We start from the raw sequence: 50,003 nt of genomic DNA on the forward strand, positions 1-50,003 counted from the left end.
CCGCAAGGCCGTGGCGCGGGTCAATGATAGTCACATGATGCACCACCCCGTCGACAATAGCGGCAGTCTGCGATGCTTGGTTCGCCGAACACTGTTCCCCATTCTCCGACACTGCGGTTGGACGTGATGAGCATTGCACCCCGCTCGTAGCGCCTGGACACGAGCTGGAAGAACAGATGGGCGGCGTTGGGGTCGAACGGAAGATAGCCAAGCTCGTCGATGATAAGCAGCTTGGGCTTGGCAAGAAACGCGAGCCGCTCTTCCAGGCGTCCCTCGCCATGGGCTCTCACGAGCGTTGCAACCAATGCCTGCGCCGTAGTGAACAGCACCGTGTAGTTTTGGCGGATGACCTCTCTTCCAAGCGCGATCGCGAGATGGGACTTCCCAACGCCAGGCGGGCCAAGAAGCAGCAATGCATCGCCATTTGCCACCCAACGGGCGGTGGCAAGTTCTCGGATCTGTTGCGGATCGATACTGGGCTGCGCTTCGAAATCAAATCCCTCGAGATCTCGTACATGCGGGAAATGCGCGATCTTCATCGCCATGATGATGCGTCGTTCGTCCTTCCTTGCAATCTCGCGTTCGCACAGGAATGCGAGTGTCTCGCGGATGGTAAAGTCGGCCCGTGACGCTTCGTCAAGGAGGTTGTCGAGCTGATCGCGGATGGCCGTCAGCTTCAGTCGGCTCAGCCAGCCGATCAGCGTGTCATGATCAACTATCATCACCATTGCCCTCCGATTAGCCGCTCATATTCCGACAGCGGGCGAAGAAGGTCGGGTAGCTTGGGAGCCGGGAAATCGGCCCCCGCGGCTTGCTTGACAGGCATGCCGAAGCCACTAACGCCGGCAAAATGGGCGGGATCCGTCAGACGTCGATGACGACCGTGTGCCTCGGCATGGCTCGCGACAAGATGTCCAGCATGGAACACGCGGACCTGTCCCCCGCTGATTGTCACCTCGACAATCTCGCCGATGAGCCGCGAAGGGACCGAATAGGCGTTGGTGTCGACTTCAACGGCGCAGTCGACGTGAACCTTGCGCAGCAGCTCTCGAATCTGACGAAATGGAGGCCTGCCGTTTAGTGGACGTAGCGTCGCAGCTTCGTCGCGAACAAAGCGCTCGAGTGGTGGTTCGCCTGTCGTGCCATGGCATCTAAGATCGGCAACCGTGCGCATCCACCACGCCAGATGCCGGTGAAGCGCCTCCATGCTGTCAAAGCTGTGTCCGGCAAGTGCGTTGTGCTTCACATACCCGACGCCGCGCTCGTCTTTGCCCTTGGTGCGCGCCCGGTATGGCGCACAAGCGCGAGGACGGAACTCCCAGTAACGAGAGAAGGCGTGCAGTCGATCGTTGAACACAATCTCGCGCGTCACCGCGTCGTGCCGTGTCACCAATGCCGCAGCATTATCGAGCAAGACCTCGCTTGTGACACCGCCAAAATGCCTGAACGCTGCCTCGATGCCATCGAACCAGGCAGACTGACGTTCGTGAAGAAACGCAGTCACGAACGTGCGACGCGAGTAGCCAAGTGTCGCCACGAAGATGTAGACCCGAACCTTCTCGCCTCCGATCTCCATTCTCTTCTGGCCAAAATCAATCTGCATCTGCTGACCGGCCGGGGTCTCGAAGCGCATTGTCGCCAACGCTAGCGCCGCAAGCTGCTGGCGATACCCACTGACAGCCCGCTCAACCGTGCGGAGGCTGACCTCGATGCCGAGTTCACGGCCCAGATCCTGCCGCACGACATCAGCGTTGCCGCCATGGCGAAAGAACCGCTCACGAACCCACGCCTCATGCTTTGACAGTTGCGTTTCCCTGCGGGCTCGTCGATACCCGCGCCAGCCACCCGTCTCGATATATCGCTGCACCGTCGTACGAGAGCAGCCAAGCTCCAACGCGATCCGCCTAGTGCCCCAACCCAGCTTCTTGAGCCGCAGCATCGCAGTCACCTCGTCCGGTTCGAGCATCGCTTCTCTCCGCGCCAATCTCGCGGAGATCTTCGTACCTGTCTCGACGTCCATCAGTCCCTCCTAAGGTGTAAAAGGGGGACCAGTTTTAGGTGTCGCTACCGGACCAGTTTTACATGTCGCCTGACATGCCGGAAGTTGGGTGACGCCAAGCGGTATGCATCCGCGACTTCCGGGAATTTCCCGATTTTCCATATCAGTTGGGAAGGGTCTGCCCATGGCGGCATGCGTCAGGAATGATGGTCGTTGTTCTGTCAGTCGCTGCGATGGCGACCCACTTCCTCCCACCGACAGACGACAAAACGCCTCACCATTCGTCCACCCGCTGCGGCAGACCCCGTCCCCCCCCTCTAACGGACCGGAGTTTAGTGTTGAGGCAATACAACCGCATGACCCGTTTGGGTCATGCGGTTAAGGAAAATCGCGGTGTGGATGTAGTACCTCCGGCTGCCACGAAGATCATTGGCTTCTCCACAGCAGTGACGCACCAGTCGTAAGGCCACCCGCACGGGAAACCTCTTTGGCACAGCGTGCAGCTAGGCTGGCCCACGAAGGCGGACGCAGGACGACTTGGCCGCCTAGTTCGCCCTCAATTGGCCAGCCCCGGTCAGTAACCGCACGACAACGCGTTTGTCGGTCTGAAGCCATGTGCACAGGCAGGATTCACGGAATACCGCGGTTGATACTGAAAATCTCCGCGATTTGAACTTTGCGGAGTTGTTGTGCAGGCCGAAGCAAACGCGGCGAACCCTATCAGTATGAGCATCCGAAGTCTGCGCATGGGTTTCTCCCTGCAGCGGTTGAACTCGTGTAGAGGAAACAATCTACCACCCCATCTGGCGCATGCGAACGAACACTTGACGGCGAAATTGTCTTTGTGTGGAGCCGGTGGAGCGGTACCTTGCACGGCTTGAAATACGCCCCTTGACGCTGTCGCAAATGAAGAACAAAATAGGAACATTTCCATGGAGGTTCTCATGACCCATACTGAACAGGTTATCGCGAATGCCCTTGCTGCCGTCGCCGCAAGCCGGGCGGAGCGGGAGCGCGATGCCGAGCGCCGCAAACGCGTTTTCGGCAAGATCGATATCGGTCGCCCTCTGCCTGTGATCAAAGGCCAGCAACTCATCCTGGACCTGCACTGATGACAACGTAATTGAGACGATTGCCACCGTGCTGAAGGACGTCCGGTGCCAATCGGTATCTTGCGATGGCATTGCGTGGCCGGAACTCGTTTGCCGCCGGCCCAAATGAGTTGGTCCGCACCGGCTCCTGCCGCGAAATTCGACGACAGGGTGCCTCCCGTGACAGCGGCCCAATCGGCGCCGTCGCCCATATTGACGGGACTCGGGATCTCCTGCCCTCTGTGTAGAGCGTGTCGCGGCCAGGAACCATGTCGATATTGCCGTTGACCGCTCCTGGATCGCTGAAACCGAAATTGACATATCACTCGTCGCCCAGACCCGTCATCGCTGAGCCGGCCCGATGGAGAACGCTCAACGCCGATGGCTTGCTGACCGCCAACTGAGGCAGGTCATCAGCCTCCGCCTTTACCGTCGCCCGGCTCACGTGCTGAGGCGTGGTGGTAGGCAGGGCCCAAAGTGGATCTTTCTCAGTCAGCCGATGCTGCAGCGAAAACCGCCAGTTGGGCGTCGAAGGCGCGCTTGAATGCCGGCCGCGCTTTGCCGCGGGCGACATAGGCGGAAAGGTTCGGGTATTCGTCCAGCATGCCCAATCCTTCCAATCTGCGCAGCACCGTCACCATGAGGATGTCGGCGGCGCTGAAGTTCCCGTCGAGCCAGTCGGCATCGCCAAGCCGATCGGAAAGTTTCCTCATTCGCTTGCGAATGCGTTTGTCAATCATGGGTAGGCGCTGCTCATACCATGGCTGGTCGCCTTCCAGGAACCTGGCGACTTCGCGATCGACGATCGGCGGCTCTATCGTGTTCAGCGCGGCAAACATCCATGCGATCGCACGTGCCCGGGCATTTGTATCCTCAGGCAGCAGGCCCGGATAGCGCTCTGCGATGTGGAACACGATCGCCCCCGACTCGAACAGGGCGAGATCGCCCTCTTCATAGGTCGGAATCTGCCCGAAAGGTTGAAACGCGAGATGCGCGGGTTCCTTCATCGCTTTGAACGATAGAAGACGAACGTCGTAAGGCTGGCCCACTTCTTCGAGCGCCCAGCGAACGCGCATGTCGCGCGCCAAAGCCCTCCCGCGATCGGGCGACCGTTCAAAGGCGGTAATGGTGATGGCCATTTTTGTTCTCCATAGCGTGTCTGTCTTGAAGACGACTGGCTAAACGAGATTCCGACACCCAAGGTTCAAGATAGTCCTCGCGATTAGTTCAAATAGTCAAGAAGGATTCCTGCTGGCGCGAGGGGCAGCTTTCGACTTATGCTAGCCGTTTCTTCTGCACACGCCGCAAACGCCCACATCGCGAAGGGTGCGTTGCCTGCTTCGACTAAGCCATCCTTCGCAGCACATCGAGCAGCGTCTGGGCGTCATCATTGGCGCCGATCCGCCGTAGGCCGTCGTCCGCAAGCGTAGCGATCGCCTCGAGCGCTTCGTGCTCACTCCAGCCCGCATCGACCGATGCCGCGACGAGATCGCGGAAGGCGAACTGCAGCGCGTCCTGGCAGCGGATGTCCCGGTCAGGGTCATCAGTGGCGACGAAGGGTTTGTAAATGTCTCTCATCTCGCTCTCCGCGAATGTGCCGACGAGGCAGAATAGTCGAAATGTGTTTAAGGAAATGCTTAAGAATTTGCCAATCTTCTGGGGTGAAATGCCGATGCGATGGGCGGGGAGTGTTGCGGCGCGTAGCGGTCTCCCGCAACGGTAACAAAATGGTCTTCAGAAGGTTAAATCTCGGACGGCCGCCGTTCTCAATTCTATTGCGGAATGATAATACTGTCAGCGCAAACGGAGGGGGATACTCTATGCCACGCATATCGCAGCTATACTTCAGGACGGCAGTCATATTTCTGATTATCGGCATCCTCATGGGGCTGAACATGGCGATCTCGCAGGATCATAGCGTGATCGGCGCCCATGCGCACTGTAATCTCTTGGGTTGGGTGACCATGGCGATCTTTGGCGGCTACCACGCCCTCAATCCCCAGAAGGCCGAGAAGCGTCTCGCGATGATCCAGTATTACGTATACACGGCAGGCATCGCGCTCATGGTGCCGGCGCTCTATCTCATGCTTCAGGGCAATACGGCCATGGAGCCGATCGTCGCTCTCGCGTCGGTCATCACCTTCGTCGGCGTGTTGCTGTTCGCTTTCATCATCTTCTCCAGCGAAAAGGTGGTACTCACACCGCCGGCGCCGTCATATCGCTGATCTGTCCAATGCAGCGTCTGGCAGGGTAGCCACCCTGCCGGGTACTCCGCCCAGCGCATCTCGTCGCCGGACATCGATGTCGCTTTAATTGCGAGCCCGTCGCACGCACGTTCAATGGACGATCTGAATCCGGATCTGTTCCTTCGCCGCGTATTCGTGGCAATCGCCGGCAGCGTCGCCGACGAAGATCACATCGCCATCGGAATCGAACAGGCCCCAGCAGGCTTCGTCGTCGAGGTAGACTTTTCTGACATAGCCGAAGGGTTCGGCATCGAGGACGACGCTGGGTGCATCAGGAACAGCCGCAAGTGTTCGCATGGATAACTCCATTGAGTCGTTTCTGTTTTAGTGCAAGCTTATATTGCACTTTGAAGCTGACCTGGGGCTATCCTTAGAAATCGGGATGGGAAACTGAGGTTGACGAGCGGACGGATTGGAGTCGGCCGAATCACCCGAGTGGTCTGTTTCCGCCCCTTCGCCGGAGCTGAAGCGCATTGCCGCGGGCAATCAAAATCCTTATCTAGCACAGGCTGTCATCACCAAAGGATTTTCTCATGGCCGCCGATCTCAAGGCTCGTCCCCGTCCCGTTGGAGCAACCGCCGTTCTTGGTCGCACCGGCTTTCCACATGTCACCTCGGCCACCAAGGGTGAGCTCGATATCGTCACCGGCGCCTCGCAACCTGGCTTCAATCCGCTTGACCTCCTCTATGCGTCGCTGTCAGCCTGCCTGGTCCTGAGCGCGCGCATTGCCGCAAGCCAGATGGGCATGCTCGACCGGATCACGGAGATCACGGCCGACGTTACTGGCGAGAAGGCAAGCGAAGGCCCGTCGCGTGTCCAGACATTCAACATCGCCTTCTCGATCAAGGGCGACCTCGATGAAGAGACGCGCATGAAGATCGCCCATGCGGCGGAAGAAATCTGCACGGTCAGCAACACAATTCGCGGGGCGCCTGAATTCTCGACCGTCATTTCCGGCTGATAGGCTCGGTGCTGCAAATTCGCATCGGCGGGCAATAAGATTGCGCTTTTGCCTGCCCCTGTCGCTCCTCGGCTATCACAACACCATCGCTTCTGATAGGTCCGTTGCTCGCCGCCGGTCGTCAGGCGGTCAGAACGCATCGAGAGCTAATGTCGCAGGCCGCTTCCACCGTCGCAGAAACCCCCGCATCCAACCGTTTTCCCCTCGCCGCCCTGATCCTCGGCGGCGCGGCGATCGGCGGCTCGCCGATCTTCGTGCGGTTGTCGGAAGTCGGGCCGATGGCGACGGCCTTCTGGCGCGTCGCCCTGGCGCTGATCCCGATCTTCATATTCTCGCTTGCGAAGGGCAAGGATGCGGGCTCGAAGCCTGAAAAGCTATCCGACTATGCCCTGCTGGTCGTGCCGGGTGTCCTGCTCGCCATGGATCTCGCGGCCTGGCACCTCTCCATCACCATGACGTCGGTGGCCAATGCGACGCTGCTTGCCAATCTGGCTCCCGTCTTTGTCACGGTGATCGGGCTTCTGTTTTTCGGCGCAGTCGTTACCCGTGTCTTCGTTCTCGGGCTGGTATTGGCGCTTTCTGGCGTGGTTGTCCTGAAGGGCGGTCCTGCGGCGCTTGGCAATGGCGACCTCAGCGGCGATGGCGTCGCGGTCATCGCAGCCGTGTTCTATGCCGGCTACATCCTGGCAATCGGCAAGCTGCGCAGCCGGTTCGATACGGTCCGCATCATGCTCTGGAGCACGGCGTCGGCTGCTGTCTGCATCTTCCCGATCGGCTTCTTCTACGAAGGCCACATGCTACCGCCGACGGCCTATGGCTGGGCGATCGTCTTCGGTCTTGCCTTCGTCAGCCACGCGGGCGGGCAGGTGGCGATTGCCTATGCGCTCGCCTATCTGCCGGCCGCCTTCTCCTCACTGACGCTGCTGCTGCAGCCGGTCGTGGCGGCAATCCTCGCCTGGGTTCTGCTCAGCGAACCGATCGGCCCGATGCAGGCGGTCGGCGGGGCAGTGGTGCTCGCCGGGATTCTGGTTGCCCGGCGAGGCTGATCTCAAATCAGGCGGCGGCCGCAGCGGCGACGCGACGCGCATCGAGGATGGCGAGCGCCTCGTCGACCGTTGAGGCAAGCTCCGCCTTGTCGCTGTTGCAGGTGCCCCAGGCCTCGATGAAGCTGCTCGTCTTGCCGTAGCTGTTGTCGAGAACGCAGTGATCGGCGCCCAAGAGCACGCACATGATATGCCCGTGCATGCGATCGGTGATGACCTGGCGCGCCGAGCTCAGCAGGGCGACGCCACGGTCGAAACGCTGCTGCGCCCGTTCGCGATAGGCAAGCTCCGTCATCCGCGCGCGGCCGCCGATACGGCCGGTGAGAAGGCCCTTCAGGATCGCGGCGTGCTTCGTCTGGCGCTGGAAATCGGCAGGCTCGTCGGGCCAGTCCGATTTCACGGTACCCGGACGCAAGGTTGCTGCCGTCAGGTCCTGTGCGGTGCCGACTTCCTGGTCCTCACGCAGATTGAGCAGCAGCTCGTGCTGCGGCGTCGGTCGAGTGACCGGACCGATGCAGAAGGCCATGTCCGGGCAAAGCCGCGTTTCGCACTGGAACCAGCGCTGGGCAAATTCCAGGCTTCGCTGGTCGCGAACGAGAAGCGTGAACTGACCGTGGCGCTCGATCGCACGCGCGGTGCTGTCGACATTTGCCTGCTCCTTGAAATGGATCGTCTGCGGCATCTGGACGATCGGGCGGCCCTTGTGCTTGTCGAGCAGGCCTTCGCGGAACTGGCGGTAGCCGGCCCAGATGTCACCGAAATTGCCGCCGCCGTGCAGGAAAATGCGACCGCTGCTGATCGCGCCGAGCATCCGGTCTTCATCATAGGTCGGGATCTCGGTCACGTAGGTCGGGCGCGTACGTTTCTTGTCGAAATAGGCAAGCTCGCCGAGCCAGATGGCGCTGTCGCCAATATTGTAGTGGTTCGGGAAGTCGAGAAGCGCAAAACGCTCGGACGGATCAAAGAGGTCGGAAAGGCAATTGGCGATCACGCCCTGCAGGCGGTTGATGATCGTAATATTGGATTCCATGAAATGCTCCTTGTTTACGGACACTCGGGTCCATGCAAGCGGCTAGGCTTCGGCCTGTTTGCGGAATGGGTTGAGGGACATGGCAAGCGCGATGTAAGGGCGGATGACCGAGCGGCCGAAGATCGGCAGGAACGCCAGGTAAATCAGTCCGCCCAGGCCGATGCTAAGGCCAAGCGCGAGCCAGCGGTTTTGAATGTGCTCTACGATGACCGGATGCGCGAACCACACGCAGACGGCCATCAGTGTCGCGCCGCAGAAGGGCAGGGCGACGGCCTTCAGCGTGCTTTTGGATTCGATATGCGCGTATCGCTGAAGCACATATTGCTGATAGGGCATCGTCAGCCAGGCACGCAGCGTATAGCCCGCAGCAACGGCGACAACGCCGTAGGGGACGAGCAGCCAGGTGAGGATCAGCGTCGTCACGAGCTGCAGGGCGGCGACGGACAGGATCGATTCCGCCCGGTTGACGGCCGAGAGCGCCGACGAGGCAAAGAAGTTCGTGACGAAGGGAACCGCCATCAGCACGAGGACGGTGGCGATATCGCCGGCATTGCCCCACTTGTTGCCGAAGAGCAGCGCGATCATGTCGTTCGACAGGGCGCCGAAGCCGAGCAGCAGCGGGATGGTTCCGAGCGCGGCTGCACCGACGATCTTGTTGTAGGCGTTGCGGAAGGCCGTGTGGTCGTTCTGCAGGCGCGACAACGTGACGAGCGATACGCTGCCGATCGGGGCCAGCACCGCTTGGCCGATCAGCTCGATCAGCCGCCAGGCAATGCGATAGCGGCCGACTTCGACCGGGCCGAACCAGCGCGAAATGAAGATATCCTGCACGCGGGCAAGCAGCATCCACATCAGCTGAGTCACGACAAGGCTGATGCTGAAGAGGAAAACGGACCGGAACATCGGCACATTGAAGCGAAACTTCGGCATCCAGGGATAGTAGAACCAGCCGAGGAGCACGGTCACGGCGGCGTTCACCGCGGTCTGCGCAACGAGCGCCCAGACGCCCCAGCCGAGAAAGGCGCAGACGACTGCGGTGATGCCTGAGAGCAGGCTGGCGGCGATTGCCTGCCCGGCGAGGCTCTTGTGGCCGAATTCACGGGCAAGGCGCGCATTGTGGATGACGGCCAGCGACGAAATCGGAAGCAGTGGTGCCAGCCAGCGCAGAATGCCTGAAACCGATGGATCGCGCACCAGATCGCCGTAGTAGGGCGCGAAGAAGAACACCAGCGAGGCAACGATGGCGCTGAAGGCGATCGTCGCCCAGAAGGCGGTATCGGCAAGCTCCTCGTCGAGATCAAGCTGGCGCGTGACCGCATCGCCGAGGCCTGCATAGGCAAGCACGCGGCCGATTTCCACGAAGAGGCTCGCAAGCGCGAAGGTACCGAAATCGCCGGGCCCGAGAATGCGTGCGAGGATGACGAAGATCACGAAGGTCGCGATTGTGCTCCAGGCCACGCGAATGACCGACCAGAGGACGGAAAGTGCGGTTTTCTTCTTAAGCTCGGCGTGCGCAATTGCCGTATCGGCCATGCATTATCCAATCGAATTTGGCTCGCGAAGAGTCGCGCGGTGATTCTGTTGGCGGCGAAGCGAAACCTCAGGCGGGCTGCTTTGCCTTCGGCGCTCGCCAGTAGGCGAGCATGCCGGTCAGGTTGTCACGAAGCTGGCTGCGGTAGGTCAGGCCAAGTTCCTCGTTGAGTTTTCGGCGCCCGATGGCCTCCATGAGCGCCTGGCGGATTTCCCAGCGCAGCATGCCGCGCATGTTCGAGCGGCGATCGAAGAGATATTTGGCGTACAGCGCTCCGTTGCCGAAGGCGTAGCCGGTCTGGAGACGCTTGATATCCGCGAGTTCACGCCGTCCATGGAAGTGTTTGACGGCAAAATCCGGCAGATATTCGACACGCACGCCGGCATTGAAGGCGCGGTGCACGTAGTCGGTGTCCTCACCGGAGCGGAAAGGGGAGCCCGCCCCGAAGCGAGTATCGAAAAAGCCGATCTTCTCGACCAGCCCATGGGGAAACGCCATGTTCGCGCCATGAATGAAGCCGCCGGCATGCAGCTCGCTGCTCAATACCGCAGGTTCCATCTCGGGCTTGATCGTGACCGGCAGGTCGCGTGTGTCGCCGAGCTCGATCCGCCCGCCGCGCATGACCATCTCGGTATCCGAACTGAAAAGCGCTGCGAGCGTGCTGAAATAGTCGGGGAAAATCTCGCAGTCGTCGTCGGTGAAGGCGAGGACACGGCCTCTCGCGGCGTTGAGGCCCGTGTTGCGGGCGACGGCGAGGCCGGGTTTCGCTTCATAGATCAAGTTGGTCTTGATCGGCGCGGTCGACGCCCATTGGCGGACGACGTCCGACGTCTCGTCCGTGGAGCCATTGTCCACGAAGACCAGTTCAAGTCTCAGATAGTCTGCCTGGCGGGCGGCAATAGAAACGGCATCCAGGCAGTTCGTTAGTCCATAGGCCCGATTTCTCGACGAGATGATCAGGCTGATGTCCACGGGCCGAGGAGGCATGCAAATTCCCCTTCTGCGATCGATGTCGAGGCGAGGATAGGGCTGGGACCCCGCTTCGGCAAGGAGCATTTTGCGCTGCAGCAAAATAGAACAGTTGGAGCAGTTCGCAGACGAATGTGGTAATTTCTTGCCTTCTGTATCGTTCAAGACAATCTAAATATAGATTTAAAAGATAAATGCTGAATTCCGGGGATAATGTAAGTGGAAATAATTCGTAATAATTCATAATTCTAGTTTCAAAAATATATAGTATGATCAAATTGAGAAAAGATATGTAAAGATGTCGACGTATATTGTATAAAAAAATACGGCAGCGTCGAAATATATTTACGCCGTATAAGTGTTGCAAACAGTCATGGCATTGCCTTTCAATTTCTGGAAAAGAGACGGGCACGTCTTCATGAATAACAAATAACCGAGGGCCTTTGCGCAGTGGCGTTCGTTGCTGACGTTTAGCACGAAGCAGAAAGGTACAACCGTCGGGAACAGCAGACCTTTGTTCGCTATCGTCAAGCGCGAGTTTGTGAAGGCTTGTTTGTCTTTGCTTTGAAACGTTGCTTCCGAACGCCGCAAAAGGACGGAATTGCGGGCGTGTCCGCGCGCGTCGGTGCATGAATGCAGGGGAAGGCAGGGCCGGTGCCGCCCCTGCGAAAAAGCCGTTCCGAGCTAGTTGATCTGCTGTGCCAGCCATTTCTGGATGATCGAAACATCAGCGTCGCCGAGATCGTGTCCGCCGGCGATGACATCAGAGTCGACGGTCGCTCCCGATTGTTTCAGCCGGGTTTCGAGGTCGCTGGCATATTTGCCGTAAGCATCCGTCTTGCCGCTGATGACCAAGAGATCCGTGCCTTTGAGATCGGCGTGCGGATAATCCTTCAGGACCGGCATGGAGCGCAACAGCACAGCTTTGTGCACCAAATTCGGATGCAGATAGAGGAGCGAGTTGAGCAGGTTCGCGCCGTTGGAATAGCCGACATAGACGATCTTCTTCGGATCCAGGCCGTAGGACGATACGGCTCCCTCGATGAAGGCGGCAAAGGCCTCGGCTTCGTTCTTGATATCGTCCTGGTCGAAGGAGAACGGCGTGATGCGCTTGTACCAGCGCGGAATGCCTTCCTCCGTCGCCCGTCCGCGCACGCCAAGCAGCGTGGCACGCGGGGCAGCCTCGTGCAGCAGGGGCATCAACGTCGTTTCGTTGCCGCCTGAGCCGTGCAACAGCACGAAGACGCTGCCGTCAGGATCCGGCGGCGTATAAAAGCGGTGCACGAAGGGCAGGTCGCGGTAGTTGATGCGGGGCTCGCCGGGCATCGAAAATTGCGGCAGTACGACCTTCAGATCCTTGAGATCGGTGATTGGGTCCTTGGGAACGAAAAGCTTGGTGCCGAGCGTGGCCCGCGGCTCGTCCACCATCATGCCGGGCTTGTCTGTCGCCAATTCGATCAGTGTGCCGCCTGGCTCGCGGGCATAGAGCGATTCGAAATACTTGCGATCGTGCAGGTTCGTCGCCGACGCGCCGCTTTCCTTCAGGGCATCGTGCACCTTGTGAAGTTGCTTCTCGTCTACGGCGCGGAAGGCGACGTGATCGGCCGTCCCGGTACCGGGCGCGCCGGACCAGAAGCCCTGGGCATTCCTGATGTCGACAATATCGCCCGATTCCGAGACAAGCCGGTCGATATTGCCGCGCGTTTCCTGGAAGCGGTAGCCGAAATGACGCTCCGCGAAGTCACGGCTTTCGGCCGGTTTCTCGGTGAGCATGGTGACGCCGCGTACCCGCTGAATGGCGTGTTCGACCGGAACGCCCGCGCCGTCCCAGGTAGCGGGCGACTTCAGATCACGGGCGCCGGCGAGCTTGACGATGATATTGTCGGGGTCCTTCAGCCGCAGCACAGGTTCGCCAAACTCATCGGCCGGGCCTTCAGAGCGAAGTCCGAAACTCATGCAGCGGGTGAGCCAATAGCCGATGCTCGATGGATCGATCGCAAGCGACAGCTCACCGATCTGGCTGTGGCCGACGCGGCCGGGTGAACCGTCTTCCCATACAAGGAAGGTCACCAACGAGCCGGGGCTGCCAACGCCGTCCCCGTAGAAGAGATGAAGCTGCGTGGCGTCTTCGAATCCGGCGGTCTGCTTGACCAGCCGCATGCCGAGAAAACCCGCGTAGAAATCCACGTTTGCCTGCACCTTTCGGGTCAGGAGGGTCACGTGATGGATGCCAGATACCATTGAATACAGTCCGGATGGATTGGGAGGCGTCGCCATCGCCAGCATTAGTGCAAGTATAAACGTCATGCCGTTATAATTGGGGTTTGCCTCGAAGGTTCCGCATAAAGAACTAAGCTATCTCCACGCGCCTGCAAATTCAAACTGTCCAGTCCGTCCAACACTTCGCGGAATTGCTGAAGGGTCGGCGGCTTGAGCATGCAGGTGGATGCTGCCATCGAGCGCGCGCAGGTTTTTCTCGCGCGGCCGTGAGGCCAAGCCCCGGGCCGGCGGGTCGCCCTGCCTGCGGCAGCTTCCAGAAGGCGTCGAAGATCTTGTCCTGATAGGTGGGGTCGGTACCAGGCCCGGCTCTTCAACTGGTCTCCGTCAAGCTTGCCGGCCAAGTCGTCGAGCAGGATTTCCGCGTACATCGCGATGTCTCGCGGCGGCGATTGCAGATCGTGCGAGGCGATTGCCAGGAAGCGCCGAATGCGCTCCTCGTTTTCAGTCGATTCAATCGGTTGCTCGGACGACATGCTGCAGAACCTCCCAGTCGGGCGAGAATAGAAAGAGGGCGCCGGTTCCGCAACCGGCGCCCTCATTTCGTTTGATCTCACTAGCACTCAGCCGGCGGTCTTGCGCGGCTGGCCCTCTTCCGGAGGGATGATTTCTGCTTCGGGTTCGGCCGCAGCAATGGCCTTGCCGTGGCGACGACGCCAGTCGCCGAGGAAGAGCAGGATCGGTGCTGCGATGAAGACCGACGACGCGCCGGCAACGAGAATGCCGAAGACCATCGGGATCGCGAAGCTCGAGACCGCGCTGCCGCCCCAGATCGCCATCGGCAGCAAGGCAAGAAACGCCGTCGCGTTGGTGTAGAGGCTTCGTGCGAGCGTCTCGTTGATCGACCGGTCGATGATCTCGCGCAGCGGCATCGACTTGTAGAGGCGCATGTTTTCACGCATGCGGTCATAGACCACGACCTTGTCGTTCACCGAATAGCCGACGAGCGTCAGGATGGCTGCGATGGCTGTCAGGTTGAAGTCGAGGCCGGTCAGCGCGAAGAAACCGATCGCCTTGGTCACGTCGAGGATAAGCGTGACGATAGCGCCGACAGCGAATGGCCATTCGAAGCGATACCAGATGTAGAAAAGCATCGCCAAGCTTGCGATGACGACCGACAGAATGCCGGCCCAGGCGAGCTCGCCGCTGACCTTCGGACCGATGACATCGGTGCCGGTAACGGTTGCCGACGGGTCGATCTTGACGATCTCCGCCTTCAGCTTTTCAACGGCTGCCGTCTGGGCTTCTTCCCCACCTTCCTGACGCTGCGCACGCACCGCCATGGTGTTGTTGTCGCCGTAGGTCTGGAGGGAGACTTCGCCGAGGCCAAGGCTGTTCAAGCCTTCGCGGAAGCGGCCGAGATCGGCGGCCTCCTGCGTCTTGACCGACATCTGGATGCCGCCGCGGAAGTCGACGCCGTAGTTGAGACCCGGATGGATGAAGAGGACGACCGAGGCGATCGACAGAAGCGCCGAGACCGTCACGCCGAAGAAGCGAGCCTTCATGAACTGGATATGGCGGCCGTAAGGGTTGAACATCATCGGGATCATCGGCTTGATGTTCAGGACCTTCAGCTTACGACGGCGTGTGATCTCGATCATCGTGACGCGAACGAAGGCGACAGACGTGAACATCGAGATGATCAGGCCAAGCGCCATGGTCACAGCGAAGCCGCGGACCGGGCCGGTGCCGAACCAGAACAGGATGGCCGCTGCGATCAGCGCCGTCATGTTGCCGTCGATAATCGTCGAATAAGCGCGGCGGAAGCCGGTATCGATGGCAGCGAAGGCGCTCTTGCCCTTGCGCGTCTCTTCGCGGATGCGCTCGTTGATGAGAACGTTCGCGTCGACCGCAAGACCGATACCGAGGACGACACCCGCGATACCTGGCAGCGTCAGCGTTGCTCCGACAAGCGTCAGGGCCGAGAAGGTCAGGATCGTGTGGATGAGCAGCGCGAAGTTCGCGAGGAAGCCCCACGTGCCATACAGGATGAAGATGAAGGCTGCGACAAGCGCGAAGCCGACGAGACCCGAATAGATACCCATGCGGATGGCGTCCGCGCCGAGGTCGGCACCGACGGTGCGTTCTTCGATGACGGTCAGCTTGGCAGGCAGGGCGCCGGCGCGCAGCATGGCGGCGAGCGTTGTTGCGCTGTCAGCCGAGAAGTTGCCCGAAATCTGGCCGGAGCCGCCGGTGATCGGTTCGCGGATGACAGGTGCGCTCAGCACCTTATCGTCGAGAACGATGGCGAACGGATTGCCGACGTTCTGACGGGTGATGTCGGCGAAGCGGGTTGCGCCGGCGCTGTCGAAGCGGAAGCTGACGACGGGCTCATGCGTATTCGGATCGAAGCTGACGCGCGCATCCGAAAGACGGTCACCCGAAATCTCGACGCGGTCGAGAACTGCAAAGCTGTTGCCCTGCTCATCCTTCAGCATCGTCACGCCCGGTCCCGGAGCGTTGTTCGGAGAAAGCATGTGGAAGGACATCTTCGCGGTCGAGCCGAGAAGCTGGCGAAGGCGAGACGGGTCCTGTGCGCCCGGGAGCTGCACGAGCACGCGGTTTCCGCCGATGCGCTGGATCGTCGGTTCGGCGACGCCGACCTGGTCGACGCGCTGGCGAATGACTTCAAGGCTCTGCTGGACCGCGGAATCGACATTGGCTGCAATGCCGGCCGGCGAGAAGGCGACGAGGATATTGCCGCCGCTGGTCGTAACCGAGAGATCGGACTGGCCGGCGCTGAGGCCGGTGGCAATCGCATTGCCGAGCGTCTTCAGCTGTGTGACCGCATCGTCCGTCTGTGCCGTATCCGTCAGGGTCACGACGATCTGGTTCTGATTGCGAACGACTGATTTCGTCTGGATGTTCTTCTCGCGAAGGACGCGGCGGGCATCCTGCAGGAGCGACTGCAGGCGCTCGCGGGTCAGGTCCGCTTCGTCAACTTCGAGAACGAGGTGCGAGCCGCCGCGAAGGTCGAGACCGAGCGAAACCTGGTTATGCGGCAGCCACGAGGGCAGACGCGCGAGGGTGGATTGCGGCAGTGCGTTCGGCAGAGCGATCAGAATGCCGAGGAGAATGATCACCGTATAGGTGAACACCAGCCATGGTGAATTACGCATGTTGTTGTTTATCCTTGATAACGCTTGAGCCTGCGCTCCTCGCGCTGGCGGCGTGTATTAAAAGCAATGGAAAGCGCCGGACCGGCGCGCATTCATGCCGAGGCCGCAGGCGGGCCGTGCGAGTCGTAAGCCTTCGCATCGGCGGCGCGAAGCGCGGGATGGAAGGTTGCGAGGGGCTGCTCACCGCCAAGGCGGAGCTCGATATCAGGCGTCGCGCCAATGGCTGCTGCGCCGGAGTCGTAAGGAACATGTTTGGGAGCCGCCTTGCGCTCGGCGGTCAAAATGCCGCGGACGGTATCGCGAGCGCTCAGCTGCAGCGGCTGGCCGTCCTTGGCGGACGAGGAGACCGAGTTCGCACCGCGGCTGGGGACGATGACCAGATTGCCGCCGAACAGAAGGCCAAGATAGGCGAAGACGGCAATGACCAGCGAGATCGCAACGCGGCTGCCCATGCGGCGTGCGTCGAGCCTCATCTCGTGGTCATCTGGATTTTCAACCTCGTACCGGCTCAACGGCGCAAAAGTCTCTCATTCTTTATCGGGAGAAGGCGTGTCCTCGACTGCAATTGTAGCAGTGTCGGCCTCATCTTCATAGCGCACACTGTCATGATGCACTTGGGCGAGCCGGTCAACCATGCCCATGGCGATTTCGCGTTCGCCCATGATAACAGTGTCTGCACCGTACTCCAGCAATTCATCCACTTCGGCGTCGGAATGCGCGCGGGCGACGATCAGAAGCGAAGGGTTGATGGTGCGCCCTTGGTCGGCAACCCTGCACGCCTCGAATGCGTTGGGGATGGCGATGACGAGACTGCGGGCGCCGGCGATGTTTGCGAGGTCGAGCAGCTCGCGCGAGGCGGCATTGCCGCTGATCGCTTCGATCCCCTGATCCCGCAGTTCGCCGATGCGGTTGCTCGAGTCCTCGATGACAAGGAAGGGCGTGCCCGATGATTTGAGGTTTTGACCGACGATGCTGCCGACACGGCCGTAACCGACAATGATTGCATGCCCGCGAAGCGCCGTCGGCTGCCTGTTCTCCTCTTCCTCTGGCTCGGGCTCTTTAGCCGGCTCTGGCACATTCGCCGCTATCGGCTCTTCGCGCTTTGTCCGCTCCAGCACGCGGCGCAACCGATCGCAGGCGTAGAACAGCAGAGGGTTGAGGATGATCGAGATCAGCGCGCCGGCAAGGATGAGGTCGCGCCCCTCCTCGGGCAGCAGACCGAGCGAGACGCCGAGTGCGGCCAGGATGAAGGAGAATTCGCCGATCTGCCCAAGGCTCGCCGAAATCGTCAGCGCCGTGCCGACAGGTTTGCGGAACAGCCGTACGATCAGGAAGGCGGCGATCGACTTGCCGATCACGATAATGAGAACGGTGGCAAACACTGGCAGCGGTTTATCGATCAGGATGTTCGGATCGAACAGCATGCCGACCGAGACGAAGAAGAGGACCGTGAAGGCATCGCGGAGCGGCAAGCTTTCCTGGGCGGCGCGCTGGCTGAGTTCGCTCTCGGCCAGAACCATGCCGGCAAAGAAGGCGCCGAGCGCCAGCGACACGCCAAACAGTTTCGAGGCACCGAAGGCAACGCCGAGCGCGATCGCAAGCACGCCGAGGCGGAACAGTTCGCGGGATCCACTGTGCGCGATGCGGTGCATCGTCCAGGGAATGAGGCGGCCCCCGAAAACCAGCATCACCCCGACGAATATCACGACCTTGACCAGGGTCATGACGATGATGCCGCCCATGCCAAGGTCGAGGCCGAGGAGCCGGCTGATCGCGGCTGAAAGCGGCTCTGCCGTCGCATGCTCTCCACCGCCGATGCTGGCGGCTGCCGGGATCAAAACGAGCGCCAGGACCATTGCGAGGTCCTCGACGATCAACCAACCGACCGCGATCCTGCCGCGATCGCTATCGATCAGCCGTCGCTCCTGCAGCGCCTTCAAGAGGACGACTGTCGAAGCGACGGAAAGAGCGAGTCCGAAGACAAGGCTCCCTCCTGTCGGCCATCCCATGAGCGCCCCCAGTCCCCAGCCGAGTAGCGTGGCAAATCCAATCTGCACGATGGCGCCGGGTACCGCGATGCCGCGAACGGAGAGGAGGTCTTTCAGGGAGAAGTGCAGCCCGACGCCGAACATCAGCAGGATGACGCCGATCTCGGCCAGTTCAGGCGCAAGGCTTTGGTCGGCAACAAAGCCCGGCGTATGCGGGCCGGCGAGAACGCCTGCGACGAGATAGCCGACCAGAGGCGGCATTCGGAGCCTGTGGGCGAGCGTGCCGAGAACGAACGCAAGCACGAGGCCTCCGACGATTGTCGAAATCAAAGGCGTATCGTGCGGCATCATTCTCTCCCGAACTGGAAATCCCGTTTAAAACATGACATATATGGCCTATATCAACCAATATGGGTGGTTTGACATTATGGGTCAAGGCGCAAAGGAAACAATTCTGACCCCGGCATTGTGCCGGGCCGCTCGCGGATTGCTTGGCTGGACGCAGCTCGACCTCGCGGAACAGGCCGCCGTGTCGCGCAGCACCATCCGTGACTACGAAGGAAAGCATCACGATATCCATCGTGCAACCGAGGCGCAGTTGCGTCTCGCCTTCGAGCGAGGGGGCGTCGTGTTTGTGGAGGTTGAGGGGACGGGAACATGCCTTGGCCTCCCGTCTACCCCGAAGTGAGGTCCTATTTGCCGGTCAGGCAGGCGGGCGAAATCCTGTAGGAAAAGATAGTCTTGCCGCGGTAGTAGCCTTCCGTCGGCTGCCAGCTGCGGACCAGCTCAGGCGTTTGGGCGCACTCGACCGGGTGTGTCGTCACAAAAAGCACGTCGTCTGCAACGTCGCTCGGCAGCGCAAAGGTCTGCTCGTAATAGTTGTCAGGCGCGTCGACGGGCGGCTGCGCGTAGATACGGACAGGATCGTTCCTCAGCGTGTGGAACATGTCCGCCAGGAGATCGCGGCTGTCGCTGACAATGATCGAGGTGCCGGACTGCCGCGCCAGCTCGCCAGCCTCGCGGCTGATCGCGCTACGGCCGAGATAGCGCTTCATGATCTCGCTGCCGTTCGGCAGCACCAGCTGGTGCGCAAAGATCGCGGCAAGAGGAAACAGAAAACTCGCCGTGCCATTTATGGCAAGCGACAGGCGCAGGCCCTTGGGCCAAAGGCGGTCAAGCAACCACACGGCAAGGATCGTTCCCGCGATATAGGCCGTCACGCCCCAGTTGGCATAAGCCTTGGCCACCAGCGCCTGGAAGGTGATCAGCACAACGACAGGGATAGACAGCCAGATCAGCAGCTTTTCCCTAGGCTCGCTCTTGCCCTTGAGTGCGCGGACAACGGCCCAGAGCATCGCGAAGAATACGATCGGCCCGACGACGCCGAATTGCGCCGCGAAGAATTCCAGGCCGCCGGCCACATTGACGCCGGGCTTGCTCCAATGCGCGATGTTGGTGGTGTGACGGACCGTTGTTCCGTCATGGGCAAGATTCCACCAGAGATTTGGCGCAGCAACGACAAGCGCAACGATGACGGCTGTGAAAAAATCGCGCCAGGCGATGCGTGCGCTCGGAAGCAGAATGAGCGCGATCAACCCGCCGGGAACGACAAAGAGGATCGCGTATTTCGAGAGGAAGGCGCAGCCGACGGCAGATCCCATGAGGATGGAGAGGCCGACGGAACGCTTCTCGGTCAGGCCGAAATAGGCCCATAGTGCCATCGTCAGGAAAAAGAGAAGCACGACATCGGTCGAAAAGAACACAGATGACAGGGCAACGCCGGGCAGGGTGATGAAGGTCGCGCCGGTCCACCCTTCAATCCTCGGTCCGACAAAGCGCTTGGCCGTCTTCATCAGCATGATCGCGGTTGCCATGTAGATCAGCGGTCCGCTCACCCTGATCCAGTAGATCGACGTCGATCCTGCAAGCTCCGTCATGGCTCGAATGACCCAGGCGATCATCGGCGGCTTCGAGTAGTAACCGAAATCGAGATTCTGCGACCAGAACCAGTATTGCGCCTCGTCGACGAACAGATCGGTCGTGTCGAAATGGAGGGTGATGACTCGCCAGAGCGTCACGCCAAGAACGATGAGGAGACCAAGTCTGGCAGACATGAATGCAATTCCCGCTGAACTCAAATACCGCAGTAAAGCCAAAGATTAACGCACCGGCATGCCGGTGCGTTTGACCACTCGTTACAATCTGGTTGTGGAATTTTAAAGGACGCGCAGGGCAACCTGGCTGCGGGTCGCTTCGATACGGTCAAGCAGCGCAACGGCTGCGAGAACAGCGATCGAAAGAACGCACGACCCCAATCCGAAAACAATCATTGCCCAATCCTTCTGACGTCATGTCACGGTTATTTCCGGGCATATACCACAAAGCTTGCCTAGGACTGTAGCAGCGCCGCAACGCAAGCCCAGTAATTCATAGATGGTTATTGGGGCCTGCTGGAAAGTCGACATTCATAAAACACGCATTAACCTTCAGGCAAGGAATTAACCATAAACATTGCATGACACGTCGGAATGGGAAAACTCACTCGTTCCCACCAGGCATGACGCCGCACCGCCGTACCGGTCGATCCGGAATCCATCTCATCAAGCAGCTCCGAAGCAGAATCGACTGATGGGGAGGCTTCACGCCGCCGGCTGCAGCCGAGGCAAGCCACCAATCGGCAGCGTGCACGCCGCGCGGAGCAATAGTTTAATGACGGGCAAGCGCCCGGCATGTGGTTGGGGACAGGTGTTGGGGCAGGAAATGCCATCAGATCAGGCTCGAGGAGCGCAGGCAGGCAGCTTGCGCGAGAGGCTGCGCTTTGCCGGTCTCGACGCCGAACACTGTGATTTGGTCCGGCGCCACCGTCTCGACCTTCAGCAGCATCTGACCGCCGGTCTGCGTGACCTTTTTCAGCGTTTTCAATCGTTTCCAGACGCGGCGCGGAATTTCGAGAGCGAACGTCAGGTCGAGCGCCTCCACGACCTGCAGGCCTCCCACTGGGATGTTCTGACCGATGCGCGCTTTGACAGCCTTTATGCCGAGCGTGTGAAGGTTCTGTCTGATTCCGAAAGCAAGATGGGTCTCGACCCGCGCTGGCATGTCGCGGGTCATGGCGTTGTTCTCGAGCATATCATCGGCGGCCTCGCAACCGAGTTGGCCGGTCGCTCCTTCCTGCCGAGCAGCCGTCGTCGTGCCAAGGAAATCTCCGACCTCATGTCGGCGATCATTCGCCTCGTGATGGTGGATGTCGAGATTGCCGTATCCTTGCGTTTCAATGCCTTGCGGGCCACCCAGCAGCGTGCGCTTGCCGATCAGCGCGCCAGTGACAAGGCGGACGTCGCACGCGTATTCGCCGATGTTATCAATGGCCTTGCCACGCGCGACCTCACGGTTCGTGCGACCATCGAGGAAGACGGCGCCCATCGGGATATCGCGCAGGCGCTCAACGGTGCGCTCGATGCCGTCCAGGCCAAATTTCAGGCGATCGCCGAAAAGACGGCGGTTGCCGGAACCTCCGTCCAGACGCTTGGCGATGCGTCGAAGCAATTCGCCGGAAACGCGTCCGTTCATGCCCAGCAGTTGCTCTCCTCTGCAGCTGCGCTTGCCGATCTGTCGGAAAGCGTTCGCCACGGCGCCGCGGGTAGCCGGGCTGCCGAGCAGGCGGCGGCCACGACCCGCGCCGCGGCCGAAGAAAGCGGCCAGGTTGTCGGGCGCGCGATTGCTGCGATGGCGGATATCGAACAGTCTGCCGAGCGGATCGGACAAATCATCGGCGCAATCGACGAGATTGCTTTCCAAACCAATCTGCTGGCGCTGAATGCTGGCATCGAAGCCGCGCGCGCCGGCGATTCCGGACGTGGTTTTGCCGTGGTCGCGCAGGAAGTACGTGCGCTAGCGCAACGCTCGGCGGACGCGGCGCGCGAGATAAAGACGCTGGTGAGCACCACCAAGTCGCAGGTGGATGCCGGCGTCCAGATGGTTGGACGTACGCAGGATTCGATTGGCAGCATCGTTCGCCAGGTCAGTGAGATCAACACGGCGATCGCGATGGTCGCTAATCAGGCCAGCGAACACGCTGCGAACCTCGATGTCGTGACAGCTGACGTGAAGGGCCTCGGCGCCCAGATGACCGATAACGCGGCTTCCGCATCGCGTTCAGCCGAAGGCGCCGACTACCTGCACAGTGTCATCGTCGAACTCGGCCAAACGATCCGCGAGTTTCGTATTGCCCGGCAGAACGCCGAGCCCGCGCGCCCCGCGCCGCTGTTCTCCCCGGCGATCGGCATCAGGCGGACCGCCGATGTCGTGGCTGACGACGAGGACTTCGGATTTGTGCAGCCGGTCGCCTCGGCCGGAGGGCGGATTGTTTACTAACGGACCGGTATATGAGCGCCGCTCACATACGTTGAGCAGTAACCAGGAGACAAGGAAGAGCTGATGGCGGCAAGGAAAACTGGGAAAACGCTGAACCTGTCAGCGGTGCTTGATCTGAACGAAGCAACCATGCTTCGCGACAAGCTCGTCTCGTTGCGCGGCAATGATCTGGCCATCGACGCGTCCGCGGTCGAACGCGTCGGAGCCCTGAGCGCGCAGGTCCTGATAGCAGCCGCCAAGACCTGGGACCAGGACAAGCTCGCCTTCACGTTCAGCAAGGTTTCGGACGCATTTCAGAAAACCATGCAGCTGATTGGTGTCGATATCCACCATCTGCTCGCCAAGGAGATCCGGCAATGAAGAAAAAAGTGCTTACCGTGGATGATTCACGGACCATAAGGAACATGCTTCTCGTGACCCTCAATAATGCGGGCTTCGAGACGATCCAGGCTGAAGACGGCGTCGAGGGCCTCGAGGTTCTGGAAGAATCCAATCCTGATGTCATCGTCACCGACATCAACATGCCGCGCCTTGACGGTTTCGGCTTTATCGAGGGTGTTCGCCGCAACGACAAGTATCGTGCGATCCCGATCCTGGTCCTGACGACCGAAAGCGATGCGGAAAAGAAGAACCGCGCGCGCCAGGCCGGCGCCACCGGCTGGATCGTCAAGCCTTTCGACCCTGCCAAGCTGATCGATGCCATTGAGCGTGTAACCGCTTAAACCCAGGATTTTCTCCTATGGATATGAACGAAATCAAAGAGATCTTCTTCCAGGAGTGCGAGGAGCAGCTCGCCGAACTGGAATCCGGTCTTCTGAAAATGAATGATGGCGATCGCGATCCGGAAACCGTCAATGCGGTGTTCCGTGCCGTCCATTCGATCAAGGGTGGCGCTGGCGCCTTCGGTCTGGATGATCTCGTCGCTTTCGCGCATGTCTTCGAGACCACACTTGATTGCGTTCGTTCCAACAAGCTTGAGCCGACACAGGATGTCCTGAAGGTCATGCTGAAGTCGGCTGACGTGCTGGCCGACCTGACCAATGCCGCCCGCGACGGCGGCAGCGTTGATGAAAGCCGCAGCCGCGGTCTGGTGAAGGAACTGGAAGCGCTCGCCAACGGCGAGCTGCCTACCCCGTCCGCTGGCGTGGAAGCTCCGGTGGCTAAGCCAGCGCCTGTCGCCGCCACTCCGGCCCCCAAGCCGACCGATGACAGCGGCTTCCAGCCGATCCCCTTCTCCTTCGACGATTTCAGCGGCGAGGAAGAGGTCGGCTCCGATCTGCCGACTTACGAAATCACCTTCAAGCCGCGTTCGGACCTCTATTCCAAAGGCAACGACGCGACCTTGCTGCTGCGCGATCTCTCCCGCCTCGGCGAGATGAGCGTCTACTGCAACATGGATGCGCTGCCGGGTCTCGACGAGCTCGATGCGGAAGCTGCCTACTTCTACTGGAACATCACGCTCAAGACAGACAAGGGCGAAGATGCGATCCGCACGGTCTTCGAATTTGCTGAGTGGGATTGCGACCTGCAGATCACCGCAGGCGAGGAAAAGGTGACTGCCCCCGACGCCGAAGAACTGCCGATGATCCCAGTGCCCTTCGACCTGTCGATCCTCGATGATGGCGCGACCGAGGCACCGGCCGAGCAGCCGAAGGCCGACGTGGCCGCTGCGGTTACTGCCGCCGAGACTGCTTCCAACGTCACGCAGATGGCCGCCGCCGCTGCTCGTGTCGAGAAGAAGGAATCGGCTGCCGCTGCTGCCGCAAGTGCAGCTGTCGCCGCCCAGAACAACGCCGCCGCCGGCGCTGGTCAGACCATCCGCGTCGATCTCGACCGCGTCGATCGCCTGATCAACCTCGTCGGCGAGCTCGTCATCAACCAGGCGATGCTTTCGCAGAGCGTCATCGAAAACGACACGACCGGAACGTCATCCATCAACATGGGCCTCGAGGAGCTGCAGCAGCTCACCCGCGAGATCCAGGATTCGGTCATGGCGATCCGCGCCCAGCCGGTAAAGCCGGTCTTCCAGCGTATGTCGCGCATCGTTCGCGAAATCGCCGACATGACGGGTAAGACGATTCGCCTGATCACCGAAGGTGAAAACACCGAAGTCGACAAGACGGTCATCGACAAGCTGGCCGAGCCGCTGACGCACATGATCCGCAACGCCGTTGACCACGGTATCGAAACGCCCGAAAAGCGCGCCGCCGCCGGCAAGAACGTCGAAGGCACGGTTCGCCTGACGGCGAAGCACCGCTCCGGCCGCATCCTGATCGAGCTCGCCGATGACGGCGCCGGCATCAACCGCGAGAAGGTCAAGCAGAAGGCCATCGCCAACGAGCTGATCCCGGCTGACGCCAACCTGACCGACGAAGAAATCGACAACCTGATCTTCTTGCCGGGCTTCTCCACCGCCGACAAGATTTCCGACATTTCCGGTCGCGGCGTCGGCATGGACGTCGTCAAGCGCTCGATTCAGGCGCTCGGCGGCCGCATCAACATCACCTCGAAGCCAGGGCAGGGCTCCGTCTTCACGATGAGCCTGCCGCTGACCCTTGCCGTTCTCGACGGCATGGTTGTCACGGTTGCCGGCCAGACGCTGGTTGTCCCGTTGACCGCGATCGTCGAGACGTTGCAACCGGAAGCCGCCGCGATTCATTCCTTTGGTGCAAACCATCGCCTGATCTCGATCCGTAACAGCTTCTGCCCGCTGGTCGATGTCGGTCGCATCCTGAACTTCCGTGCCACGCAGGCAAATCCTGTCGAAGGAGTCGCTCTTCTCGTCGAATCGGAAGGCGGCGGTCAGCGCGCGCTCATGGTCGATGCGATCCAGGGGCAGCGCCAGGTCGTCATCAAGAGCCTTGAGGCGAACTACACGCACGTTCCGGGTATCGCTGCGGCGACCATCCTCGGCGACGGTCGCGTGGCTCTCATCCTGGATGTCGACGCGGTCGTGGGAGCTTCCCGCGGTCAAGCGTTGAGGCAGGAAGTGTCGCTGGCAGCTGTGGGGTAAGCTATGTCGTATGCCGTAAAAAGTCTGAAGGATGGGGACCGCGAGTTGATCGCGTTCCGCATCGGGGATCAGGAATTTTGCGTGAATGTCATGTCGGTGCGCGAGATCCGCGGATGGACGCCGGCAACGGCGATGCCGCACTCGCCCGGCTATATGAAGGGCGTCATCAATCTGCGCGGTGCGGTGCTGCCGATTATCGATCTGTCGGCTCGCCTCGGCATGCCGGCGACTGTGCCGACGGCGCGACACGTCATCATCGTAGCGCAGGTGCACCGCAAGGTCGTCGGTCTGTTGGTCGATGCCGTGTCCGACATTCTGACCGTCACTGAAGACAATGTGCAGCCGACACCGGAAATCGCATCTGAGCTGCAACGTCAGTTCGCGCGCGGCATCCTGGCGATCGACAAACGCATGATCTGCCTGCTCGAGCTCGAAGCCATTTTCCCCGAAACGGAAAGCGAAGCCGCATGAATGTTCTGAGTGCAAAAGACATGCGGCAGGGAAACCCTGACGAGGTGTTGGCAAGCGGAGAGTACCCGCTGACGCGCCGCGACCTCACGGAAATCGCTGCGATGATCTACTCGGATGCAGGCATCTTCCTGAACGAGACCAAGGCCTCGCTGGTCTACTCGCGGCTGTCGAAGCATATCCGCAATCTGGGCCTTTCCGGATTTCGGGAGTATTGCGCGCTCGTTTCTTCACCGGCGGGTGCGGCCCCGCGCCGCGAGATGCTGTCGCATCTGACGACGAACTTCACGCGCTTCTTCCGCGAGAACCACCACTTCGAGCACCTTCGGGACCATGTGCTGCCAGAACTGCTGCATCGCGCGAAGACGGGCGGTCGGGTTCGTATCTGGTCGGCTGCCTCGTCGGATGGCCAGGAACCCTATTCCATCGCGCTCACCGTCCTGTCGATGATGCCCAACGTCGCCGACTACGATTTCAAGATCCTGGCGACCGATATCGATCCGAAGATTCTGGCGATCGCCCGTGCCGGTGCCTATGACGAGAGCGCGCTCGAAACCGTGTCGCCCGCCATGCGCAAACAGTGGTTCAGCGAGGTCGAGGTCCAGGGGCGGCGCAAGTTCCAGGTCGACGACCGCGTCAAGCGTCTGATCACCTACAACGAGCTGAACCTGATGGCGCAGTGGCCGTTCAAGGGCAAGTTCGACGTCATCTTCTGTCGGAATGTGGTGATCTACTTCGACGAGCCGACGCAGATGAAGATCTGGTCACGCTTTGCCGAATTGCTGCCTGAGGGCGGCCATCTCTATATCGGCCATTCCGAACGCGTCTCCGGCGACGCCAAGCATGTCTTCGACAATATCGGCATCACCACCTATCGCTACACGACCAAGGGCGTTGGGAGGAAGGCATGAGCGCACCGGCCAAGGTTCTCGTCGTCGACGACTCCGCCACGATGCGCGGCCTGATTACCGCTGTTCTCAGCGCCGATCCCGAGGTCAGCGTCATCGGTCAGGCAGGCGATGCGCTTGAGGCCCGCGAGGCGATCAAGAAGCTCAATCCTGATGTCGTAACGCTCGATATCGAGATGCCGAACATGAACGGTCTCGACTTCCTCGAGAAGATCATGCGGCTCCGCCCGATGCCCGTCATCATGGTCTCGACGTTGACCCATCGCGGCGCCGATGCCTCTCTGGCGGCGCTTGAGATCGGCGCGTTCGACTGCGTCGGCAAGCCGCTCCCGGGCGATGCGCGTCCCTTTGGAGATCTTGCCGAGAAGGTGAAGGCTGCCGCCCGCTCGCAGCGACGCCAGTACGCTCAGTCGGCTCCGGTTGCTCCGCCACCTGCTGTCGCTGACTTCCGCGTCGGCCGCAAGATCGTCGCGATCGGTTCGTCGACCGGCGGCGTCGAGGCGTTGATTGCGGTGCTGCAGAAGTTCCCGGCAAACTGCCCGCCGACGGTTATCACGCAGCACATGCCGCCGACCTTCACCAAGAGCTTCGCGGAGCGCCTCAACCGGCTTTGCGCGCCCGTCGTGCAGGAAGCGACCGACGGTGCGCGCCTGGAGATCGGGAAAATCTATCTTGCACCAGGCGGCGAGCGCCACCTGCAGGTTGCCAACGTCCATGCGCCATGCTGCCGCCTCATCGAACGCGATCCGGTGAACGGTCACCGGCCATCCGTCGACGTGCTGTTTGACTCGGTTGCCGAACTGGCAGGCCGCAACGCGGTCGGTGTGATCTTGACCGGCATGGGACGCGACGGTGCCGCCGGCCTCTTGAAGATGCGCCACGCCGGCGCGCGTACGCTCGGCCAGAACGAAAAGACCTCAGTGGTCTACGGCATGCCGAGGGTTGCCTACGAGCTCGGCGCCGTCGAGCAGCAACTGCCCCTCAATGCCATCGGCGAAGAAATTTTGAAAATGACAGCCGCCCGAAAGGAAGGAACTGACTAATGTCTATCGCAGAGAAAATCAAAGTTCTGATCGTCGACGATCAGGTCACGAGCCGTCTGCTGCTCAGCGACGCTCTGACCCAGCTCGGCTTCAAGCAGATTACGGCCGCCGGCGATGGTGAGCAGGGCTTGAAGATCATGACCCAGCAGCCGCATCATCTTGTCATCTCCGATTTCAACATGCCGAAGATGGATGGCCTCGGCTTCCTGCAGGCTGTTCGCGCCAACCCGGCGACGAAGAAAGCTGCCTTCATCATCCTGACGGCGCAGGGTGACCGCGCACTCGTGACGAAAGCGGCCCAGCTTGGTGCCAACAACGTTCTCGCCAAGCCCTTCACGATCGAGAAGATGAAGGCGGCTATCGAGGCCGTATTTGGAGCATTGAAATGAACCTCGATGTTGCGGCCCGCCGCGTTCATATCATCCAGGGCGAATGGAAGGTCCTGAATGATCCGAGCGCGGTACTGACGACCATCCTTGGCTCGTGTGTGGCTGCATGCCTGCGGGATCCCGTGGCAGGCGTTGGAGGAATGAATCACTTCCTTCTGCCAGGGACAGGAAACATGCCGATGACGGGCGCAGACGCCACGCGATATGGCGTCCACCTGATGGAATTGCTGATCAACGGTCTACTGAAGCAAGGGGCGCGTCGCGACCGCCTGGAGGCCAAGATCTTCGGCGGGGCGAAGACGATCTCGACATTCTCGAATGTCGGCGAACAGAACGCCGCCTTTGCAGTGCAGTTCCTGAAGGATGAAGGCATACCGGTCGTCGGCTCCAGCACCGGCGGGGAGCACGGGCGCAAGCTCGAGTACTGGCCGGTCTCGGGACGCGCTCGGCAGTATCCGCTTACCGGTGCGGAAACGCAGAGAACCGTTGCGCTTGAGCAGCGTCCGGTCGCTCCGCAGAAACCCGTCGAAAACAGCATCGAATTCTTCTGAGGGCAAGGACCTTACTAATGACTGTGAATGCCATGACAGAGCAGCCGTCGCCCGCCGAAGCCCTGCCTGATGTCCTGATGCGTATCGTCGCGGAGTTGCACGACGTCGCGTACCTGATCGAGCGCATCGAGCCACAGCTCCTCGACGTCGGGGGCGGCGAACTGCTGAACTCGCCGGAAAGCATGAAGGTGATGCAGGGAATTGATCTTGCCGTGCAGAAGACGCGCGGTCTTGCCGAGTTCATAGATACCATCACGGGCGAGATTCCGCAGGACTGGTCTGTCGATGTCGCAACGGCCCTGAGCCTGGTGAAGCTCAGTGAAATGCAGCGCGCTCTGAGCGGGGCGGCGCGCTATAGCAGTGTTCAGCCGCTGGCGAAGGCAGCCGGAGACTTCGACTTCTTCTGATCCGGCCTGCTCGCACCCTCCGAAACGTTCGCACAAGTTTCGGCACCTATTGTCCACATGAGGCAACAAGCCTGCTTTGTCTGGATGGTCGTGCGAGAACAGAATGAATCTGTTAAATCAATTAGTTCAAATTTTTAAGAACTTCAGTTCGCTAGGACGGAATCGCTTGCTGGCGTTGGCCGGCGTGGGTGTCGTTTCCGTGGTACTCATCCTGGCGGCGGCCTTTTTGGTCAATAAGCCGGCCCAGGAAACGCTTTATGTCGGGCTTGATACGCCCGATCTGAACCAGATCAGCATTGCGCTCGCCGAGGCAAATATCGGTTTCCAGGTCGGAACGGATGGCTCCAGCATCACAGTTCCCGCCGGTATGACCGGCAAGGCGCGTCTCCTGCTCGCCGAGCGCGGCCTCCCGAACAGCGCCAACGCCGGCTATGAACTCTTTGACAACGTGGGCTCTCTCGGCCTGACGTCGTTCATGCAGGAAGTCACCCGGGTTCGCGCGCTCGAAGGTGAAATTGGCCGCACGATCCAGTCGATCTCCGGCATTACGGCAGCACGCGTCCATATTGTCATGCCCGAGGTCGGCAACTTCCGCAAAGCCGAACAGAAGCCGACCGCTTCCGTCATGATTCGCGCAAGTGTCGCGGCCGGCCGCACCGCGGCGACTTCGATCCGCCACCTTGTTGCGTCTGCCGTTCCCGGCCTCGATGTCGCCGATGTTACCATCCTCGACTCCGCAGGCCAGTTGCTCGCTTCGGGCGACGAGGCCAGCAACAGCTCGCTGAACCGTTCTCTGAACATCGTCCAGAACGTCCAGGGCGAAATTGAAACCAACATCGACAAGGCACTCGCGCCCTTCCTCGGCATGGATAACTTCCGCTCCAGCGTCACCGCGGAATTGAATACCGATAGCCAGCAGATCCAGGAAACTGTCTACGATCCGGAATCGAAGGTCGAGCGCTCGATCCGCACGACCAAGGAAGCCTCTCAGTCGCTGCAGAAGCAGTCCGACAACGCGACGACGGTCGAGCAGAACATCCCGCAGGCGGCACCGGACTCGGGCGGACCCAACGGTCCCGAATCGCAAGACAAGTCCGACAAGAAAGAAGAGCAGACCAACTACGAGATCAACAGCAAGACCACTGCCACGACGCGCAACAGCTACAAGATCGAAAAGCTCTCCGTTGCAGTCGTCGTTAACAAGGGGCGCATTGCTCAGATGGTCGGCGAGCCGGCGGACCAGGCAAAGATCGATGCCTATCTCGCGGAGATGCAGAAGATCGTGGCATCCGCCGCTGGCATCAGCAACAATCGCGGCGACATGGTGACCGTTACGGCCATGGACTTCTTGGAGAACCAGCTTCTCGAGGAAACCGGCGGCGGCGTCCGTGTCATGGATATGCTGAGCCGCAATCTCGCAGGCATCATCAACTCGCTCGCTTTCGTCGCAGTTGCCTTCCTTGTGGTCTGGATGGGCGTCCGCCCGATGATCCGCAGCGTGACCGGCAACGGCGCCGCGGTCATCGGCGACACGTCGCCGGAAAGCGCCGGCCTCGAACTTCCCGATTTCGCTCCGGCGGGTGGCGTGGGCACGGGTGCTGCGCTCATGGATGGCTTCGGTTCGGACTTCGGCTTCGACAGCACTGAGGACCTGCTCAGCCTCGGCGACGACGACGGCAACTTCAATCGTCGCGTCAAGGAAGGCCCGGAACGCAAACTGGCGCGCATGGTCGAGATCAACGAGGAGCGCGCCGCGAAAATCCTCAGAAAATGGGCGGTCGACAACGCCGCGTAATGAAAGGCCGGGCAACCGGCCTTTTTCTTTTGCCCGTCTACTGCACCGCGATCGGCACAGTTTTGCCATCGCTCGGGCGCGCACGTGAAGATTTCTGAGGATAGGCTTGACACAGGGCTGAAATAGCTGCGCGTTTTACGCGAATCGTATTGTCAGGATTCCCCGAATCACCTTAATTTTAGAATTCATTAACAAGCGGAATTTCCGTGCGAATCAACGCACAAAGTGCGGGCGATGTAAATCCCGAGAACTCGGAGATGGCGAAGTTTACCACCTAGTGTAGTGTTGGATGGTTCGCGGAGGTGTCGCAATTTGCTCAAGGGCCGCGGATCGGGTTTCTGTCGTAGTGGTTCGCGGCCGCGGGGTTTTTGCCAATGGATATGCAAATATTGCAGGCTCTGAAGAGCGACACGCAGAAGGCAAACTTCGTTGGCATCGCAGCGACAAACCTGTCTTCGCGTGACGAACTGATCGCGCAGCTCTGCGAGATTTCGAGCACGGGGCGGTTGCAACCCGGCCTGCGCGCCCTGACCGACTATGTCGGCGCCTCGCACTACCTCCTGGCGCGGGCGGATCTGGTTCAGGAAGTGGGGCTCGATTTCGTGGTCTCGTCTGACTGGCCGTTCGATCTTGTCACCAATCTGGCGCATACCTTCGTTGGTGGCTTTGCCCGTGCGACGGAGATCGAAAAGTGCATGCAGCTGTTCCAGCCGCATTTCGCGCTCCTGCCGGATTCCGCGGATGCGCCAGACGGCGCCAGCCGCCAGTACTGTTCGTTGATGTTCAACATCGGACGCTCGCGCCTGGTGCTGATGTTCCTGTTCGATGACGGTTTCATTCTGTCGCAGGAGCGCTTGCGCGACGTGGGGCTCTTGTCCGCCTATTTCACGAGTTTCCTGCAGTGCGGCGCCGCCAAGGCCGACCGGGACTTCGAGCTGACCGATCGCGAACTGGAGTGCCTTTTCTGGATCGCCGAGGGCAAAACGAGCGATGAGATTGCGATGATCCTCGGCATCTCTCGCAACACCATCAACAACTACATCACCAGTGTCATGCGAAAGACGGCGACGAAGACTCGTTCCGAGGCCATCGCATTCGCGGTCAGGAACAATCTCGTCTAAGGGGACGGCGTTATGGGGCAGTCGTCCGGTCGATCGATAGGAAATTCGGAAACGATGCGCGGCGTGCGGGTCAGCAAGGTCGCTAGTCGGTCCGACCTGTTTCCGCGTCTCATCGGCATGCAGAAGCTCGCCGACGCCCAGAATTTCGCTGTCTATCGAATCAGCGGTGCCGGCGTCCCGGGAAAGCAGCGTTTGGTCTGCGAACTGGAAAACTGGGGATCGGTGAACAGCGGCTTCAGTGGCGCATTCATCGACGCTCATGGCGAGGCGCTACTTGATCATATCGAGAAGTCGCTTCTTCCAGTCGTATGGGCTGGCGGGCGTGATCGCGCCGCTCCGGGGCCGGCAAGCATTGCACCTTTCATGACGCGCCTGAAGGGCGGCCTGGCTCCCTTTTCCGGCATGGCGTTTCCGGTGCGCCTCGGCGCCGTTGGCAACGGCTTCGTTGTCTTTACGGGCGATGATCTCGAGCCGGCCAGCGATATGATCGTCGAACTGCACGTGAGATCGTGCCAGATCATGATCGACCTGCTTTCGCTCGACGAGCGCCGCGTGGCGGCTGCCGAAGCTCTCAGCGAACGCGAAATTGCCTGCCTGCAGCTTGCTGGAGACGGGCGCATCAGCGAAGAGATTGCAGAGAAGCTTGGCCTCTCGGTGCATACCGTCAACGCCTATCTCGGTTCGGCAACGATCAAGCTGGATTCGGTCAATCGAATCCAGGCGATCGCAAAGGCCATCCGTCTTGGATATATCAGCTGACGAGAAGCCGTGTGGGCTTTAGCCCGCCAAAGCCTGCAATGGTTCGACGTTATAGCGTGCGTCGCGCAGGCTTTGCTCGAGGAAAACAGTGTTTTCGTCGGGATCCGCCGAAGGGTTCTGGAACGCGATGTGGTTGATCTCGATGCCGGCGTGCGCCTCTGCAAGCATCAGCTGCGCATAGATCGTGACGCCGCGCGGCTTGATCTCAAGGTCGATGACCACTTCGGGCTTGCCGCCCCACTCTAGTGTGTAGCTGCCGCCATGGCCGAAATTGACCGTGCCGGGGTGGAAGAAGAGCTCGGCCGCTGACGATACGAGATCGGAAAGATTGCCGTTATACTCGAAGCGCAGAAGAGAGATGAGATCCGAGGCGTCCAGAAGCCGCAATTCCGTGGCAACGGGGCTGATGGCTTCAGCCAGGATTTTTTCACGCTGGGCAGAGTAGGGGCATTTTTTCATTCGGCTATCTTACCCGTTTGTTCTTGGCTTGCGCCGCGTAAACCCGATGGATGAGTTCCGCGACTGCCTTATAGAATACAGACGGTATGACACTATCGACCGAGACTTGCGCAAACATGGAGCGCGCGAGCGGCGGGTCTTCGAAAACGGGGATCCCATTCTTTTCCGCGATCTCCCTGATTTTCAATGCAATTAGGTCTTGCCCCTTGGCGACGACGACAGGCGCGTCGTTTTCCTCACGCACATAGCGCAGGGCGACGGCAAAGTGAGTCGGGTTGGCGATTACGAGCGTCGCGCGATCGACATTGGCAATCATGCGGCGGCGGGCACGGTCACGCATGAGCGAGCGCTGGCGGCTCTTGACGAAGGGGTCACCCTGCGACTGCTTGTTCTCTTCCTTGACCTCGTGCCGCGTCATCTTCAGTTCGGTGAACCAGTGGTAGCGCGTCCAGAAGAAGTCGGCGATGGCGACGACGGCTGTGGCGATCAGGACGACGATGGTGATCTTTTGCATCGACGTCATCATCCGCGTGAAGATCGTTTGCGGATCGGAGAACATCGCATCGATCGCGCTGAAGTATTCGCTCTTCAGCGCAAAGAACATGACGACGCCGACGATCACGATCTTCGTCAGCGATTTGCCGAACTCGATGAGTCCAGGCAGGCTGAACAGCCGCGACCATCCCTTGGCGATCGAAATGCGCGAAAACTGCGGCCGTATGCGCTCGAGCACCGGCGTTGGCAGGTTCTGCGAGATGGACGCGGCAACGCCAAACGCCATGAACAGGATGAAGGCGGGCGCGAGGAAGGCCGCCGAAACCCAGGCGAGGTGAACGAACAGGGAGAGCGCGTCCGGCCCGGTTTCGAGTTTCCATTGGTCGGGCTGCTCGAAAATGTCCTTCAGCGCCTCGCCGACCTTGCTGAGCCCACTCGGCAGGAAGAAGATGATATAGACGAAGGTGGCAAGCACGGTGGCAAACAGTGGCACCTCGCGCGAGAACGGCACGTTGCCTTTCTCGGCAGCGTCGCTTTTCTTCTTCGCTGTCGGGTCTTCTGTTTTGCTGTCCTTGTCGTCGTCGGCCAAGGCCGAAGCCCTCCATCAAAAAGAAACGGCCGCGCCAGGGCGCGGCCTTTCCTAGAAGGTATCTCCCTTTCGCCGCGGCGATCAACCGCAGCGGCCGGGAAGAGGTGCTTCGTACACAACAACAGCGGCTTAGGCCGCGGCCGAGCCTTCGCCTTCGGTCTCCTTGAGCTGGATTTGCCCGGAGTTTGCCAGGCGAATCGCTTCCTGGGCGATGGCGCGCCGGGCGATGGCGATTTCGCGCGGATTGATGCCAACGGTGCCGCTCTGCAGATCCGATTCGATCATGCGGCGCTGGCGCGGGCTGATCGATGCGAGGACGGCCTCGCGCATGTCGGCAGACGAGCCGCGCAACGCCATGGTCAGGATGTCGGACGAGATATCGTTCATGAGCATGACGCGGCTGCGCTGCGGCATGAGCATGAGGTCGTCGAAGAGGAAGATCTTCGGACGGACCTTGTTGACCGATTCGCGGCTGATCGATTCGAGCGAGGTGAGCAGGGTATCGACCTGCGGCTTGTCCATCTCGTTCATCAGTTCCGCAACCTTCGTCGAGCCGATCGAATTCTTCTCGGCGTCGATCTCTGCCAGCAGGCTTAGCACCTGCTTTTCGATGATCTGTGCGGCCTTGGGGCTGACGGCCTTGAGGTTGACGGTACGGTTCATGATGTCCGCGCGGCGGCCGTCCGGAATCTGCATCAAAACCTTGGCGCCGAATGAGGAGGGCATCATGGAGAGAATATAGGCGACAGTCTGCGGATGTTCGCGCAGGAGGAACTTGCCGATGAAGGCCGGGTCGCCTTCGCCGAGGCGATCCCAGATCGACGTCTCGTATGCCTGGAAGGTGGTGCGACGGCCAAGCAGGCTGTCGACTTCGTCGGGCGTGAGACCCTCTTCAAGGATGCTCTCGATCGCCTTGGCATTATCCATGAGGCCTGCACCCTCGGTGAACAGGTCCTCGAATTCGGCGACAAGTCCGAGCAATTCATCCGGTGGGATCGCACGCAGCGTTTGCGCCGAGCCGATGATCGTCTGCAGCTCGGCCTGCGTGAAATATTTCAACAGCCTGCCGGCGACCCCTTTCCCCATGGCGAGGAGAACGGCCGCCGCCTTTTCAGCCTGGGTCAACGGTTTCTCGGCTAGCGCGCCGCCGAAATCGTCAAAGTCCATCATGGTCTAACCTCTCCGTCCCTGCACCGGGATCAGGCTTTCTTTGTACTCAGAACTTCTATCAGTTTGACGCCGAAACGCGTGTCGTCGTTTTCCAGAACGGTGATCTCGCCGCGAGCGATCTTGCGGCCGTTCACCATGATTTCGACCGGCTCACCGATCTTCTTGTCGAGCGCGATGGTTGCGCCCTCGTTAAGGTTCATCAGACCGGCGACCTGCATGCGGCTGCTGCCGAGCATGATCTGAACGTCGATCGGGATATCCATGATCAGGTCGAGGTTCGACCGCATGGCGCTGCCGAGCGGGGCAGGTTCGGAAGCGATCGCACCAAACGAGCTGTCGCCGAAGTTGGCAGAGCCACCAAAATCGGATGTTGCGCCGAAATCGTCGCCACCAAATGCGGGCTCTGCCGCATCTCCGAAACCGCCGCCAAAGGTTGACAGGTCGGTGCTGCCGCTAAAGGCGTCGGCCTCTCCAGCAAAATCCGGCAGGCCGCCGTCCGCGTCGGTCTTCAGGACGCCGCGCAGGTCATCGATGGCCTGATCAAGCTCGGCCTCGTTGCCCGGGAGCTCCATTGAAAGGTCGCTGTTCTTGGGTGTTTTCTTCGTCGCCATGAAATCACTATTCCAGTTGAAACTTGCCTCAAGCTGCCGTGGCAGCCCGGTTGGAAAATGGGCTAATTCATCAAGTGGCGGATGAGCTCGTCATCCGAATTAATCGTATCCTTCACCCGGACGGTATAATGTTCGCCCGAACGTCCAAACTCGCAGATGTACAATTCCTTGCTGTTGGCGCTGACTTCGACGCGGACGTCGCCGCGGTCGTGGAAGGGGATGACATCGCCAGCCGCAAGTTTCGAAATGGTCCGCAGCGTCAGGTCCTGCAGACGGATCTTTGCGTCGAGCGTCACCGGCGAGCGGCGCACCTGCTCGCTGAGCTGATCGCTCCATTCGGTCGATTTAGCCGACTGGCCCTTGGCCTTCGGAACCGTCACCGTCGTCTTCAGCAGGGCAGCCTGGGGAACGATCAGCGAGAAATCCGAGGTGATGCCGGAGAGCGTGATCGACATGTTGATCGCGGCCGCGAACTCGTCGGGCTTGTCTTCGGCCGGCTTGATCCGTGTTTCGAACGCATGCGGAAACTCAAGCACTGGCTCGAAGCCGCCAGGCGCGTTCACTGCCGAACGAAGGACATTGGCGAACTTGTCGAAGACCATGACCGCAAGCTCGAGCTCGATCACGGAGAGCAGGCGATCCGCCGGCTGCTCGACGGCGTCTGCCGCCGCACCCAGCAAGTGTTCCATCAGGGTGATGATGAAGCTGTTGCCGCAGGCAAGCGTAATGTTTGGTGACCAGTTGCGGAGCGTCGCATCGACGAGCGTCGTATTGTCGCCGAGGTTGGCGACCAGCTCGTTCTTGTGCCCGCTGTCGCAACCGAGATAGGCCACTTCGACGTCGAGGTTCGTCTCGCTCTTGATGATGTCGGGCAGAAAGACGGCGTAGACTTCGCCGAATCCGCTGCAGATCTTCTCGACGGTGGCCTTGTCGCCCAGCCTGCCGGTCAGTTTGGCAAGAAGGGCTTCGCCCATGAGGGGTTTCTTGAGGGGAGCGTTCATGACCGTTTACGCCGCCTTGTTCTCGCCGCCGGGATTCATCATTTCCTGCTCGACCGCGTCGATCGAAGGACGCTCGTAGGCCGAAATTGTCTTGCGGCCGTATTCGAGCGCGACCTGCGGCACCGAGCCGTTCATGTAGGCAAGCAGGGTCTGCTTGACGATGACGTAGAGGCGATGCTGCTTGGTGCGGACGATCTTGATCTGGGAAATGATCGGCGAACACACGCAATAGGACAGGATGATGCCGAGGAAGGTGCCGACGAGCGCCGAGCCGATCAGGTGGCCGAGGACCTCAGGCGAATCGTTGATGTGCGCCATGGCCTTGATGACACCGAGAACGGCGGCGACGATACCGATCGCGGGGAAGGCGTCGCCCATGATCTGGATGGCGTGATAGGGCTTCATCTTGTCGTGAAGGATCGTGTTGATCTCTTCGTCCATCAGTGCTTCGATCTCATGCGAGCGGGCATTGCCGATGATGATCAAGCGGACGTAGTCGCAGATGAACGCCGTCAGTTCCTTGTTCTTGAGGATCGTCGGCGCGGACTGGAAGATCGAGGATTCGGCCGGATTGTCGATATGGGCTTCGATCTCGTTGCGAGACTTCGTGCGAAGATCGCGCATCAGGGAGTAGAGGACACCAAGCGTATCGAGATAATTCCGTTCCTTCGGCACCGTGTGCTTGAAGGCTTCGACGAGCGCCTTGCCGGAATCCTTCACCACCTTCATCGGGTTGCCCATGACGAAGCTGCCCAGGCCGGCGCCGCCGATGATGACTAGCTCGAACGGCTGCCAGAGCGCCTCCACGTGGCCACCCATCGCCATGAAGCTGCCGACGATACAGCCGCAGGTAATCACAAATCCGATAATGATATTCATCGTCAGTCCAAACCTGATCGTTATTTTCAACTCAACGGATAGGGCTGCTGGCTTGCGTGAGGCTGATGATAGTCCCTGCAAATCAAGCTTTTGCATGCCAGCTTCGCGCAAGCATTTGCTGTCAGCTTGTCGGTGACGAATGGGCATCCGTGCCCGTTTCTGAGGTGCCGCCTCAGCGAAATTCGTGGTCGAACCGACTGCAAACACCCGGATTTCGTACCGTTCATCGCCAATGCAGGAGCCTATCGGGATGCAATCCGGTCTTTATGTTTCTTTGTCGTCGCAGATCGCACTCGAACGTCGCCTCACCACCATCGCCGACAACATGGCGAACGTGAACACGACGGGCTTCCGCGGGACGGAGGTGAAATTCGACGAGATGCTCGGCGAGACCGGCAACAAGATCAATGCGAAGATCGCCTATGTGTCCCAGGGCAACGACTATCTCTCCGGCGATACTGGCGAGTTCGAGCACACCGGAAACATGCTCGACTTCGCGATCAAGGGGGATGCCTGGTTCTCGGTCGACACGCCGGCCGGCAAAGTTCTGACCAAGGATGGTCGCTTCACGATGAAGGAAAACGGCGAGCTCGTTTCCGTTCGAGGTTACCCGGTTCTCGACGCCGGCGGTGCGCCGGTGACGCTCAACACGGCTGCTGGCGAACCGAAGGTCGGCTCTGACGGATTGATCTACCAGGACGGCAAGCAGGTCGGTTCGCTGGGTCTCTTCGAGGCCGATATCAGCAAGGGCTATCTGCGCTACGAGAATAGCGGCATCATGACGACCGAGCAGCCACGCGCCGTCACCGATCGTTTCAATGTCGGTGTCCGGCAGGGCTATCTCGAAAATTCCAACGTCAACGCGATGCGCGAAATTACGCAGTTGATCGAAGTCAATCGCGCCTTCGAGAGTATGACGTCGCTCTCGAAGGACAGCGAGACTTCGTTCAGCGAGGCGATCAAGACGCTCGGCGGCAGCCGCTGAACGGGGCCTGAAGCATGAGCAATACGCCGCTCACCGAATCCGACCTTTCGCCGAAGCTCACGCATCTCGCGAGGCTCGTGTCGCGCTATTCGAGCCCCGAATTCCTGGTCGCCCCCGGCGGTCACGTCCAGACGATCGCGGCCGGCCATTACACCGTGACCGGCCTGTCGCGCCATGTGCGGCTCGGAGAATTCGTCGCCCACAAGTCGCCGACCGGCATCCACCTCGGCGAAGTGGTTCGCGTCGAGCCTGAACTGACCTATGTCTGCCCGATCGAGCCGGGCGAGCCGATCGGCATCCATGATACGGTCATCCGCAAGGGTGCATTCCGCATCTCTCCGGCGGACAGCTGGTGCGGGCGCACCATCAACGCGCTGTGCGAGCCGATCGATGGCCTCGGTCCCATTGTCGAGGGGCTCGGCCGCCGCTCCATTTCGAACACGGCGCCGCCGTCCATGACGCGGAAGCGCGTGGAGACAGGCTTCAAGACGGGCGTTCGCGCTATCGACATTTTCTCGCCGCTTTGCCTCGGCCAGCGCCTCGGCATTTTCGCAGGCTCGGGCGTCGGTAAGTCGACGCTGCTGTCCATGCTGGCCCGTGCGGATGCTTTCGACAAGGTCGTCATCGCGCTTGTGGGTGAACGTGGCCGCGAAGTGCGCGAATTCATCGAGGACACGCTTGGCGACAACATGAAGAAGGCGATCGCCGTCGTCGCGACGAGTGACGAGAGCCCGATGCTGCGCAAGATGGCGCCGCTGACAGCGGTCACCATCGCCGAGCATTTCCGCGATCAGGGCGACAACGTGCTCTTGATCGTCGACAGCGTTACCCGATTTGCCCACGCGATCCGCGAGGTCGCGACCGCGTCGGGTGAACCGCCGATCGCCCGTGGCTATCCCGCCTCGGTCTTCACCGAGCTGCCGCGCCTGCTGGAGCGTGCCGGACCCGGACCGGAGGGGACCGGAACGATCACCGCGATCATTTCCATCCTCGTCGATGGTGACAACCACAACGACCCGATCGCCGACTCGACGCGCGGCATTCTGGACGGCCACATCGTCCTGCAGCGTAGTCTGGCGGAGGAAGGGCGTTACCCACCGATCGATCCGCTGGCCTCGATCTCGCGTTTGGCGCGCAAGGCCTGGACCCCGGATCAGGAGAAGCTGGTGTCTCGCCTGAAGACGCTCATCCACCGCTTCGAGGAAACACGCGACCTGCGCCTGATCGGCGGCTATCGCCCGGGCGCCGATCCTGATCTCGATATGGCGGTCAAGCAGGTACCGATTATTTACGATGTTTTGAAACAGTCGCCCGGCGATAGCGATTCGAGGGATGCCTTTGCCGATCTGGCCGGCGCCCTGAAAGCCGCGGCCGGCATCGGCGGCCAGCCGAGTATCCGCAGGTAGAGAGGCGCGACGTGACAGATTTCGATGACGATGAGAAGATCGCCCCGCTGAAGCCTCTGCGGCGCAAAACCGTCTTTCTCGACCGCGCCCTGACAATTACCGGCCTTACCCTGGCGGCGGCGTCCGCCTTCTTTCCGTGGTACGTCTTCTTTAACGAGGACAAGTTCGGCATCAATGTCGCGCAGGGCGACCGGACACGCGACCTTCCCGACTGGCCGGCACGAAACGTCTTCAGCGTTTCGCCCCTCGCGATGGCCAACAAGAACCGATACGACAAGAAGCCCGAGATCCCCGTCGATCCGCTGACGACCGCCACGGTCTCCAGCATTGGCAAGGAAGACGATAAGGGTCCGCCGGCCGAGGATCAGCCGTTCCCCGGTAAATCCGGCTTTCGCCTTCTTCACGTGGCAAACGGCCGTGCCTTGATCGAAGATACCTCAGGCATGTACGTCGTTCGGGTGGGATCCATTCTGCCGGACGAAAGCCGGTTGGCGACGCTGGAGGAACGTGATGGCAAATGGGTCATCATCACCTCCAAGGGCGATGTCTATCAGCATAATTGAGCGTGCACCGCTCTCAAGCGCATCAGTCGAAGGCTCCACCGGATACGGTCGGAGCCTTCGTCCCGTTATGGGAGTGCGCGCCAGGCAGCCACGGAATGTCGGACCGCATTCTCCGTAAGTCTGACGCAAGATTACCGTCCTAGGTTCGCCCCAGTAAAAACGGAGAGTTCCCATGCAACCGATTCAACTTTTCGACTTGGCGTCGCGGCAGGCCGAATGGCTGACGATCCGTCAGGAGGTTGTGGCCGGCAACATCGCGAACGCGAATACGCCGAAATATCGCGCCAAAGACATCACGCCTTTCCAGGCCACCCTCGACCGGTCGGACATTACTATGGCGCGCACGAATGCTGCGCACCTGACCGGCAACGATCTCGGCACGAAAAGCGACATCGACGTCAAGGACGCGGCCCTTGACCAGGAGATCGGCGTGCAGGAGTCCGGCAACACGGTCGGTCTCGCCGAGGAACTCACGAAGTCCGGTGAAATCAAGCGTCAGTACGATCTGAACACGTCGCTCGTAAGCTCGTTCAATCGACTGATGCTGATGACAGTGAAGAGCTAAGATCATGGATCCTTTGTCAGCAGCACTCAAAATCGCGGGATCCGGGCTTGAAGCGCAATCGACGCGCCTTCGCATCGTGTCCGAAAACATCGCCAACGCACGCTCGACCGGCGACACGCCCGGTGCCGATCCCTACCGTCGCAAGACCATCACCTTCGGCGAAGCGGTCGATCGCGCCAATGGCGTCACGACCGTCAACGTCAAGAAGTTCGGCGTCGACGAATCGAAGTTCATCACTGAATTCGACCCCTCCAATCCGGCTGCGGACGAGAAGGGCATCGTCAAGCTCCCGAACGTCAACATGCTGGTCGAGATGGCCGACATGCGCGAAGCAAACCGTTCGTATGACGCCAACCTGCAGACCATCAAGCAATCCCGCGACCTGATTTCGTCGACAATCGACCTTCTGAAGAGCCAATAATCATGATCAACAACGTCAATAGCGTCAGCTCCCTGTCGATGACCCGCGGCCTTGCCGCCATCGAGAAGGACCGCTCCACAGCTTCATCGGCGGCAGAAAGTGCTGCAAACGACGGCGGCTTTGGCGCGGTTCTCACCAATGTTGCGACGGGCGCCGTCAATACCCTCAAGAATGCAGAAAGCATGTCCTTTGCCGGCATCAAGGGCACCGCGACGACGCGTGAAGTCGTCGATGCCGTCATGCAGGCACAGCAGACCCTTCAGACTGCGATCGCCATTCGCGACAAGGTCGTTTCGGCCTTTCTCGACGTTACCCGCATGCAGATGTAATTGATTTGAGGACGAAGCCATGAGAGCGCTTGCCATTGCTGCGACGGGTATGGATGCCCAGCAGACCAATCTTGAAGTCATCGCCAACAACATCGCGAACATCAACACGACCGGCTTCAAGCGCGCTCGCGCTGAATTCACGGACCTGTTGTATCAGACCGAGCGCGCCAAGGGCGTTTCGAACCGCGCGAACCAGGCGATCGTACCTGAAGGTGCGAACATCGGTCTCGGCGTCCAGACGGCCGCCGTCCGCAACCTGCACATCCAGGGCGAGCTTTCGCAGACCGGCAACGACCTAGACGTAGCGCTTATTGGTCGCGGCTTCTTCCAGATCCAGGCGCCCGATGGCACGACGCTCTACACGCGCGCTGGCGCGTTCAATAAAAACGAGACTGGCCAGATCGTCACCACCGACGGTTACCTGGTAGCGCCTAATATCACGATCCCGCAGGGTTCGACGCAAGTGACCATCAGCCGCTCGGGCGAAGTTTCGGCGAAGCTGCCGGGCGACACCGATCCGACCGTGCTCGGCCAGCTGCAGATCGCCGACTTCGTCAACGAGGCCGGCCTTCAGCCTCTCGGCGACAACCTCTTTCAGCAGACACCTGCGTCGGGCGATCCCGTGGTCGGCACGCCCGACGAAGAAGGCTTCGGCTACATGAAGCAGGGCTACCTCGAATCGTCGAACGTCGACCCGGTGAAGGAAATCACCGAACTGATATCGGCGCAGCGCGCCTATGAAATGAACTCCAAGGTCATCACCACCGCCGACGAAATGGCCTCCATCGTCAGCAAGAACCTGAAGTAATCGGGAAGGGCCGAAACATGATGTTTTGCCGGGTCAAAGGTATCCTCGGATGGGCGGCAGCCGCCGCCGTTGCGATCACCGCATTTGCCATGCCGCAGGCAGCAGCCGCTGCCGGCATGGGATATGCCGTCGTTCCGACGACGACCATCTACCCCGGCGAAACCGTTTCCGGCGCCCAGCTCCAGGAAGTGGAAGTGACCAACCCCAACCTCAAGGGCGACTATGCAAAGTCGATCCGCCAGGTCGAAGGGATGATTTCGAAGCGCACGCTCCTGCCGGGGCGCACGATCTCCGTCTCGGCGCTGCGAGAGCCCTATACCGTGACGCGCGGCTCCTCGACCCGTCTTATCTTCACGCTCGGCGCGATGACGATCTCGGCGGCCGGCTCGCCGCTCGAGGATGGTATGACGGGGCAGCTCATCCGCGTTCGCAACATGGATTCCGGCGTGATTGTCAGCGGCACCGTGCTCGCAGACGGCACCATACACGTGGCCGCAAAATGAAGATGTTTTTTCGCCTGTTCGTAGCCCTCGCGTTTCTGTCTCCGAATGTCCTGGCCGTCACGCCCGCTGCGGCGATGAACTCGCGCATCAAGGACATTGCCTCCCTGCAGGCCGGACGCGACAACCAGCTGATCGGCTACGGTCTGGTCGTCGGTCTTCAGGGCACCGGCGACGGTTTCCGCGCTTCCCCGTTTACCGAGCAGTCGATGCGCGCCATGCTGCAGAACCTCGGCATCTCCACGCAGGGCACCCAGTCCAACGCGAAGAACACCGCAGCTGTCATGGTGACAGCAAATCTGCCACCCTATGCCAGTCCCGGCAGCCGCATCGACGTGAACGTCAGTTCGCTTGGCGACGCGACTTCGCTGCGCGGCGGCACACTGATCATGACGTCGCTGTCGGGCGCCGACGGCCAGATTTACGCTGTCGCGCAGGGCTCGGTCGTGGTCTCGGGTTTCACCGCCCAGGGCCAGGCCGCGACGGTAACCGAGGGTGTGACGACCGCTGGACGGGTGCCGGGCGGCGCCATCATCGAACGTGAACTGCCCTCGCGCTTCAAGGATTCCGTCAATCTCGTCCTGCAACTGCGCAACCCGGACTTCTCGACAGCGATCCGCATTGCCGATGTCGTCAATGGCTATGCTTCCACTCGCTTCGGCGGCCCGGTAGCGGAAGCCAAGGACGCGCAGGAGGTCATCGTCCAGAAGCCGAGAACGGCGGATCTGACGCGCCTGATGGCCGATCTGGAGAATCTTATCGTCGAGACCGACACGCCGGCCAAGGTCGTGGTGAACGAGCGAACGGGAACGATCGTCATCGGCGCGGACGTGCGCGTGTCGCCGGTTGCCGTCAGCTATGGTACTCTCACTGTCCAGGTAACCGAGACACCGCAGATCATTCAGCCAGAGCCGTTCTCGCGCGGTGTGACCGCCGTGCAGCCGCAGACCGACATCGCTGCGCAGAAGACGGGCGGCAAGGTGGCTCTGCTGGATGGGCCTGATCTCAGGACGCTCGTGGCGGGTCTCAACAATATCGGCGTCAAGCCGGATGGCATCATTGCCATCCTCCAGGGCATCAAATCAGCCGGCGCGCTGCAAGCGGAGCTCGTCCTGCAATGATGAAGAATATGGCCTTGTCAGACTTGCTTCAGCGGCTTGCACTGCCTGCGATAGCCGTCGTGGCGTTGTCCATTCCCGGCGCCTTCGCACAGGAACAGCCGTCGCCGAGGGGTGAAATGACATCGCAGGAGGAGATCAAGCAGTTCTGCACGAACATTGCCGATCCCGCGCGCGACCAGCGCTATCTGCTGCAGAAGCAGGAACTCGAGAAGCTTCGCGCCGACGTCGATTCCCGCATTGCGGAAATGAGCAAGCGCAAAGAGGAATATCAGGACTGGCTGAAGCGCCGTGATGATTTCCTTAAGCAGGCCGAAGCGGGCCTCACCGATATCTATAAGAAAATGAAGCCGGACGCAGCCGCATCACAGCTGCAAGAGGTGAAGATCGAAGTGGCGGCCGCCGTCATCATGCGGCTGAACGCGACCCAGTCGAGCTTGATCCTCAATGAGATGGATCCGCAGAAGGCCGCGGTCATCGCCAATATCATCGCCAGCGCGTCCGATCCCAATACGTCGAAGGACCCCTCATGAACATGCGTTTCCCGGTCGCGATCGCCGCCGTCGCCCTTCTTGCAGGCTGCGCATCGCCGCAGGCTGTCAATGAGATCGGTCGCGCCCCAGCCATGAGCCCGATCGGCAGCGGCCTTGCTTATGGCCAGACGCCGCAGATGGCGCTTTATCCGAAGCAGCCGCGCCAGGTCGCGCAGGGCTATTCTCTCTGGAGCGACTCGCAGGCCGCCCTCTTCAAGGATGCGCGCGCGCTGAATGTCGGCGACATCCTGACCGTCGATATCCAGATCAACGACAAGGCGAAATTCGAGAACGACACCAGCCGCAGCCGGACCAACTCGAGCGGTCTGAACTGGGATGTGAACGCCAACGTCATGGGTTGGAATCCTCAGTCGAAGACCGATGTGACCTACGGTTCGGATACCAGTACCGACGGCAAGGGCAAGATCGACCGGTCCGAAACGCTGAAGCTCATGGTCGCCGCCGTCGTCACCGGTATCCTCGAGAGCGGCAACCTCGTGATCAGCGGTTCTCAGGAGGTTCGCGTCAACCAAGAGATCCGCATTCTCAACGTTGCCGGTATCGTGCGCCCGCAGGACGTGAACTCCGACAACCAGATTTCCTACGAGAAGATTGCTGAAGCGCGCATCTCCTACGGCGGTCGTGGCCGCCTGATGGAAGTACAGCAGCCGCCGCGCGGCCAGCAGGCCGTCGATCTCTTCTCGCCGCTCTGAGGCACACATCATGGCAGAGACAGAAACCGCTGGGGGCCAGTCGAAAAAGGCCACAATAATGACGATCGTCGGGCTTGCGGTCCTGACGCTGCTCGGCGCCGGCGGCGGCTGGGTGGTCGGTGACATGGTCGCGCCCAGCATCAAAGGCGTCGAGCAGGCGGAACAGGCCAAGGCAGCCAAGGACGAGGCCGCGCAGAAAAAGGAAGGCGAGGCGGGCCTGCCTCGCATTTCGACGGAAGCCAACAACATCGTTCAACTCGAGCCCATCACCACGAACCTTGCCTATCCCTCGGAAAGCCTAGTTCGCCTGGAAGTCGCGCTGCTCTTTAACGGCCCGCCGGACGTCAAGGTCGCCGAGGATGTCCATCAGGACATCCTCGCCTATGTCCGTACGGTTTCGCTGCAGCAGATCGAGGGACCGCGAGGCTTCGAATATCTTAAGGATGACATCCAGGAGCGTGTTGACCTTCGCGCGCAAGGGCGCGTATCGAAGGTCATGTTCAGGACCTTCGTCGTCGAATGATTCGATTCATATTGTTATTCGCTGCCATGATGGCAGCACCGGAGCTGGCCCATGCGCAGCAGCTCCCATCAAACCTTTTGAACTTGCCGGTCGACGGTTCGGTTGCGGCATGGATCATCAGAACATTCGGCCTGTTGACCGTTCTTTCGGTCGCTCCGGGCATCCTGATCATGGTGACGAGCTTCCCGCGCTTCATCATTGCATTCTCGATCCTGCGATCGGGAATGGGCCTGTCTTCCACGCCCTCCAACATGATCCTCCTGTCGCTCGCGTTGTTCATGACTTTCTACGTCATGCAGCCCACGTTCGATCAGGCATGGCAGACCGGCGTCCAGCCACTCCTGTCGAACCAGCTCGACGAGCAGCAGGCGGTGGCGCGTATCGCCGAGCCCTTCCGGGGATTCATGGCGAACAACACCCGCGACAAGGATCTGGCGCTTTTCGTGGATCTGGCGCGCGAGCGTGGCCAGACTGTCGAGACCGGCGAGAAGATCGACTACCGCGTCCTCATTCCGGCTTTCATGATTTCGGAAATCCGCCGCGGCTTCGAGATAGGCTTTCTCGTCGTCCTTCCTTTCCTGGTCATCGATCTGATCGTCGCCACCATCACCATGGCAATGGGCATGATGATGCTGCCGCCGACCTCGATCTCGCTGCCATTCAAGATTCTCTTCTTCGTGCTCATCGACGGCTGGAACCTGTTGGTCGGAAGTCTGGTCCGCTCGTTCCACTGACGAGGTTTCGAGGCTTAACACTCCACACAACAAAAAGCCCGCTGGCGTTCACCGGCGGGCTTTTTGTTGTGTGGGGCTTCCATCTAGTCGAAGCTGAAGAATGGCTCCGTGCGCGGCGGCAGGGCCGGAACGTCGATGTGGTCAGGGTCCAGTCCCATCTTGGCGCGCTCCACCATGACCTCGTAGGACTTCTCGAGGTGGAGCGTGAAGCGTTCCGCATCGAACAGCGGCATGATGCAGGCGTTCTGGCGAATGCGCTGCTTGTAGTCGGCAATGCGCTCCGGGCTGCTCGCGAGCTCGACGGCCATGTCCTCGTAGGCCTTGATGTCGGCGGCGACGAGTTCCGGCAAGCCGATTGCGTTGAGCAGACTCTGGGTGACGCGGGAAGCGAAATTGGTGCCCTTGACCGTCAGGACTGGCAGGCCACCCCAGAGCTGTTCGGAAGTGGTTGTGTGGCCGTTGACCGGGAAGGTGTCGATACCGAGGTCCGCCATCTGCTGGCGATCGATGTGCTCTTCGTAGGATACGCGGGGGCAGAAGATCACTCGCTTCGAATCGATCCCCCTCCTGTTCATATAGTTCCGCAAGTTGGCCTCGGTACGCGGTGACGAAAGCATAAGCCAAAGTACGCTGTTCGGCGTGCGCTTGAGAATGTTGCACCAGACGTCGAGTATGTCCGCGTTGATCTTGCGGTTTGCGTTGAACGAGGCAAAGACGAATGCATCCTCCGGCAAACCGACCTCAGCGCGTGTTGTTGGCCTCGGCTTCGGACGGTTGGCGGGATCATTGGGCTGATAGCTGTCCGGCATGCGCACCAACTTCTCGTAATAGTGCGCTTCACTGCCCTCGGGCAGCACGAAGCGATCGCCGATCGAGTAGTCAAGATCGATGTCCGTTACCGTGCCCGGGAAGCCAAGCCATGTCGCCTGTATTGGCGCCCCGCCATAGTTTAGTATTCTGGAGCGTCCGCCGAGTGTGTGCCCCTTGAGATCAATCAGGATGTCGATCTGCCGCTCACGAATGGCTTGTGCGGCTTCTTCATCGGTCATGTCCCGGACGATGCATACTTCGCCCCACTGTGAGCGATCGACAGTGCTGGCCTCATGTTCCAGGTGTTTCTCCGCGGTATGGCAGAAGAGCGTCACCTCGAACTTGTCTCGGTCATGCAGCTCGAGGACGCGGCGCAGCAACTTCATGGTCGCATGCCCAACCCAAAAGTCCGAGGAGAGATAACCGATCCGAATTTTGTCTCCCCATGAATGGGGAACGGCTTTGCGCCGCGCGGCTGCCTCCTTCAGGGGAAGCGAAGGAGTGTGGGAGGCGCGCGCATTGAGCGCCTCGTTGCCACACCAATGGAGGTTGTAGAAAGGGTTGTCGCGTTCCAGGAAGCCCAGGTCGCCCTTTTCGAGCATTCGCTGCACGGACTGAAACTCCCTTGCGACCAAATCGAAATCGCACACCTCGCGCGCGAAAACGAGCAGGAGCAGCCGGAGCGATATGATCTCCGGAAACTTCTTGAAGAGATTGCGGATAAGCGTCTCGTTGGTCGCATCCAGAATGTCGTCGCCGACCATTCGCACGGCGAGGCGCGCATGGTCCGGGTTGCTGCTCTTGGAAATGACGTCGCGGTAGGGACTGACGAGATCTTTTCGGCCCTGCTTCAGATGAATGTTAACAAGCACGCTGGCAAGGTCGACGTCGGACCTAGCGAGAGACATGAGACGAAGTGCGTAAAGCAGGGCCTGCTCCTCGTCGCCGCAAGCAAAATACAGAAGCGCGGCTTCGCGCGTGTAAAGCGACTCCTTGTTGCTGTCGAGTTCGCCCGCCAACGCATAGGCACTTGCCGCCTCCGATTTGAAGCCGAGTTTCAGCAGATTCTTGGCAAGCAGGACGTACGTTTTTACATCCTTCTGCGTGTTGATGATTTGGTTCAGCGCTTCAAGCGACTTGAGATACTGTCCCTTTTGGTAGTCTTTCGAAGCCGCTGCAAACGAAATATTGGTATTCAAGAGCCCACCCCATTCGGAATTTTGTCGACGAGCGCCAAGGCCACACGCGCGCAGGCCATATTGCGCCTAGTTTTGCTCTATCTATTCACACCAAGCTTGCTTGAAGCCGACGTGTTCCGCTGGGTCGGGCGCCTATGGGTGTTTGGACACCGTTAACCACATCGTGGACCTGACGCCGTTTCATCAGCCGTTTTAATGAGTTGGCAATGAATGGCTGCAAAATTGTTCCCGACATGACGGGTTTGGTTGCTCAAGAGAAACGGCACCGAGTGGCATGAAGCTGGTCCGTCATCGCCGGTATAGAAGTCCGGTATGTCCTCCTTTTGTATTTTGTTTTTGGGGACAGACTTATGACAAGCATTAACACCAACAACTCCGCCATGGCGGCACTCCAGACGCTGCGCAACGTCAACAAGGGCTTGAATAACACGCAGAACGCCGTTTCGTCTGGCCTGCGCGTCGGCAAGGCTGCCGACAACGCTGCCTACTGGTCGATCGCCACGACGATG

Annotated in this window: 51 protein-coding genes and 1 pseudogene; 32 read left to right on the plus strand and 20 right to left on the minus strand. The window is 60.3% G+C overall.

The features are described 5' to 3' along the window. Both istB and istA read right to left on the minus strand, forming a co-directional pair. A pseudogene (gene istB / locus AS026_RS10265) lies at positions 1 to 725 on the minus strand (IS21-like element helper ATPase IstB); the annotation flags it as partial. Beyond that, entirely contained in the window at positions 722 to 2,020 is a 1,299-nt protein-coding gene (gene istA / locus AS026_RS10270) for an IS21 family transposase (RefSeq protein WP_062369591.1), read from the minus strand. The gene istA and the pseudogene istB, both read right to left, overlap by 4 nt. A gap of 923 nt (positions 2,021 to 2,943) precedes the next feature. Here istA and AS026_RS42285 point away from each other — a divergent pair. After that, positions 2,944 to 3,111 carry a hypothetical protein gene (locus AS026_RS42285; RefSeq protein WP_167354892.1) on the plus strand — a complete coding sequence of 56 codons (168 nt, stop codon included), beginning with the start codon at positions 2,944 to 2,946 and terminating at the stop codon, positions 3,109 to 3,111. A gap of 467 nt (positions 3,112 to 3,578) precedes the next feature. Here AS026_RS42285 and AS026_RS10280 read toward each other — a convergent pair whose 3' ends face one another. Then, complete coding sequence (locus tag AS026_RS10280; RefSeq protein ID WP_062369593.1) at positions 3,579 to 4,229, minus strand: glutathione S-transferase family protein; 651 nt, start codon at positions 4,227 to 4,229, stop codon at positions 3,579 to 3,581. A gap of 205 nt (positions 4,230 to 4,434) precedes the next feature. Beyond that, the gene (locus AS026_RS10285; protein WP_025660329.1) at positions 4,435 to 4,668 is read right to left on the minus strand and encodes a hypothetical protein; all 234 of its coding nucleotides are present in this window, start codon (positions 4,666 to 4,668) and stop codon (positions 4,435 to 4,437) included. A gap of 242 nt (positions 4,669 to 4,910) precedes the next feature. Between AS026_RS10285 and AS026_RS10290 the strand changes: the two genes are divergently transcribed. After that, positions 4,911 to 5,315, plus strand: coding sequence for a heme-copper oxidase family protein (locus AS026_RS10290; protein ID WP_018117009.1), 405 nt, complete (start codon positions 4,911 to 4,913; stop codon positions 5,313 to 5,315). 111 nt (positions 5,316 to 5,426) lie between these two features. Here the strand turns inward: AS026_RS10290 and AS026_RS10295 are convergent, their stop codons facing one another. After that, on the minus strand, positions 5,427 to 5,633 hold the full coding sequence (locus AS026_RS10295; protein WP_018117010.1) for a hypothetical protein: 207 nt from the start codon (positions 5,631 to 5,633) through the stop codon (positions 5,427 to 5,429). A gap of 236 nt (positions 5,634 to 5,869) precedes the next feature. Here AS026_RS10295 and AS026_RS10300 point away from each other — a divergent pair, with 236 nt between their 5' ends. Continuing rightward, positions 5,870 to 6,298, plus strand: coding sequence for an OsmC family protein (locus AS026_RS10300; protein WP_062369594.1), 429 nt, complete (start codon positions 5,870 to 5,872; stop codon positions 6,296 to 6,298). 149 nt (positions 6,299 to 6,447) lie between these two features. Further along, the gene (locus tag AS026_RS10305; protein WP_062369595.1) at positions 6,448 to 7,344 is read left to right on the plus strand and encodes a DMT family transporter; all 897 of its coding nucleotides are present in this window, start codon (positions 6,448 to 6,450) and stop codon (positions 7,342 to 7,344) included. A 7-nt stretch (positions 7,345 to 7,351) separates the two neighbouring features. On the opposite strand, the gene AS026_RS10310 is transcribed toward AS026_RS10305, so the two are convergent. The 7 genes from AS026_RS10310 to ybaL form a co-directional block, all read right to left on the minus strand. Further along, on the minus strand, positions 7,352 to 8,371 hold the full coding sequence (locus AS026_RS10310) for a polysaccharide pyruvyl transferase family protein (protein WP_062369596.1): 1,020 nt from the start codon (positions 8,369 to 8,371) through the stop codon (positions 7,352 to 7,354). A 42-nt stretch (positions 8,372 to 8,413) separates the two neighbouring features. Beyond that, positions 8,414 to 9,904: a lipopolysaccharide biosynthesis protein gene (locus AS026_RS10315; RefSeq protein ID WP_062369597.1), complete on the minus strand. Its 1,491-nt coding sequence runs from the start codon at positions 9,902 to 9,904 to the stop codon at positions 8,414 to 8,416. 67 nt (positions 9,905 to 9,971) lie between these two features. Next, on the minus strand, positions 9,972 to 10,889 hold the full coding sequence (locus AS026_RS10320) for a glycosyltransferase family 2 protein (RefSeq protein ID WP_062369617.1): 918 nt from the start codon (positions 10,887 to 10,889) through the stop codon (positions 9,972 to 9,974). A gap of 666 nt (positions 10,890 to 11,555) precedes the next feature. Beyond that, the gene (locus AS026_RS10325) at positions 11,556 to 13,178 is read right to left on the minus strand and encodes a VOC family protein (protein WP_025660323.1); all 1,623 of its coding nucleotides are present in this window, start codon (positions 13,176 to 13,178) and stop codon (positions 11,556 to 11,558) included. Between the two features lie 533 nt (positions 13,179 to 13,711). Next, positions 13,712 to 16,267, minus strand: a complete 2,556-nt coding sequence (secD, locus tag AS026_RS10335) for a protein translocase subunit SecD (RefSeq protein WP_018117018.1) — start codon at positions 16,265 to 16,267, stop codon at positions 13,712 to 13,714. 92 nt (positions 16,268 to 16,359) lie between these two features. Further along, a complete protein-coding gene (locus AS026_RS10340; RefSeq protein WP_062369599.1) occupies positions 16,360 to 16,740 on the minus strand; it encodes a hypothetical protein in 381 nt (126 codons plus the stop codon). A gap of 54 nt (positions 16,741 to 16,794) precedes the next feature. Continuing rightward, positions 16,795 to 18,603, minus strand: a complete 1,809-nt coding sequence (gene ybaL, locus AS026_RS10345) for a YbaL family putative K(+) efflux transporter (protein WP_062369600.1) — start codon at positions 18,601 to 18,603, stop codon at positions 16,795 to 16,797. Positions 18,604 to 18,637: 34 nt separating this feature from the next. On the opposite strand from ybaL, the gene AS026_RS10350 reads away from it, so the two are divergent. After that, positions 18,638 to 18,943: a helix-turn-helix transcriptional regulator gene (locus AS026_RS10350; RefSeq protein ID WP_018859710.1), complete on the plus strand. Its 306-nt coding sequence runs from the start codon at positions 18,638 to 18,640 to the stop codon at positions 18,941 to 18,943. A 4-nt stretch (positions 18,944 to 18,947) separates the two neighbouring features. Here the strand turns inward: AS026_RS10350 and AS026_RS10355 are convergent, their stop codons facing one another. After that, entirely contained in the window at positions 18,948 to 20,369 is a 1,422-nt protein-coding gene (locus tag AS026_RS10355) for an ArnT family glycosyltransferase (RefSeq protein ID WP_062369601.1), read from the minus strand. Positions 20,370 to 21,015: 646 nt separating this feature from the next. On the opposite strand from AS026_RS10355, the gene AS026_RS10360 reads away from it, so the two are divergent. The 13 genes from AS026_RS10360 to visR all read left to right on the plus strand — a co-directional run bounded on the left by AS026_RS10360 (position 21,016) and on the right by visR (position 33,083). Continuing rightward, positions 21,016 to 22,629, plus strand: a complete 1,614-nt coding sequence (locus AS026_RS10360) for a globin-coupled sensor protein (RefSeq protein ID WP_062369618.1) — start codon at positions 21,016 to 21,018, stop codon at positions 22,627 to 22,629. A gap of 63 nt (positions 22,630 to 22,692) precedes the next feature. After that, positions 22,693 to 22,989: an STAS domain-containing protein gene (locus AS026_RS10365; protein WP_062369602.1), complete on the plus strand. Its 297-nt coding sequence runs from the start codon at positions 22,693 to 22,695 to the stop codon at positions 22,987 to 22,989. Next, a complete protein-coding gene (gene cheY1, locus AS026_RS10370; protein ID WP_007530053.1) occupies positions 22,986 to 23,351 on the plus strand; it encodes a chemotaxis response regulator CheY1 in 366 nt (121 codons plus the stop codon). Before AS026_RS10365 ends, cheY1 begins: the two co-directional genes overlap by 4 nt. 17 nt (positions 23,352 to 23,368) lie before the next feature. Next, positions 23,369 to 25,642 (plus strand): chemotaxis protein CheA, encoded by a 2,274-nt coding sequence (locus AS026_RS10375; protein WP_025660317.1) that lies wholly within the window; start codon positions 23,369 to 23,371, stop codon positions 25,640 to 25,642. A 3-nt stretch (positions 25,643 to 25,645) separates the two neighbouring features. After that, positions 25,646 to 26,113 (plus strand): chemotaxis protein CheW, encoded by a 468-nt coding sequence (locus AS026_RS10380; protein ID WP_018117028.1) that lies wholly within the window; start codon positions 25,646 to 25,648, stop codon positions 26,111 to 26,113. Further along, positions 26,110 to 27,021: a protein-glutamate O-methyltransferase CheR gene (gene cheR, locus AS026_RS10385; protein ID WP_062369603.1), complete on the plus strand. Its 912-nt coding sequence runs from the start codon at positions 26,110 to 26,112 to the stop codon at positions 27,019 to 27,021. Before AS026_RS10380 ends, cheR begins: the two co-directional genes overlap by 4 nt. After that, positions 27,018 to 28,061 (plus strand): protein-glutamate O-methylesterase CheB, encoded by a 1,044-nt coding sequence (gene cheB, locus AS026_RS10390; protein WP_062369604.1) that lies wholly within the window; start codon positions 27,018 to 27,020, stop codon positions 28,059 to 28,061. Before cheR ends, cheB begins: the two co-directional genes overlap by 4 nt. After that, positions 28,061 to 28,450, plus strand: coding sequence for a response regulator (locus tag AS026_RS10395; protein WP_007530058.1), 390 nt, complete (start codon positions 28,061 to 28,063; stop codon positions 28,448 to 28,450). Before cheB ends, AS026_RS10395 begins: the two co-directional genes overlap by 1 nt. Next, positions 28,447 to 29,001, plus strand: a complete 555-nt coding sequence (cheD, locus tag AS026_RS10400) for a chemoreceptor glutamine deamidase CheD (protein ID WP_018117031.1) — start codon at positions 28,447 to 28,449, stop codon at positions 28,999 to 29,001. Before AS026_RS10395 ends, cheD begins: the two co-directional genes overlap by 4 nt. Positions 29,002 to 29,018: 17 nt before the next feature. After that, entirely contained in the window at positions 29,019 to 29,408 is a 390-nt protein-coding gene (gene cheT / locus AS026_RS10405; protein ID WP_062369605.1) for a chemotaxis protein CheT, read from the plus strand. A gap of 103 nt (positions 29,409 to 29,511) precedes the next feature. Continuing rightward, on the plus strand, positions 29,512 to 31,203 hold the full coding sequence (fliF, locus tag AS026_RS10410) for a flagellar basal-body MS-ring/collar protein FliF (protein ID WP_062369606.1): 1,692 nt from the start codon (positions 29,512 to 29,514) through the stop codon (positions 31,201 to 31,203). Between the two features lie 374 nt (positions 31,204 to 31,577). Beyond that, positions 31,578 to 32,324, plus strand: coding sequence for a transcriptional regulator VisN (visN, locus tag AS026_RS10415; protein WP_062369607.1), 747 nt, complete (start codon positions 31,578 to 31,580; stop codon positions 32,322 to 32,324). A gap of 12 nt (positions 32,325 to 32,336) precedes the next feature. After that, positions 32,337 to 33,083 (plus strand): transcriptional regulator VisR, encoded by a 747-nt coding sequence (gene visR, locus AS026_RS10420; protein WP_062369608.1) that lies wholly within the window; start codon positions 32,337 to 32,339, stop codon positions 33,081 to 33,083. Between the two features lie 18 nt (positions 33,084 to 33,101). Here the strand turns inward: visR and AS026_RS10425 are convergent, their stop codons facing one another. The 6 genes from AS026_RS10425 to motA all read right to left on the minus strand — a co-directional run bounded on the left by AS026_RS10425 (position 33,102) and on the right by motA (position 38,287). Further along, positions 33,102 to 33,542 carry a hypothetical protein gene (locus AS026_RS10425; RefSeq protein WP_062369609.1) on the minus strand — a complete coding sequence of 147 codons (441 nt, stop codon included), beginning with the start codon at positions 33,540 to 33,542 and terminating at the stop codon, positions 33,102 to 33,104. Positions 33,543 to 33,546: 4 nt separating this feature from the next. Continuing rightward, positions 33,547 to 34,626, minus strand: coding sequence for a flagellar biosynthesis protein FlhB (gene flhB / locus AS026_RS10430; protein WP_018117037.1), 1,080 nt, complete (start codon positions 34,624 to 34,626; stop codon positions 33,547 to 33,549). Positions 34,627 to 34,755: 129 nt separating this feature from the next. Further along, positions 34,756 to 35,796 (minus strand): flagellar motor switch protein FliG, encoded by a 1,041-nt coding sequence (fliG, locus tag AS026_RS10435; RefSeq protein WP_018859697.1) that lies wholly within the window; start codon positions 35,794 to 35,796, stop codon positions 34,756 to 34,758. Positions 35,797 to 35,825: 29 nt separating this feature from the next. Further along, on the minus strand, positions 35,826 to 36,407 hold the full coding sequence (fliN, locus tag AS026_RS10440; RefSeq protein ID WP_062369610.1) for a flagellar motor switch protein FliN: 582 nt from the start codon (positions 36,405 to 36,407) through the stop codon (positions 35,826 to 35,828). A gap of 62 nt (positions 36,408 to 36,469) precedes the next feature. Continuing rightward, the gene (locus AS026_RS10445; RefSeq protein ID WP_062369611.1) at positions 36,470 to 37,408 is read right to left on the minus strand and encodes a FliM/FliN family flagellar motor switch protein; all 939 of its coding nucleotides are present in this window, start codon (positions 37,406 to 37,408) and stop codon (positions 36,470 to 36,472) included. Between the two features lie 6 nt (positions 37,409 to 37,414). Further along, complete coding sequence (gene motA / locus AS026_RS10450; protein ID WP_025660310.1) at positions 37,415 to 38,287, minus strand: flagellar motor stator protein MotA; 873 nt, start codon at positions 38,285 to 38,287, stop codon at positions 37,415 to 37,417. A 250-nt stretch (positions 38,288 to 38,537) separates the two neighbouring features. Here motA and flgF point away from each other — a divergent pair, with 250 nt between their 5' ends. From flgF to fliP, 13 genes are all read left to right on the plus strand, one after another. Beyond that, positions 38,538 to 39,272 (plus strand): flagellar basal-body rod protein FlgF, encoded by a 735-nt coding sequence (flgF, locus tag AS026_RS10455; protein ID WP_018859693.1) that lies wholly within the window; start codon positions 38,538 to 38,540, stop codon positions 39,270 to 39,272. 14 nt (positions 39,273 to 39,286) lie between these two features. Next, complete coding sequence (gene fliI, locus AS026_RS10460; RefSeq protein WP_062369612.1) at positions 39,287 to 40,678, plus strand: flagellar protein export ATPase FliI; 1,392 nt, start codon at positions 39,287 to 39,289, stop codon at positions 40,676 to 40,678. Positions 40,679 to 40,689: 11 nt separating this feature from the next. Then, on the plus strand, positions 40,690 to 41,241 hold the full coding sequence (locus AS026_RS10465; RefSeq protein WP_062369613.1) for a hypothetical protein: 552 nt from the start codon (positions 40,690 to 40,692) through the stop codon (positions 41,239 to 41,241). A gap of 172 nt (positions 41,242 to 41,413) precedes the next feature. Then, positions 41,414 to 41,806, plus strand: coding sequence for a flagellar basal body rod protein FlgB (flgB, locus tag AS026_RS10470; RefSeq protein ID WP_018859690.1), 393 nt, complete (start codon positions 41,414 to 41,416; stop codon positions 41,804 to 41,806). 4 nt (positions 41,807 to 41,810) lie between these two features. Further along, a complete protein-coding gene (gene flgC / locus AS026_RS10475) occupies positions 41,811 to 42,227 on the plus strand; it encodes a flagellar basal body rod protein FlgC (protein WP_018116161.1) in 417 nt (138 codons plus the stop codon). 2 nt (positions 42,228 to 42,229) lie between these two features. After that, positions 42,230 to 42,556 (plus strand): flagellar hook-basal body complex protein FliE, encoded by a 327-nt coding sequence (fliE, locus tag AS026_RS10480; RefSeq protein ID WP_018859689.1) that lies wholly within the window; start codon positions 42,230 to 42,232, stop codon positions 42,554 to 42,556. 19 nt (positions 42,557 to 42,575) lie between these two features. Next, positions 42,576 to 43,364, plus strand: a complete 789-nt coding sequence (gene flgG, locus AS026_RS10485; RefSeq protein ID WP_018859688.1) for a flagellar basal-body rod protein FlgG — start codon at positions 42,576 to 42,578, stop codon at positions 43,362 to 43,364. Between the two features lie 17 nt (positions 43,365 to 43,381). After that, on the plus strand, positions 43,382 to 43,867 hold the full coding sequence (flgA, locus tag AS026_RS10490; protein WP_025660307.1) for a flagellar basal body P-ring formation chaperone FlgA: 486 nt from the start codon (positions 43,382 to 43,384) through the stop codon (positions 43,865 to 43,867). Then, positions 43,864 to 44,985 (plus strand): flagellar basal body P-ring protein FlgI, encoded by a 1,122-nt coding sequence (locus tag AS026_RS10495; protein WP_018859686.1) that lies wholly within the window; start codon positions 43,864 to 43,866, stop codon positions 44,983 to 44,985. The genes flgA and AS026_RS10495 overlap by 4 nt, the downstream gene beginning before the upstream one ends. Then, a complete protein-coding gene (locus AS026_RS10500; protein WP_025660306.1) occupies positions 44,982 to 45,515 on the plus strand; it encodes a MotE family protein in 534 nt (177 codons plus the stop codon). The genes AS026_RS10495 and AS026_RS10500 overlap by 4 nt, the downstream gene beginning before the upstream one ends. After that, complete coding sequence (flgH, locus tag AS026_RS10505) at positions 45,512 to 46,228, plus strand: flagellar basal body L-ring protein FlgH (protein WP_062369614.1); 717 nt, start codon at positions 45,512 to 45,514, stop codon at positions 46,226 to 46,228. The genes AS026_RS10500 and flgH overlap by 4 nt, the downstream gene beginning before the upstream one ends. Before the next feature lie 10 nt (positions 46,229 to 46,238). Next, on the plus strand, positions 46,239 to 46,751 hold the full coding sequence (locus tag AS026_RS10510) for a flagellar basal body-associated FliL family protein (RefSeq protein ID WP_025660304.1): 513 nt from the start codon (positions 46,239 to 46,241) through the stop codon (positions 46,749 to 46,751). Further along, positions 46,748 to 47,485, plus strand: coding sequence for a flagellar type III secretion system pore protein FliP (gene fliP, locus AS026_RS10515; RefSeq protein WP_018859682.1), 738 nt, complete (start codon positions 46,748 to 46,750; stop codon positions 47,483 to 47,485). The genes AS026_RS10510 and fliP overlap by 4 nt, the downstream gene beginning before the upstream one ends. 83 nt (positions 47,486 to 47,568) lie before the next feature. Here the strand turns inward: fliP and AS026_RS10520 are convergent, their stop codons facing one another. Then, a complete protein-coding gene (locus tag AS026_RS10520; RefSeq protein WP_062369615.1) occupies positions 47,569 to 49,494 on the minus strand; it encodes an O-linked N-acetylglucosamine transferase, SPINDLY family protein in 1,926 nt (641 codons plus the stop codon). A 350-nt stretch (positions 49,495 to 49,844) separates the two neighbouring features. On the opposite strand from AS026_RS10520, the gene AS026_RS10525 reads away from it, so the two are divergent. Beyond that, a partial coding sequence (locus tag AS026_RS10525; protein ID WP_483431333.1) for a flagellin N-terminal helical domain-containing protein occupies positions 49,845 to 50,003 on the plus strand: 159 nt, incomplete at its 3' end.

The organism is Rhizobium altiplani (assembly GCF_001542405.1).
Lineage (GTDB): Bacteria > Pseudomonadota > Alphaproteobacteria > Rhizobiales > Rhizobiaceae > Rhizobium > Rhizobium altiplani.

Bases quoted from the DNA above. Each gene is read 5' to 3' on its own strand.
- istA (WP_062369591.1), bottom strand. From the start codon at position 2,020: ATGGACGTCGAGACAGGTACGAAGATCTCCGCGAGATTGGCGCGGAGA.
- AS026_RS42285 (WP_167354892.1), top strand. From the start codon at position 2,944: ATGACCCATACTGAACAGGTTATCGCGAATGCCCTTGCTGCCGTCGCC.
- AS026_RS10280 (WP_062369593.1), bottom strand. From the start codon at position 4,229: ATGGCCATCACCATTACCGCCTTTGAACGGTCGCCCGATCGCGGGAGG.
- AS026_RS10285 (WP_025660329.1), bottom strand. From the start codon at position 4,668: ATGAGAGACATTTACAAACCCTTCGTCGCCACTGATGACCCTGACCGG.
- AS026_RS10290 (WP_018117009.1), top strand. From the start codon at position 4,911: ATGCCACGCATATCGCAGCTATACTTCAGGACGGCAGTCATATTTCTG.
- AS026_RS10295 (WP_018117010.1), bottom strand. From the start codon at position 5,633: ATGCGAACACTTGCGGCTGTTCCTGATGCACCCAGCGTCGTCCTCGAT.
- AS026_RS10300 (WP_062369594.1), top strand. From the start codon at position 5,870: ATGGCCGCCGATCTCAAGGCTCGTCCCCGTCCCGTTGGAGCAACCGCC.
- AS026_RS10305 (WP_062369595.1), top strand. From the start codon at position 6,448: ATGTCGCAGGCCGCTTCCACCGTCGCAGAAACCCCCGCATCCAACCGT.
- AS026_RS10310 (WP_062369596.1), bottom strand. From the start codon at position 8,371: ATGGAATCCAATATTACGATCATCAACCGCCTGCAGGGCGTGATCGCC.
- AS026_RS10315 (WP_062369597.1), bottom strand. From the start codon at position 9,904: ATGGCCGATACGGCAATTGCGCACGCCGAGCTTAAGAAGAAAACCGCA.
- AS026_RS10320 (WP_062369617.1), bottom strand. From the start codon at position 10,889: ATGCCTCCTCGGCCCGTGGACATCAGCCTGATCATCTCGTCGAGAAAT.
- AS026_RS10325 (WP_025660323.1), bottom strand. From the start codon at position 13,178: ATGACGTTTATACTTGCACTAATGCTGGCGATGGCGACGCCTCCCAAT.
- secD (WP_018117018.1), bottom strand. From the start codon at position 16,267: ATGCGTAATTCACCATGGCTGGTGTTCACCTATACGGTGATCATTCTC.
- AS026_RS10340 (WP_062369599.1), bottom strand. From the start codon at position 16,740: ATGAGGCTCGACGCACGCCGCATGGGCAGCCGCGTTGCGATCTCGCTG.
- ybaL (WP_062369600.1), bottom strand. From the start codon at position 18,603: ATGCCGCACGATACGCCTTTGATTTCGACAATCGTCGGAGGCCTCGTG.
- AS026_RS10350 (WP_018859710.1), top strand. From the start codon at position 18,638: ATGACATATATGGCCTATATCAACCAATATGGGTGGTTTGACATTATG.
- AS026_RS10355 (WP_062369601.1), bottom strand. From the start codon at position 20,369: ATGTCTGCCAGACTTGGTCTCCTCATCGTTCTTGGCGTGACGCTCTGG.
- AS026_RS10360 (WP_062369618.1), top strand. From the start codon at position 21,016: ATGCCATCAGATCAGGCTCGAGGAGCGCAGGCAGGCAGCTTGCGCGAG.
- AS026_RS10365 (WP_062369602.1), top strand. From the start codon at position 22,693: ATGGCGGCAAGGAAAACTGGGAAAACGCTGAACCTGTCAGCGGTGCTT.
- cheY1 (WP_007530053.1), top strand. From the start codon at position 22,986: ATGAAGAAAAAAGTGCTTACCGTGGATGATTCACGGACCATAAGGAAC.
- AS026_RS10375 (WP_025660317.1), top strand. From the start codon at position 23,369: ATGGATATGAACGAAATCAAAGAGATCTTCTTCCAGGAGTGCGAGGAG.
- AS026_RS10380 (WP_018117028.1), top strand. From the start codon at position 25,646: ATGTCGTATGCCGTAAAAAGTCTGAAGGATGGGGACCGCGAGTTGATC.
- cheR (WP_062369603.1), top strand. From the start codon at position 26,110: ATGAATGTTCTGAGTGCAAAAGACATGCGGCAGGGAAACCCTGACGAG.
- cheB (WP_062369604.1), top strand. From the start codon at position 27,018: ATGAGCGCACCGGCCAAGGTTCTCGTCGTCGACGACTCCGCCACGATG.
- AS026_RS10395 (WP_007530058.1), top strand. From the start codon at position 28,061: ATGTCTATCGCAGAGAAAATCAAAGTTCTGATCGTCGACGATCAGGTC.
- cheD (WP_018117031.1), top strand. From the start codon at position 28,447: ATGAACCTCGATGTTGCGGCCCGCCGCGTTCATATCATCCAGGGCGAA.
- cheT (WP_062369605.1), top strand. From the start codon at position 29,019: ATGACTGTGAATGCCATGACAGAGCAGCCGTCGCCCGCCGAAGCCCTG.
- fliF (WP_062369606.1), top strand. From the start codon at position 29,512: ATGAATCTGTTAAATCAATTAGTTCAAATTTTTAAGAACTTCAGTTCG.
- visN (WP_062369607.1), top strand. From the start codon at position 31,578: ATGGATATGCAAATATTGCAGGCTCTGAAGAGCGACACGCAGAAGGCA.
- visR (WP_062369608.1), top strand. From the start codon at position 32,337: ATGGGGCAGTCGTCCGGTCGATCGATAGGAAATTCGGAAACGATGCGC.
- AS026_RS10425 (WP_062369609.1), bottom strand. From the start codon at position 33,542: ATGAAAAAATGCCCCTACTCTGCCCAGCGTGAAAAAATCCTGGCTGAA.
- fliG (WP_018859697.1), bottom strand. From the start codon at position 35,796: ATGATGGACTTTGACGATTTCGGCGGCGCGCTAGCCGAGAAACCGTTG.
- fliN (WP_062369610.1), bottom strand. From the start codon at position 36,407: ATGGCGACGAAGAAAACACCCAAGAACAGCGACCTTTCAATGGAGCTC.
- AS026_RS10445 (WP_062369611.1), bottom strand. From the start codon at position 37,408: ATGAACGCTCCCCTCAAGAAACCCCTCATGGGCGAAGCCCTTCTTGCC.
- motA (WP_025660310.1), bottom strand. From the start codon at position 38,287: ATGAATATCATTATCGGATTTGTGATTACCTGCGGCTGTATCGTCGGC.
- flgF (WP_018859693.1), top strand. From the start codon at position 38,538: ATGCAATCCGGTCTTTATGTTTCTTTGTCGTCGCAGATCGCACTCGAA.
- fliI (WP_062369612.1), top strand. From the start codon at position 39,287: ATGAGCAATACGCCGCTCACCGAATCCGACCTTTCGCCGAAGCTCACG.
- flgB (WP_018859690.1), top strand. From the start codon at position 41,414: ATGCAACCGATTCAACTTTTCGACTTGGCGTCGCGGCAGGCCGAATGG.
- flgC (WP_018116161.1), top strand. From the start codon at position 41,811: ATGGATCCTTTGTCAGCAGCACTCAAAATCGCGGGATCCGGGCTTGAA.
- fliE (WP_018859689.1), top strand. From the start codon at position 42,230: ATGATCAACAACGTCAATAGCGTCAGCTCCCTGTCGATGACCCGCGGC.
- flgG (WP_018859688.1), top strand. From the start codon at position 42,576: ATGAGAGCGCTTGCCATTGCTGCGACGGGTATGGATGCCCAGCAGACC.
- flgA (WP_025660307.1), top strand. From the start codon at position 43,382: ATGATGTTTTGCCGGGTCAAAGGTATCCTCGGATGGGCGGCAGCCGCC.
- AS026_RS10495 (WP_018859686.1), top strand. From the start codon at position 43,864: ATGAAGATGTTTTTTCGCCTGTTCGTAGCCCTCGCGTTTCTGTCTCCG.
- AS026_RS10500 (WP_025660306.1), top strand. From the start codon at position 44,982: ATGATGAAGAATATGGCCTTGTCAGACTTGCTTCAGCGGCTTGCACTG.
- flgH (WP_062369614.1), top strand. From the start codon at position 45,512: ATGAACATGCGTTTCCCGGTCGCGATCGCCGCCGTCGCCCTTCTTGCA.
- AS026_RS10510 (WP_025660304.1), top strand. From the start codon at position 46,239: ATGGCAGAGACAGAAACCGCTGGGGGCCAGTCGAAAAAGGCCACAATA.
- fliP (WP_018859682.1), top strand. From the start codon at position 46,748: ATGATTCGATTCATATTGTTATTCGCTGCCATGATGGCAGCACCGGAG.